This window comes from Rhodobacter aestuarii, from assembly GCF_900156655.1.
GTDB classification, from domain to species: Bacteria; Pseudomonadota; Alphaproteobacteria; order Rhodobacterales; family Rhodobacteraceae; genus Rhodobacter; species Rhodobacter aestuarii.
On sequence record NZ_FTOG01000001.1, the window covers coordinates 1 to 57,301 of the forward strand.

A 57,301-nucleotide genomic window follows, 5' to 3' on the forward strand; every position below is an offset into this window, starting at 1 on the left:
ACCAAACCGGTGGCGCTGCGCTGCTCGGGCGGCAACTCGATCTTGACCGAATTGTCGAATGAAACCGTTGCGGTGGAAATCGAAGATGCGATCCGTTTGGGTGCCTGCGCGATGGCCGCACAGGTCTATATCGGCTCGGAATACGAGCATAAATCGATCACCAATGTGCTGAAGCTGATCGACACCGGCACCCGCTACGGCATCCCGACGCTGGCGGTGACGGGCGTGGGCAAAGATATGGCGCGTGATGCGCGGTATTTTGGCCTCGCCACCCGGATCGCCGCCGAACTGGGCGCGCATTATGTGAAGACCTACTTCGTCGAGGAAGGGTTCGAGAAGGTCGCCGCCGGCTGCCCGGTGCCGCTGGTGATCGCGGGCGGTAAGAAGCTGCCCGAACTCGAAGCGCTTGATATGGCGTATAAAGCCATCGACCAAGGCGCGGCGGGCGTTGATATGGGGCGCAACATTTTCCAATCGGATGCGCCGATTGCGATGATCCAAGCGGTCAACAAAGTGGTGCATGAAAACTTCACCGCCAAGGAAGCCTATCAACTCTTCCTCGATCTGAAAAACGCCTGAGGGAAAACCTCACGGAACTGGTCCACTCCAGCTCCGCTCAGGCGGTGCGCCCCGTCCCCCCGGTCGGGGCGTACGTTATTTTGGCCTTAGGCACTTTGGTAATTTGCATCGGTCTCGACCCAATGGCTCGGCTTGTCACTTTGTTTTGCGGCGATCCAATGTGCGAAATCTTGCTCGGGCATCGGGCGAGCGAAATAGAAGCCTTGCAGGCAATCGCACCCCAGCCGCGCCATCGCCAAGGCTTGAGGAAGCGTTTCCACCCCTTCAGCGGTGAGCCCGATGTTCAGCGCATGGCCCATATTGCCAATCGCCTCCACCACAGGATCCACGCCTTTGCGCGCAATCAAAGAGCGGTCGATTTTCAGCCGATCCGGGCGGATGCGCTGCACCGTCGCCAAAGAGGTGCGACCGCGCCCGAAATCATCCAATTCAATCTCGATCTGCTGGGCGCGCAGCCGGTCAAGCACATCCAGCAGCCCGTCGGTGATTTCATCGTAATCGAGCGTTTCCAACAGCTCAAAGGCAAGCCCACAGGGGAGCGGACCCAAAGCGGCCAGATCGTCGAGCAGGTCGGGCTGCATCAGCCGCTGCACATCGACATTGACCGAAACCTTCGGCACGATCAGCCCGCGCGCCTTGAGGTTGTGCACCGTCTTGATGGCTTTGCGCAAAACGATCCCGTCGATGCGCGCCATATGCCCCATCTCGCGGGCAATCGGCAAGAAACGGTCGGGGCTGATCGGGCCATCTTCGGCGTCGTACCAGCGCAACAGCGCTTCCGCGCCGATAAGCTCATGGTTGATCGCCCCTACCTGCGGCTGGAAATAGACCTCAAGCCTATCATGGCGCAAGGCATCTTCCAGCTTGTCGGCCAAGCGTTTCGTTTCTTCGACTTTGCGGCGCAGTTCCGGCGAAAAGAGCACCATCCGGTCGCGTCCGGCGTTTTTGGCGGCATAAAGGGCGATGTCGGCATCTTGCGCCATGGCCCCGGCTTCGGCGGCCCCGGCCTCGCCTGCCGTGCGCGCGCTAAGCCCGACCGAGGCGCTAAACCACAGTTTGCGCCCCTCAAACTCCACCGGGTCGCGACAGGCGCTTAGGAAACTTTCAGCACAGGCGCGGGCCATCGGTTCGGCGGCCTCGCCTTGCACAAAAATAGCGAATTCATCACCGCCCATCCGTGCCACTTTGGCGCCGGGCGGAGCGGCCAGCTTGAGCAACCGGGCTGCGGTGCACAGCAAATGATCGCCCGCAACATGGCCGAACACATCATTGATGGATTTGAACCGGTCGATATCAATATGCAGATAAGCGACGGGCTGGTCTGGCGCGGCCTTTGCAAGGCTGTCTTTCAGGTGCAGGTCCATGCCGCGACGGTTCAAAAGCCCCGTGAGTGGATCATGCAGGGCGTCATAGGCGATGCGGGCTTGTGCGGCTTCGGCCTCGGCGCGGGCGGCCAAAAGTTCGCGTTCTCGCGCCACCCGCTCCGAGACATCGTAATTCACGCCGATGGCGCGCACGGCCCGCCCCTCGCGGTCGCGGAAAATCCGCGCATGCGTGCTGATCACCCGGATATCACCATTCGCGGTAATGATCCGGTATTCGGCGTCCATATCTGTGCCCTCTGCGATGGCACGTTGAAACATTTCTTGTGCATAGGGGATATCATCGGGATGAACGAGCTTGCACCAATGCTCAAACGTGCCCTGAAACGTGCCCGGTTCGAGCCCGTAGAGCCGATGCATCGTTTCGTCCCAAACCTCGTGGCTGTTGATGATATCGAGATCCCAGACCCCGATTTGGGCGGCATCAGTGGCGATGCGTAGCCGTTCGCCCAAGAACCGCGCCCGCTCGGCCTCGGTATGGGCGGCATTGGCCCATCTTAAAAGCCCAAGCCCGGCAAGCCCGATCAGCAAGGCCGCAACAAAGGCGGCCAGCCCGGTTTCTACGCTTGCGATTAGCGCGTCTTGGCGCAACGCACTGGTGGTGCGCACCGCCAAGACATCAAATAGGCCCGAGGGGCTTTGGCGTAGGGTGCCCACGGCATCGGGCTGGTCATAACTGCGCGCGCCCGCTTGCGGTTCTAGGGTTTGCGCAGGCCGCCGCGCGATGGCGGCTTTGAGCGATTGCGGCAGGGGGCGTGCGCCAAACGGGCTGGGCAGGGCGATAAACTGCCCATCGGGGTGCACACGGAGATAAACTTGCACGTCATTCGCCTGAAAAGGCTTGCGCAGATAGGCAAAATACCCCTCTTGCGCGGCCACTGCGATCACCCCGCCGAAGCGCCCCTCGGGCGTATAGATCGGCACACTGAGCGGCAGCGACCAAGTGCCATCCACTCGGGCACGGACCGGGGGATTGATGTAAAACCCTTCCCACATCTGGTCGCGAAACAGTCGGAAATAGGGCCGGTCCGAGAGGTCCAGCCCAACCGGGCTGCCCCGTTCATAATAGCCTTCGATGACATGGCCGGTGGCATCAATCACCAGCACTGCGGAAATGCCGATATTCTCGCGCACCACCTTTTCGATTGCTTCATCGGCGGAATGGACAAGGTCATCGGTGCGCGCGGCCTCGGCCACGGTTTCTGCCGAAAGCCGCATCGAGCGGATCAGCAATTCCATGTGATCCGCAGCGATATAGGTGTCATCGACCATATGGGCGAGTGATTGCGTCCAACTGCGATGATATTGCAAAACCGCAATCAGCCCCCCCAAGGTGGCCGCCAGCAAAAACACAAGCGCTGATCCAGAGACACTACGAAACGTCATACTAATTATCCCGACACGCGCTTTACGTTATGCTCACCGGGGTTAATGAGGTCTTAACGTCCTGAACCTCTTTCTGGGCTCAACTCATTTCCGCGATATGGCGCAGACGGGAGCGCGATTTCGGCAATTGCTCTTTCTCGGCGTCGCTGAGCCCATTGGCGCCAAGTGCCGCGATTTGCGCGGCCCGATCATGCAGTTTTTGCCGCAAGCCCGCCGGCAGACGATATTCGGTCGTGCCATCTTCGAGCGCGAGCGCGGGGTAATTCGGCGCATCGCCAAATTCATGTGCCCAATTGGCGGCGAACTGCGCCAGAAGGTCATCCAAAGCGCGGATCTCGGTGAGGAAGCGGCGGCGACGGTGCGCTTCAAAGTCGAAGTCTCGCACCAGCGCATCGCCCGCCTGCGCCCCGAAGCTGTTGAGCAGCTTGATCGTCTTTTCAGGCATTTGCAGGTTCATCCCGCCTTCGGTTTCGGTCAGGTTGATCGTCACAATCCGTTCGCGGAACCCGGTCAGCACCGCTTGCAGCGAGTCTTGCCAGTCTTTCGCACTGTCAAATAGCGCGCCAACAAAGCCCCCCAAACCTGTCACCGGATGGGTGCGCAGCGCGCGGCCTTCTTTCACGTCAACGGGCAGATCAATGCGGCCTGCATAGGCATCTTCCGGGCCATTGCGGTCGGGGTCGAAGCTCGCCAGCGCAATGCCGAAGGTGGGGCGCTTGGGCAGAAGGCTGTCGAAGAAATGCACCGGGAAGTTGGACGATAGGCCGCCATCGGAAAAGACGCAGCGGCGCAGACGGTCTTTCGGGGCGGCATGGGTGAGCGTGTGGTCAATGCAATAAAGCGGCACGGCTGAAATCAGGCCGGGGAAAGACAGGCTCATCCGGGCCAGCACCACAAGCGGCACATCATCCATTTGGAAGTAATAAAGATTTTTGTCGCCAGCGTGCCAATGCTCAGACACACGATTGCTGCGCGTGATCATCGCATCGACTACCCGATCCGGGAACAGGGCGCGGAATTCCGTTTCATCAAAGGCATAAAGATTGCTTTGCATCGGCAGAATGAAGGGGCGGCGCGTGGTGATATCGGTCGTCATCGTTTGCACGGTGATCTTGTGCGAGCGCGTCTCGGCGCACAGCATCCCGGTGCTGAGCGGCCCTTGACCGGGGGCGAGCCCGGCAATCTCGTCCAGCTTCACGGTCATCCAATCCGTCAGACCACTGTTCTCGGGGTAGCCGGCCTGCGTGCGACCGCGGCACAGCCCGTAATCTTGTTTGGCCAGATTGTCTTGCAATTGCTGTTTGATCGCCAGCGCAGGCCCCGCAATAAGCCCCGTCACCAGCACGATCAGCCCGACGATAAGCCAGCCCCAGACCACGGAGGAGGAGGCAAAAAGCGCCAGCACCAAAAGGATCGCGCCGGGAATGGCGCCCTTCGCCATATCACGCGGATAGCCGCGCAACAGCGCCCAAACGACCGCAAGCGGGGTCTTCCAGTCGATCTTGCGGCTGTCTTGCGGTGTGTCGTCTTTGGGGGCCTTGGGCTGCAAGGACATCAGCAGTCGAAACAGATTGGCCATCGCGGGTTCGGGTTGGAATTTTTCGAGCACCGAATTGGAAAGCTCGTTGCCCACTTCTTCGATCTTCTCAAACCCACCGCTTTCCCGGCCATATTCGGCCGCCGCCGCAAAGGCCGCCGCAATCGCCCCCGCCGATGTGCCGCCGATATTGACGAAGCGATAGCTTTCAGAAAGCCGTTTGAGCGCACCGGGATAGACCACGCCCGAGGTGATCCCCCCTTTCATCACCAGATCGCATTCGCGGCTTGGCAGCGGTTTGGTCTGGGGCGGGGCAATGGGGTCGGTCGGGGTCGTCGTGGCCTCGGTCATCGCGTTCTCCTTCAACTGTTCATCTCGCGCAGCCAGTGGTCGATCCACTGGCACACCATTTCGGAATAAGGTTGCTCGGGTTCGGCCATCGTGCGGATCACGCCAATCAGCCGGTCGGCAAAGGCATCCAGCAGGGCCGCGGCCTCGCGCGTGCCGGGGTCTGGGCTTTGTCCGAGCCGGGCGGACAGCGCATCGGCCTCAAGGATCATCTGCTCCAAAAGCGCCAGATGCCGCAAAATCCGGGTGCGCGCTTGCACAAGGCCGAGCCGGTTTAGCCCATAGACTTGGATCGACACGGCCCCGCGTGCAGAGACATGGGGCGGCACCTGATCCGGGGCGATATCGGCGCCAGCGGGCAAAAGCGGCAAGGCATCGGGGGCGGCTTGGTCTAAGGCTTTGGGCACCACCAGGCCCAAAGGTTCGGCCGCATCCACCAAAAAGCGCAGATGCGCGCGCGGGTCATCGCGGCAGGGGTCCAGCAGATAGGGCCGCTCCGCCGCGCTTTCGGCAAAAGGATCGGCGCTTGTGCCATAGGCGCGGGTGCCCGCAAAAACCGGAAAGGCGTTTTCTTTGCCGGTTTGCCAGATCGGTTTGGCGCTTTCATCCAACTCAGCCAAGCTTGCCGTCTCGGGCGTGGGCAAAATTTGATAGCGGCGGCGATTGCAATCAATGCAAGAGGGCAGAAGGTTCTCCCAATCTGCGGCGAGCCACCAATAGCCGAAATGGTCCGGGTCATCTTCGACCCCGCCTTTGGGGCGATAATGTTCAATATCCACAGGGGCTTGGGCGGCATAATCGCTTTCGCAATAGGCGCATTTGCCGTGGAAAAGCTGGGTGAGCGCGAGCTTCACCGCCTCATCTTTGTAGATTTTGAAGCCATAGGTTTTGGGGCGGTCTTCGCCCGCAGCCACTTTCGCGCGGGCCTTCGCTACGTGTTTGGCGGCTTTTGCGCGCTCTTTCGCGGCGGCGCTTTCGGGGCCGTTCATCGCTTTTGGGACGGGGCCGGTCCGCTCAACTTGGCGCATCGCGCACCCCTTTCAAAATCGCGACGATCCGTTTTTTGGTTTCGGCGCGAAGTGCGCTGCGGCGCGCGGCGGTGAGCGTTTGTTGCTCACGCAGAAAATCGGCAACGGCCTCTTGCACCAGCATCGACACTTCGGACGAACCGACCGGCAGCGCGCCATTCACCTCGGCGCGGAATTGCGCCAAGAGCGCCTCTTGTTTTTCGGTCTCCGTGCCGTCTTCCGAGGAGATTCCGGCCAAAGCATCGACCAATTCCGCCATACTGGCCCCGGTATGGGGATCATCGGTGTCGTAAAGCGCGAAGAAATCGGATTTCAGCAACTGCTCGATTGTGAGCTTGCCGATATCGGGCAGGGTGGTCAGCGCATCGACCTTCATCGGCAGTTGGCTGCCCGCCTCTATGCCGGGGATGCGGCGCAGCACCAGCACTTCACCATCTTTCATGCCGCGCAGGCACAAAGGGTCGTGGGTGGTGGCGATGATCGTCATGCCCGGCAGCGCTTGGCGCAGGCCCGCCATGACTTGGATTTTCCAACGCGGGTGCAGATGCGATTCAATTTCATCGACCAAAAGCACCCCGCGCGCGGATTTGAGCGAGGGGAAATGGCCGGGGCTTTCGGGGTCGATCAGCCAGCGCATCACGTCGCAAGTGAGGGCGAGCATCGTCCGAAACCCAGAGGAGACGGCATCAAGCGGGGTGAAGGTCTCCGCCCCCTCGGGCTCATGCCGTTCGGCGCTTGTCACCACCATGCAGCCGCTGGTGCTGCGATCAATCCGTAAAAATCCACCACCCGGACCAAAGATAAAGCGCAGCGCCTGCACCACCTCGTCGAACTGGGCATCAGAAAGGCTTTCAAGCCAAGTGCCGGGGTTGGAAAGCAGGTTTTCCGCACGAAAGAGCGTGATGATCCCGCGCTCGGGGGCCCAGCCGTGGCAGGCTTTGACGTAATGGCGATAGGCGCCATAGGCGAAGATTGGCAGGCCCTTCGGGAGCACGCCCTTGGTTTCAAAGCCATCACGGGTGAGCCGCAACATGACGCGCGACAGCGTGCCATCAACGGCGCGGAAGGTTAGGCGGACGAGACCGCTTTTGCGGGCCGCGAGCGCGCTGCCCATTTGCGCCGGGTCCAAAAGCAGGGCTTGCGGATCAAGCTTCAGCGCTGCGCGCGCCTCTGGCGGGGCAAGCGTCAGCGCGATGGCTTCCAAAAGCGAGGATTTCCCGGCCGAGTTTTCCCCCAAAATCAGCCGCGCGGTGGCGGCGGCATCGGGCGGGTCCGGCGCGGGCAGATCAAGCTCCAGCTTCTCGATCCCCTTGAAACCTTTGATTTCGACCTTCACCAAGGCGGGCGGCAGGGTGTAGCTCGCCTCGGTTTCTGCGGGCTGCAACAGATCCGCGAGGCCGCTGCCTGTGCCCATGGAAAAAAGGCTATCGGCGGGCCGCTCAAATCCGCGCCGGGTGATCGGCGCGCTGGGCGCGGCGCGCTCAGATTGCGCAAGATTTCGCAGAAAGCCCGCAAATTCAGAGGCCTGATCCGGCGCGCCGGTTTGCGCGGCAACGGCGGCGGCCCGCGCGGCCACCAGTGCGGGGCGGTTGAGCTTATAGGTTTTGATCGTTTCGCTGCCGCGCTCGGTCAACCGTTCCCAATGGCCATCGGGGCGCGCAAGCAGATGGCTATCAAGGTCTTGATCAAGGCTAGGGTCCAAAAGCAGCGCTTCTTCCGCTTTAAGGCTGTCATCTTGCGGCCAGCTTCCTGCCCCCTCATTCATATAAGCCGTGTAAAGCTCGGTCGAGGGGAGCGCCGCGCGTCGCGCCGCCACCGGAAAGGCATTGCGCGGGGTGGGCAGGCAATCGGCGCAGATCGGCAAAAGATTTTGCCAAGCATCGGCAAGCCAGCCATAGGCCAGATCGCCATTCGTATTTTGAAACGGCAAAGCTTCTGAGGGCGGGCGGAAGCGAAACACCTGCAAGGTCACCTTGCGTTCGCAAAAGGCGCATTTGTGGTCAAACAGGGAAGAGAGATCCGTAAGCAGCGCGGGGGAGGGCGGCAAGGATCGTTCCGGCGGGCGCGTTTGTGCTCGGGCACGCGGGTCGCGCCCCAACCAGTCCAAATAGGCCGCCCGGCGCCGCACAAAGGCCGGAGCGGAAAGCGAAGGAGGCGCCTGCGGCGGTCTTGAAACGAAACGCATGGCAAGAACTCGGACTGGAAAAGCAATAACTCTTGCCCGATGATAGCACAGCACGGGGCAAAATCACCCGTTGCGACTTTCGCGCGCGGATCGCGCAAAAGCGGCCTTCTTTTTTGACCAGTTCAGGCGTGCGTCAAGGATTTGGTTGCATATTTCTGCGCAGATGGGGCGAGTGGCGACCTTTGGGGCGCCGGAATGCCTTGCCTAAGCACGGAGCGCCCTTCGTGAGCCGACCCTGCTCCTCCTTCCGGTTTCATCGCGCGTGCCGCGAGATCTCTGCGGGTGCCTGCCGCAGAAAGGGGCGCTGATGGAGGCACGATTCGACCCATTTGGCGCGCGCGCCAGCGCTTTTGGCGAAAGCGGCGGGTGCCGGCCCGAAGCCTTGGCGCGGCTAGAGCGTTTGAGCGGGCTGGGCGCATGGTGCCATGACCCGAAAGGCGGGCAGGTCCGCGCCAGCGCGCAGGTGTATGAGGTGCTTGGCCTGTCACCGGACATCGATCTGGATCTTGAAACGGTTTTGGCGCGGTTTGTTTCGCCCAAGGCACGGCAATTGCTTTTGGATCGGCTGGCCGCATTGTCTGCAGGCGGGGCACAGGCCGCCAAAGCGCGCCCTCCAAGTTTGCCGCTGTCGTTCGATGCCACCATTGCCACCCCGGCGGGGCAGTTACGCCGGGTTCGGTTGCGCGCGGAGGTGGATGGGGGGGCATCGGGCACGGGCTGCGTGATTGGGACTTTGCGCGATGTCACCCATGAAAACCGTGACCGCCAGCGGCTTTGGCAAGCGGCGAATATTGACGATCTGACCGGGCTTGCGAACCAGCGCTGGTTTCAGCGGCGCTTACAATTGGCGCTGAACGAGGGCACGGCTTTGGCGCTCGTGTTGCTTGATCTCGATGGCTTTGCGCAGATGAGCGACCAATTGGGCGCGGTGCAATCCGATGCGGTCTTGCGCGAAATCGCCGAGCGGCTTTCCGGGCTTGTTGGCGATGAGGGGATGGTGGCGCGGATCGCGGGCGAAGAATTCGTTTTGATGCGCGCGGGCCCCGATACGGATGATCTGGCGCAGGCTTTGGCCGATGGGGCTTTCGCCGCGCTGGAAGAGCCATTTTCCATTGCCGCCTCGGCGGGGTTCGCGCTTCATGCTGCGGCGGGGATGGCGACAAGCCCGACAGATGCCAAAGACTCCGAAGGGTTGATGCGCTGCCTGCGTCAGGCTTTGGCCGAGGTGAAACAGATGGGGCCGCTGACCCATGCCGCGTTTTTGCGCGGGCCGACGCGGGCGCGGTTTGAAGCGCGGCGCGAAGCGATTGCTTTTGTGCTGGCCGCCGCCAAAGAGGGGCGCGTGCGCGCCTATTACCAACCCAAAGTGAGCTTTGCGACGGGTCAGGTCGTGGCGCATGAGGCGCTTGCGCGGATCATCGGCCGTGACGGGAAGGTGAGCGGGCCAGAGCAATGGGGCGCGGCGCTGGATGATGTGGATTGCGCGCGCCACGTTGATGCGGCGGTGCTGCAAGCGGTGCTGGATGACCTAAAACGCGATGCCGGGCGGTTGCACCGGGTGGGGGTGAATTTCTCGGAACACAGCCTGCGCTGTCCCGTATTTGCCGACCGGCTTTTGCAAGAGATCGCCGCGCGTGGCTTGGTGCCTGACCTGATCGAGGTCGAGGTGATCGAGACGGTCTTGGTGGGCGAGCGGATGCAGCCACTTTCGCAAGGCTTTGCCCGGTTGCGCGCGGCGGGCATTCGGATTGCGCTTGATGATTTCGGCACCGGTTTTGCCTCGCTTTCGCATCTGCGCGATCTGCCGATTGACCGCATCAAGCTCGACAAATCCTTTGTGCTGGGGTTGGGTGCCGACGCCCGCAATGCGCCGATTTTGCGCGCGATCATCGAACTTGCGCACGCGCTTGGCCTTGAGACTGTGGCCGAAGGTGTGGAGACAGAGGAAGCCGTGGCCTTTTTGCGCGCGCTCAATTGCGGCGAGGGGCAGGGCTACCATTTTGGTATGGCCCAACCTTTCGAGGCGCTTCCCTCCCTCAACGTCTGAGCCTTGGGACAAGCGGAAGCGCGTCCCTTTGCGCCAGCGACAGAGGCTAGGACAGGCGGAATACTCCGCCTGTGGGACGCGAGTGCATGATGGGTTTGTGCATGGCTGGTGATGTGGGTCGGGTGCGCGGCTTTTTAGAGCGCGCGCAGATAGGGGGCGATCGCCTCTTCTACCTCGGCGCGGGTGAAGTGCTCGCTGTAACCTTGCGGTTTCCCACGGCTATTCACAGCAACGCTAAAGCCCGCCGCGCGCCACAAATACAGCGTGACATTGCCGTAGCACGAGATTTGCGGCGGTTGGCGCGTGATGGTTTTGGCGATGGCGCTTTGGCCCATGGTGATTCCCCTTTCTGGTGGCAGGCAGTGGGGGCAGCTTCACCGCTCAGGGTTAACAGCGCGTCAACCGCGTTTGCATCCAATTCCGCTTCGAAACAAATTTTCAAAACCGCTTCAGGGTCCGACAACCTTTTGCTGCGACAACGGGATAAACCGTCCTTTGGACCTTGCCGAAGATCCTTGCCGTGAGACAGATTTTTCGCTCCTTGATCGCGCCGATCCGCGCGGTGCTGACGCGACACCCAAGCCCGGAAGATGTGAATTCCGTGGTTTCGGGCACGGCGTTTGGCGCGTTTATCACAGCGCTGAATGCTGTGATCTATGTGATTGGGGCTTTCGACAAGGAAGAGGTCTCTTTCTTGGCGCCGTGGCTTGGCGCGGTCGTTGTGCTTTGTGCGGTGCTCAGCTGGATGTCGATCCGATCGTCCAAGCGGGCGGTGCGCCGGGTGTCCAAGCGCACTGCGCGGCGATTGATGATCACCTCGGTTTTGTTGGCGCTGCCTTGGGCGGCGCTGCCGATCCATGTTTTCGCGTTGCATGGGGCGGGCGATCCGCATGGCGCGGGAGAGCCGATGTTGGTGATGGTGGTTTCCACCGGGATGCTGGCGGGGGGCGTGTTGGTGCTGCACCGCGCTCTGACAGCCGCAGTAACCTATATGACCACGATTTTGCTCGCGGTGACAGGGTCGGTGCAAATCGGTGGCTGGGAAGAGGCTTGGCCGATCACTGCCTATTGCTTCATCTATGGGATGTTTCTGGCCTATTTCGCCACTTCGGCGGGCGATACAGCGCGCCAGCGCGACGAGTCGGTTGCCGCCCTTTCGCAAGCGGTGGAGGGGCTGCGCGCGGCGCGAGATGAAAACTATCTGCTTGCCAATATTGACGACACGACCGGGCTTTTGAACCGCAAAGCCTTCAATGCGCGGCTGGCCGAGGCGGTTGCGCAACAAGCGAGCAACGGCGGTGGCTTTTCGGTTCTTTTGATGGACCTTGATCGGTTCAAAAACGTCAATGACCTGTTCGGCCATAGCGTGGGCGATGAGCTTTTGGCCGAAATTGCGCGGCGGTTGCGGGCCAATTTGCATGAAGGGGATGTGATTGGGCGCATCGGTGGCGACGAATTCTGCATCATCTTGGTGGAAGCGGCGACCGAGGCGCAGATCAAATCCGTCGCCGGGCGGCTTTTGGAGGCGCTTAACGTGCCGGCACGTCTTGCGGGGCGGCAGGTGCACCCCGGGGCCTCGATTGGCGCGGTGATCTGCCCCGATGATGCCGCCGATCCGGTGGAATTGTTCCTCAAGGCAGACCTTGCGCTGAACCGCGCGAAAGAGGCCGGGCGCGGCCAATGCGTGAAGTTTGACGACCATCTGCGCCAGCAGGTGATCACCAATGACCGGATCGAGGCGGGCCTGCGCGATGCGCTGAAAGACAACCTGCTCTACGTGCAATATCAGCCGAAAATTTCGCTCCGCGACGGTCGCCCGATGGGGGCAGAGGCTTTGGTGCGATGGACCTTGCCCGATGGGCAGAAGGTTTCGCCCGAGTTCTTCTTGTCGATTGCGGCAGAGCGCGGCCTTTTGCCCTCGCTCTCGCGCCATATCGCGGAAGCGGTGGCGGATCATATTCTGGGCTGGCGTGCCGAGGGGCTGAACCCGGGTAAGATTGCGCTCAATATCCACCCGGATGACATCAAATCCCCCGAACTCTTGATGGAAACGATCCAGATGTTCGAGAGCAAGGGGATCACCGGCGACGATCTGCTGCTGGAAATCACCGAGGGCTGCTTGATCGGGCGCGGCACCGATATGGTGAGCCGCCTTCTCGATGCGCTGGCGGATCGGGGGTATGATCTCTCGCTTGATGATTTCGGCACCGGCCATGCGGCGCTGGCGCATTTGAAAAAGATCCCGGTGGCAGAGATCAAGATCGACCGTAGCTTCGTTTCGGGACTAGAGGTGCGCCGCGACGACCGCGCGATTGTGGCCGCAATCACCGAGATTGCGCGCGGCATGGGGATTCGCTCCGTGGCCGAAGGGGTCGAGACACAGGCGCAGTGCGACATGCTCAAAGCGCTGGGGGTCGAGGTCGGTCAGGGCTATCTTTGGTCGCGCCCGATCAGTGCCGAAAGCTTCGCTGCCTATTTGGCGGAGCAGCAGCGCAAGGTCGGCTGAAAAAGTCGAGTATCCCTCCCTTCCATCCGTGGCGCGAGACAGACCACGCCGCTCAGCAAGCTGAACAGCCGCCACACAAGTGCGACGGGACGGTTAAGGGACTGGTTAAAAGCAAACGTCTCGCGGTAAAATAAAAAAATGTAGCGGAAATGGGTCGCTACGGATCACTGGTACCAAACTCCTTTGCCCCACTCTATTGGGGGAAAATCCCCATAGGGCGGGGTGTCGCAAGGCCCGAGGGCCCCGAAACGCCTTAAAACATTGCGCTTGAGGGGCGCGAACTGAAACAACTCTGCCGCAAAAAATTTCAGTTTTCAACTTTTGGTTGCGACGCATTCAGAATTAGAGACCGGCCGCATCTTCCAGCACTTTGGGATAGCGCGCGCCCACGACCCCAAGGGTAGCGGTGGCCTCGGTCAGCGCCTTTTGCACCGCTTCGGGCAAGACCAGATCAACTGCGGCCAAGTTTTCCGCCAAACGTGCCCGCTTCGTGGTGCCGGGGATCGGCACGATCCACGGTTTTTGCGCCAGAACCCAAGCCAATACCACTTGTGCGGGTGTCGCGTTCAAATCGCGGCCAATCTCGGCAATGCGGTCCACCAGCGCTTTGTTATGAGCCATCGCCTCGGGCTGGAACCGCGGATGCGATTTGCGGAAATCCTGCGCGCCAATCTCATCGGCGCTAGCAATCGCGCCGGTCAAAAAGCCCCGCCCCAGCGGGCTAAAGGCGACAAGGGCGATGCCGCGCTCTTCCAAAGTGGGCAAAATCTCCGCTTCGATCTGCCGGGTCCAAAGCGAATATTCGCTTTGCAGCGCGGTCACCGTGCAGTATGCATGGGCGCGTTTGATCGTGCCCGCGCCCGCTTCAGAAAGGCCAAAGTGCAAAACCTTTCCCTCGGTGATGAGATCGGCGACCGTGCCCGCGACCTCTTCAATCGGCACGGCAGGGTCAACGCGGTGCTGGTAGAAAAGGTCGAGCCGATCAGTACGCAGGCGTTTGAGAGACGCTTCACAAACCGCGCGAATATGTTCTGGGCGGCTGTCGGTGCCAACCGAGCGGCCCGCATTGTCGATTTTGAAGCCGAATTTCGTGGCCAGCACGACCTGATCGCGGATCGGTTCGAGCGCTTCGCCCAACAGGTCTTCATTCGCGTAGGGGCCATAGACCTCGGCGGTGTCGAAGAAGGTGACGCCCATTTGATGCGCGTCGCGTACAAGTTGCACCATTTCAGCCCGCGCAGGCGGTGTGCCATAGGAAGCGGTCATCCCCATGCAGCCAAGGCCAAGGGCAGAGGTTTCGGGGCCGCGTGCGCCCAATTTGCGTGTGATCATCTGGGGTCTCCTTTGCGCCAAACTATGGGGCGGGCGGGGACGATGAAAAGGGCCGGGCGGCACTGTCAGTTATGTGCGGACCTCACAAATCGGGCTGCGCCAGATCGTCCCGCGTGTGGGCGGGGGCTACCGCCAAGGCAAGCGTGGCGCTAGGGTCGCGGCATAAACGAGGGGGCCTATCATGAGCGACGTGCAACTTCAGTTCTGGGACAAGGTGGCCGAGCGCTATGCGGCGCGCCCGCTCAAAGACCCGGGGGCGTTTGAAGAGATGCTGGTCGAGGTGGGCGGCTGGTTGCAACCCGGCGATAAAGTGCTGGAAATTGGCTGTGGGACGGGCTCGACCGCGGTGCGTTTGGGTGGCGGTGTGGGGCAGTGGCTCGCCACCGATCTATCCCCCGAGATGGTGCGGATTGCGCAAGCGAAAGAGGCACCGGAAGGGGTGCGGTTTGTCGAGGCCCCGGCCGATGCATTGCATGATGCCGCGCCCTTTGACGCGATCTGCGCTTTTCACATTTTGCATCTGGTGCCCGATGCGCAAAGAACGCTTGCCGTCTTGCGCGAGCAATTGGCGCCGGGGGGGCTTTTGATCTCAAAAACTTGGTGCTTGCGGGACTTTAACCCGCTGATGCGGATAATCTTTCCGATCTTGCGCAAACGCGGCTTGATGCCGCCGATCAACCAACTGCGCTACCGCGATTTGCGCGCGATGATCGAAGGCGCTGGCTTCACGATTGAGGGCGAGCGGCACTTTGGTAAGCACCGCCACAGCCGGTTCGTGATTGCGCGCAAGGCGGGCTAAGGCGCCCGCCTGCGGTTTCAGGCTTAGCTGTCGGATTTGGGCGCGTCTTTCGGCGCCGGGGGCGTGTATTTGATCAGCAAATGCCAGCCCGCATAAGCGCCAGCCGCCGCGAAGATCGCCGCCCACATATAGCTTTTGGTGCTGACCACCTCAAAGGCGGCCCAAGCAAAGCAGAAGCCCACCACAGCAATGCGCACCACCAGCGGCTTGAACATCGGATGATCGAAGCTCGACATCAAGAATTCCCCTTTTGCGCCCAACCGCGCGGCGGTGCGGCGCCTCTTTGGCCCGGTCTGGGCCCCTTCTGCCTTGGTCCGGCCGCAAGCCGCGGCACGTGGGCCCGCCGCATGCGAGCCGTGCCGCAAGGATCGCGAGCCGGGGGGTAATGTCAATGCGACGAGAAGGAAGGGGCAGACGGTTACCACCGTGCGAAAAAGGATGTGCGCAAATATACATATTTGAGATTTCTATGAAAATAAGGGTTTCTTGACCCTTTGGTGCAATGCTCGACTCGCCCGGTTTGTATTTTCTTCTGTGCCTTTTTGAGTTGGCCGGGTGTTTTCGTCCCCAGACCCATAGGCCCAATCGTGACCCGATTTCGTATATTGCGTGGTATTTCCGCGCGCGTTTATGGCATTGTCGCCGTGGCGGCGCTTGCCCTCGTTCTGCTCTCTGAATTGCTTTTGACCTTCGCGGCCGACAATGCCGTGGCGATGCGCCGACAACATCTGAGCGATGTCACCGACACGGCGCTTTCGGTGCTGCGCGACCTTGATCGACACATACAGGAAGGCGAGATGACGCCTGAGGCTGCCCGCGCCGAAGGGGCGCGCCGCTTGGCCGAATTGCAGTTCGATCAATCGGGTTATTTCTACGTGTTCGATCACACCGGCACGATCGTCATGCATCCGACCCATCCTGAGTGGGTGGGAACCTCACAGCTTGATTATACCGATGCCAATGGCACTCGGATCTTTGCCGAGATGATAGATCAGGCCGAGACCGAGGGATCGGGCGCGCTGCGCTATGAATTTAACAAACCCGGCACGACGGAAGCTGAGGAAAAGATTGGTTTTGTGCGCGATTTCGCACCCTGGGGCTGGATCGTCGGCACCGGTTCTTACATGAGCGATATCCATGCCGCCCTCGGGCATTTGCGGACGGTCTCGACGCTGGCAATGGTGCTTGCGCTCTTGACGCTGATCGGTGTTGCCACGGTGCTTGCGCGCAGCGTGACCAAGCCTTTTGCGGCGATCCATCGGCGGATGGAGGCGATGACGACGGGGGATATCAAGAGTCCGGTGCCCGGCACAGATCGGTGCTGCGAAATGGGCGATATGGCTCGCGCGCTTGACAATTTCCGCGCCGAACTGGCCGAAAAAGAAACGCTAGAGGCGCAGCAACGCCTTCAGGCCGAAGAGATCGCCCGCGCCGAAGCCGAAGCTCATGCCCGCGAAGAGGAACTGGCCCGCCGTGAAGCGGAGGCGGAACAGGCGCGCAAGCGGGAGGCAGAGGCCCTTGCCGCAGAGCGCGCCGCAGAAGAGGCCCGCCTTGCGGCCGAGCGCGACGAACAGGTGCGCCAACAGCAATTGGTGGTTTATTTGCTTGCCGAAGGGCTGCGTGCGATTTCGGAAGGCAATCTGACAGTGCGCATCGACAATGAAGACTTCCCGCCGGGCTATATTGAATTGCGCAATGATTTCAACGCCGCTGTGGAGAAGATCGCGGGGTTGATCTCTGGCATTATGGACTCGACCGATGCGGTGGAACATAGCGCCGGTCAGTTGAGCCTTGCGTCTGAAGATTTGGGGCGACGCACCGAGACGCAGGCGGCCTCTTTGGAGGAAACGGCTGCCGCGATGAACCAGATGGCCTCATCGGTGGAGCAATCGGTGACCAGTGCGCGCAATGCCGCGCAAGCGGTGCGCCGCACGCGCCGCAGCACCGAAGTGGGCCTGAGCGTGGCGCGCGAAACCCGTGGCGCGATGCAAGATATTGCGGAAAGCTCGGATCAAATCTCGCGCATTACCAGCGTGATTGACGATATCGCCTTCCAAACCAACCTCTTGGCGCTCAATGCCGGGGTTGAGGCGGCACGTGCTGGCGAAACGGGGCGTGGTTTTGCCGTTGTCGCCTCTGAGGTGCGGGCACTGGCGCAGCGCTCCTCAGAAGCGGCGCAAGAGATTGCCAAGCTTATTGAAACCTCGGGGCGGCATGTCCAGCTTGGGGTGAAATTGGCGTCGCGGTCTGACACCACCTTGGAAGAGATCAATACATTGGTGGGGGATTTGGATCGGCTTTTGGGCGATATCTCCAATGCCGCAACCGAGCAGAACGCTGGCATTTCAGAGGTATCGGCGGCGGTGAACCAATTGGATCAGGTGACCCAGCATAATGCGGCGATGTTTGAGGAAAACTCCGCCGCAACGCAGGGGCTGCTCAACGAGGCGCGCACGCTCAAAGACCTGAGTGCGGTGTTTCGTATTCAGGGCGGTGCGCCTGCGGGGCAAAGGCTGGCGTCCTAACCCTTACCAAGCGCCGGGCCAAAGCCCGATCACCGGTTGATGGAGATGCCAAAGTCCGACCCAAAGGAACACTGCAATCCCTGCGCGCCGCCATGACGGTGCTGCGTGAGGCTTCCAGCGACCGGTGATCAGGGCGGCAAGGGGCAAAAGATGGGTATGCGCGGTTAGTTGCGCCCATCTTTTGGCCCCGAGCGCCCGGCGCTTGCGTGCTTCAACCACGGGCATGCCAATCAGCGCGAGCAGCAAAAACGGCCCAAACAGAAGCACATGCGCCACGTCGCCATTGGGCAGAAGATGCGCACCCGCCCAAAGTGCGAGCGCCCAAAGCAGCGGTTGGCGGGTAAGCCCTGCAATGCCGGGATGGGCCGGGTCAAAGCCCTTGGGCGTGCCCTCAAAGGCAAAGGGGTTCGGGGCGGCAACACCAAAGCTCCCCAAAGCAATCACCACCGGCATGGCGATATTCACCACCCAGCGGTGCCATGGTTCGGGCGCCCAAAGTTCCACAAACGGCGCGCGTTGCGCGGCCATGATCACCCACCACAACAGCGCCAAAGAGACGATGGAAAAGGCGATCAGATAGCCGCGCGGCCCCAGTTTGCGCAACAGCCAGCCCTTCACGCCAAGCGCGGCGGGCAAGCGGTGCGACACCATAAAAAGCCCCATGGCGAGGGCGAATTCGATCCAGTTCATGCGGCGAGTTAGCCTGAAGCGGGGGGCTTTCGCTAGCCCCCCGTTGGGGCGCTTGCCTATTCCGGCTGGCGGATCTTGTCGGAGAAGCTGACCCCCGGCAGGTCGCGCTGGGCGCGCAAGGTGATGAGGGCAGAGGCATCACGCGCGCCGGGATCCGCCGGGCTGACCACGCCCAAATCGGTAAGATAATCAGGCAAATGCCCCGAAAGCACCAAGCGCCAATCGAGCGGCAGATCGGGTTTGAGGCTATGGGCCAACTGCCAGACCACGGTGGTGCAATTGGCGGTCAGCGTGTTGTAAAACTGCGGCGCGGCTTGCAGCTCTTGCGCCAGCGTGACGTAGGAGAGGAAAATCGTGCGGCGCTGGTCCGGGCTCAGGGCGATCGGGTAGAGCCGCACCTGTTCTTGGCGGTAGTTGGTGCGCAACTGCACGATGTCGCGTTCCGTCGCGCCGATCAGCACCAGTTCAAACTGCCGAAAGAAGCCGCCGATTTCGTTGAATTTCTCCCCCTCTTCGCGGCGAATCTCGACCGAAAACACCACATGCTCGCCAGTGGTAAAGCCAAAGCTGACCAAGAGATGCGCGATATCGGGGCTGTCCCAGATCGAGGTGAACATATCCACCGTTTCAAGGTCATTGAGATCAACGGTTTCGCTGATCCAGCGCTGCGTGGCCTCGGTTTCTGAGTGCCAGTCAAAATCGCGGATATTGCCCAAGGTGATGGTCTCGCCCGAGATGTCAGCAGTGACCCCGCGCGCGACATCTACCGCCCAATCGCGGTCTTGGCGGGGTGTGATGGTTTGATACCAGCCGCCCACCAATAGGGCTGCAAAAGCGGCCAGCAGCCAGCCCATGCGCCGGGAGCGCAGAAACCGTGCCGCAAGGCTCGCCATCACCGCCAAGGTCAGCCCCGCCAAAGCGAGAAGGCGCAGTGCCCCCGCCAAATGCAGCCAAAGCGCGGTCGCAGCCCAAGCGCTGCCCAAAACAAGGATCAAAACAAACAAAACGTGGGCAAGAACGGTCATCAGGCGGGGCATTTGGTGTCTCCTGCGAAGGGCGGGCCGGGCGTGTCGCCCGGCGCCAAGGCTTAGATATCGGTCTTGCCAGAGGCTTCGGCCAGCAAACGTTCGGTGCGGGCATCTTCAAGCTTGTTATAGATGCGCGCGGATTCTTCTTTGTCACGCAGGGCTTTGGTGATCGAGGCGGTGGAATAGACCAGCATCAAAGCCGCCATCGCATAATAGCCTTTGGCCGAAAAGCTCGCCTCAAGCGACCAGATCCCCGCGCCCATCATCAAAGCGGCAACGGCAAAGTTGAAATAGGTGAAGATGTTCCACGCGTTGGACACTTTGGGCATATAGTCAGACATTGGTTTCTTCCTTGATTGAATGAGGTTGGATCAAACGGCTTTGGCACGCAGTCGGGCGAGCACATCCGCTGCGCCAGACCGCAGGGGCGCCCCGCAACCCGCGGCGGCCAAGCGCGCCGAGGTGGATTCGGCCGAAGACGAAATCGAAAGCTCGGTCAGTGCGATTTCCACCTCTTCGGAATGGGATTGACGGTCTTGCAGGCGTTCGAGCGTGGCCTCCGCCTCGCGCAGGCTCGCCATCACCCCATCGGGCAGGGTGCCGCGCAGCTTTTGCGTGCGTTGCGCCGCATCGGCGATTTGTTTGCCGCGTTGCAGTGTGCGCAGGCGTTGTTCGGCCAAGCTGACCGTGTCGCGCAGACGGTGAATTTCCGCTTTGTAATGGGTAATCGCGCGGGCGGTGGCATCGGCTTCGGCCTCAAGCTCAGCAATCGCGGCTGCGGCCTCGGTGGCCAGATCATCGCGCCCCTTTGCAAGCGCATCAAGCGCGCGGGCCTCCAAATCGGCCAACTGATCGGCAATCCGCGCAGCGGCTTTTTCTTCGCGTGCCGCATAGGCCATCACCACGGCCACCGCACGTTTGGCCCCCTCAAGCGCTTCTGCGGCATCGCGCAGTTGTTGGCGCAAGATCGTCAGTGCATTGGCATCGGTGAACGCGTCCACCGCATCATGGCTGCGGGCCCGGATTAGCGTTGTCATCATCTTGAACATCTGGTTCTCCATCGCTATGAACGTTGTTCATGTGATCTGTATGGCAGGGGCGTGAACATTGTTCAAGATATTTTTGAACGCCGTTCACAAAATAATGGAGTCCCAAATGGGAAGCACGCGCGACGAGAAAAAAGCCGAGTTGAAAACCCGGCTGATTGAGGCCGCAGAAGCCGAGATCATTTCCGAGGGGCTTTCGGGTCTTAAAGCGCGCGCGGTGACGGCGCGGGCGGGCTGTGCCTTGGGCGCGCTTTATAACGCCGTCGAAGACCTCGATATGCTGGTCCTGCACGTCAATTCCCGCACGATCGCGCGGCTGGGCGCGGCTTTGCAGGAGGTCGCGCCTGCGGAGGCCGAAGATCCGCGTGCGGCGCTTCAAGCTTTGGCGGCGCGCTATGCGGAATTTGCGGTCGCAGAACGGCCTTTGTGGCTCGCGCTTTTTGAGCATCGGCTCGGTGCAGGGCGCGAGGTGCCCGAGTGGCACCGCCAAGAACATGCGGTGTTGCTTGAAGTGATTCTGCCCCATTTGGCGCGGCTGCGCCCCGATCTGGACCGTGCGGCGCTGGGGCTGCGGGCGCGCACCACCTTTGCGGCGGTGCATGGGGTCGTGCATCTCGCGCTTCAGGGAAGATTCGTCGGCGTGCCGATGGCAGATTTGCAATCCGAGATCGCGGGGCTTGTTGAAACCCTGACCGCCGGGGCCGACCATCTCGCTGTGCGCGGCTAAGCAGGGCAGGGGGCGTGAACTGGGCGGCCTAAAAACGGAAACGCCCGCTCTTCAGTCCCTCCCAGGAGGTCAGAAGAGCGGGCGTCAACCCGAGGCAGGGGGCGGCCCTTAGGCCGCCCGATGCATGATTATTCGCCCGGACGACGCGAGATCGTGGCGAAGCCGAAGGTGTCCGAGAACGGCAGGAATTTGCCGGGGATCACGTTCGACTGACGCGGGCTGTCTTGCACCAGCGGCATTTTCCAGAACGCAGCCGATTTCGGGGCGGCGTCGCGCGGGCACAGGTTCGGCTTGCGCGGGGTGTCTTGCACCAGCGGGCGCGGCCAGAAGCCTTGCGACATGTATTTGGTGCCTTCGTACACGTTTTTGGTGCGCGGCGTATCTTTCAGCAGCGCCCAGCCGAAGCGAGCCGAGAACTCGCCCGCCGGCTCCGCTTTCACGGGGGCGTTCAGGAAGATGTGCCGATGGTCTTTCATGATGTTGTCGGTGTTCATTTGGTCTTTCCTCGCAGGTGAACTCTTCAGTGACGTATTCAGGCGCAACAGGTCCCGCATGGGCGGGAAGTGCTACGCAGAAGTTTCGCCGCGCCTAGCGGCTTGTGGCTGACTTTCGCGACGAGCGCGGCGGCACCGCCAGCGAGCCGCTCTGCAGAACCGACGACGGCACTTACGTGAACGTCGGCGGCTTTGAGTGCTTCGACAAGGGTAGCGCGCTTAGAACCGTCGGCCATGACGACAGAAATTGCGCCCGATAGTTTACCCTTCCTCGTGAGCTGGCTTGCGAGCCCGCAAGCCGTCGTATCATCGGCATATAGCCGCGTGTATGCCGTCGTCATGCATCCTCCTCGGGTAAGGACAATCCAAAGTCTAAACCCCGTCGCGCGAAAGCGCTCTGCGGTCACTTGTCACGACTCAGCGCTAACGGCACGGCAAAGACGATAGCGATGAGCAACAAAAAGGCTTCCAGTGCGAACACGGCATTGTAAGGGCCAGCAACCCCGCTGCCGAAGGTGTTTGGCAAGGCTACAAGCCCGTCGCGCACGATCCCGGCCAAGGCGATGCCAAGCCCGGCAGCGGTGGCCTGCACGGCCCCCCAAGCGCCAAGGGCAAGGCCGATCCGGTCGGCGGGGGCGGCGCGCATTGTGGCGGTGAGCGTTGCATGGCCAAAGAGACCGATGCCGAACCCTACCACATAGGTGCCGAGCACGAAAAAGGCGAAAAGCGGCAAAAGCGATGAATAGATGATGGCGGCAAAGCCGGGCACACCGATGATCGCGCCGATCAGGCCCAGATGCATCGGTTTCATCCCATTGCCGAGCACCTTTGAGGCGAGGCCGAAGCCAGTGAGCGTGCCAAAGGCAAAGAGCGCCGAAAGCTTGGTGGTTTGCCCAACCGTCAGCCCCAAAGCCTGCCCACCATAGGGTTCGAGCAGCACATCGCACATGCCATAGCCAAAGGTGCCAAGGGCGATCACGATCAAAAGCGGCAGCATCCCCTTGCGCGCCATCAGCTCATTAAAGGCTTGGCGGAAGGTCGGATGCACGGCGGCTTCCATCTGTCGGGCTTTTTCGCGGTCAAAGGCTTCTTGGCGCCAGAGCGCGGCCATATTGAGCGCAACCGAAACCACAGCGGTGCCTTGAATCACCTGAATCAGGCGCCCCGGCGTGTAGTTTGCCAAAAGGAAACCGTAGATCAGCGCTGCGGCAACCGACCCAAACAGCAGCATCACATACATCAGCCCCACGACCTTGGGATGGTCTTCTTCTTCCACAAGGTCGGTCGCGAGTGCGAGGCCCGCCGTTTGCACGATATGGGCGCCCGCCCCAACCAAAAGGAAGGCAAGGGCCGCGGCGGAAATGCCGATCCAGCGCGGCGCATCATAAGATTCGCCAAAGCCCGAGAGCACCAAAAGCGCAAAAGGCATCATCGCGAAGCCGCCGAATTGGTAGATCGTGCCCTTCCAGATCCACGGCACACGCTTGAGCCCGAGCGCGGATTTGTTGGTGTCGGATTTAAAGCCGATCAATGTGCGGAATGGCGCGAAAAGCAGGGGCATTGCCAGCATGATCGAGACGATCGAGGCATGTACACCCATTTCGACAATCATCACCCGGTTGAGCGTGCCGGCCAGTAGCACAAGCGTCATACCAACGGTGACTTGGAATAGGGATAACCTAAGGAGCCGGGAAAGCGGAACCTCATCGGTCGCTACATCGGCGAATGGAAGATACCTGGGACCGAATCGCGCCAGATTTTTCAGAGCGAAGTCACGGTAGCCCATGGGTGCCGCCCAAAGTAGGAAGGGTATTTAAGGGGGCGGGCCCCCGGAGAGAGAATGGGCCCATCGGTTTGCACCGATGGGCCCACGAAGATTATTGAGCCGGAGCGGCCACGACCACGGTCGGGGCGGTCATCGGCTGGCCGTTCCAGTAGGCGCCGAACCAGTCGGTGGTGGCCAGGAGGCCGCCGTGCACGATCAGCGCGGTCACGGCAACGGCGCCGAGCACCAGCGGAACACCGGTCGAGGGGGCGACAACGGTCCAAACTTTAGCGTTGTTCATGGTATATCTCCTCTACCCGATTAGCCGAGCCACGGCGTGGCGATCGCCGAGAGGATGTGCGCAACAAGCGCCATCGCCCCGAACACACGGGTGCCATCGATCAGATAGCTGTGGACTTCTTCAGCTTCTTTCAGCGTCAGGCCGCTCGGCCCAGCTTTGTCGTCAGTCATGTCCCGAATCCTCCAAAAAACTGGGATCTCTCGAAGGCTTTCCCCAAACTTCGCAACTTGCGATGCGAGCCTGAGCTTTTGCCTCCCCGCTACCACGCCCGGACTGGCGTGGCATCGTGAGGTCACTATGCGAGGGGGGGGCGGCGCGATCAAGTGTAAATTGCGGCTTACACTGCGGCAAATTCGGCACTTAGGGAGGCAGAGTGCCAGTCGTAAAAAGTGCCTCTGAAAAGTGCCTTTTATCGTTGTTGACGGCTGTAAACGGGCGCCATCAGTGCCCTGTCGAACAGTGCCTGAATCGGGGCTTTTGCCCAATAGAAAAAGGCTTTTCTTGCTGCGGCTGCGAAGGCGATGGCGAGGGGGTGTGGGGGCAAGATTTGGGGTTGCTGCCTCAAGTGTAACGTCAGATATACATTTTTCTGCGTTGAGGTGTCGCAGCTTAGCGGGTTTGCGGGCGGCGCGGCAGCAATTGGGGCGGCGCGAAATTGGGTCGAATTGTCGCGTGAAAAAATCTTCAAAAAAAGTTCAGGGCGAGGGTTGAAAGGCCCGAAAGCGATCCCCAATTCGCATTCATAAGCTGTCGTCAGCTTTAACAAGCAGATTCAGTCACCGAATCCTCCAAAGATGCGCCCAGGTGACAGGATCAAGCGGCTCTCCTCGCCGGACACGGGGAGGGCCGCACCTAGCCCCAGAGATGAATCACCCCCCTCCTTGGGGCCACTTGGCCTCTCAACCTGCGTAATATGATGCGCGATAGCTTGTGCGCATGAGGTCGCCGGGGGGATGCGGTCCTTGTGCCTTAAATTTGGGCAGATGCCGGGAATCACCGCTGATCGGGCGGGTTCAGTAATTTTACCCATTGATAAAAATTCTATCCATGGCAGCGTTGGGACAAATAACAAGCCAGGGAGGTCTTCGTGACCACACGCCAGTTCGAGCCCGGGATCGTGCCCGGGCGTCTTCCCGCAGAAGACTATTGTCACGCTTTTGCCGATACCGCGCCGCCACTGACGGACCATGCCGCGCGCGTGGCCGCGGATCGGTGCTACTTCTGTTATGATGCGCCCTGCACCACGGCCTGTCCGTCCGATATTGATGTGCCGCTGTTCATTCGCCAGATCGCGACGGGCCAGCCCGAGGCGGCTGCGGTGACGATCCTGTCGCAAAACATCTTTGGTGGCATGTGCGCCCGCGTCTGCCCGACCGAGACCCTGTGCGAGGGCGCCTGCGTGCGCGAGGTGGCTGAGGGCAAGCCGGTCGAGATTGGCCTTTTGCAGCGCCATGCGACCGACAAACTGCAAGCGGCGGGCGTGCATCCCTTCACCCGCGCCGAACGGACCGAGTTCTCAGTCGCTGTGGTGGGGGCGGGGCCGGCGGGGCTTGCTTGCGCGCACCGGCTCGCGATGAAGGGCCATGAGGTCACCGTCTATGATGCGCGGCTCAAACCCGGTGGTCTTAATGAATATGGGATCGCCGCTTATAAAGCGCCGGGCGGCTTCGCGCATAAAGAAGTGGCGTGGCTTTTGCAGATCGGTGGCATCACCGTTTTGGAAAACTGGCAGCTGGGGCGCAATGGCACGCTGGAAGACTTGCTGGAAGAACATGATGCAGTGTTCTTGGGCATGGGGCTTTCGGGCGTGAATGCGCTCTCTATTCCCGGTGCCGAATATGCCACCCCGGCAACCGATTATATTGCCGCGCTGCGTCAGGCCGAAGACCTTTCTACCTTGCCGGTGGGGCGGCGCGTTGTGGTGATTGGCGGCGGCATGACGGCGGTGGATGCGGCGGTGCAGGCCAAACTGCTTGGCGCGGAAACCTCCACCATCGTCTATCGTCGCTCGCAGCCGGAAATGCCGGCCTCTTTGCATGAACAAGATCACGCGCAAACGCATGGGGTGCAGATCGTGCCGAATGCGACGCCGGTGGCTATCTATAAAGAAGAAGGCGGCTTGGTGGTCGAATTTGCCCGCACCGCGACGCGCGATGGCAAAATGACGGTGCTGGAAGACACGATCCGGATTGAGGCCGATCAGGTTTTCACGGCCATCGGCCAAACGCTGGGGGCGACGCCAGAGGGGCTTACCATTACTGGCGGCAAAATCGCCATTGATGCGCGGGGCCGCACCGGGCTTGCCAAGGTTTGGGCCGGGGGTGATTGCGCCACGGGTGGCGAAGACCTGACCGTGACGGCATCGGCCGAGGGCCGCGATGCCGCCGAAGACATCCACGCTTTTCTGATGGGGGCCTGAGATGGCGAACCTTGCTTCTGAATTCATTGGTATCAAGTCGCCGAACCCGTTTTGGCTGGCCTCGGCGCCGCCCACGGATAAAGAATATAACGTGCGCCGCGCCTATGAGGCGGGCTGGGGCGGTGTGGTTTGGAAAACGCTTGGTATGGATGGCCCGCCCGTCGTCAACGTTTCTGGCCCGCGCTATGGGGTGATCCATGGGCCGGACCGCACGCTTTTGGGGCTCAACAACATCGAACTCATCACCGACCGCCCGTTGGAGGTGAACCTGCGCGAGATCAAAACGGTCAAACGCGATTACCCGGATCGGGCCTTGGTGGTCTCGCTGATGGTGCCCTGCGATGAGGAAAGCTGGAAGTTCATTCTCAAACAGGTGGAAGACACCGGGGCTGATGGGGTGGAGCTTAACTTCGGCTGCCCGCATGGCATGGCGGAGCGTGGCATGGGCTCTGCCGTGGGGCAGGTGCCCGAATATATTGAAATGGTCACGCGCTGGGTGAAGCAGCATTCGCGCATGCCCTGCATTGTTAAGCTGACCCCCAATATCACCGACATTCGCAAACCCGCCGAGGCGGCTTTGCGCGGCGGTGCAGATGCGGTGAGCCTGATCAACACGATCAACTCAATCACCTCGGTCGATCTCGATATCTTCGCGCCTGAGCCGACGATTGACGGGATGGGGACGCATGGCGGCTATTGCGGTCCGGCAGTGAAGCCGATCGCGCTCAATATGGTGGCCGAGATTGCCCGCAACCCGGAAACCCGCAATTTGCCAATTTCCGGTATCGGCGGGGTGACCACTTGGCGCGATGCGGCGGAGTTCATGGCGCTTGGGGCCTCGAACGTGCAGGTCTGCACCGCGGTAATGACCTATGGCTTCCGTATTGTCGAAGAGATGATCGCGGGGCTGAGCGCCTTCATGGATCAAAAGGGCTTCACCTCCACCTCGGAACTGGTGGGGCTTGCTGTGCCCAAGGTGACCGATTGGCAATATCTCAACCTGAACTACACCACCAAAGCGGTGATCGAGCAGGCCGATTGTATCAAATGCGGCCGCTGCCACGTGGTGTGCGAAGATACCTCGCACCAAGCGATTGCGATGGCTGAGGACCGCACCGTGACGGTGAAGGAAGAGGAATGCGTTGCCTGTAACCTCTGCGTCGATGTCTGCCCCACCGCTTGCATCACGATGAAAGAGATTGCCGTGGGCGAGATGGACGCCCGCACCGGGCGCCCGGTTGGCACGCATCTCAACTGGACCGAGCACCCCAACAACCCGACCGGCTCTGGCGCGGCCTGCGCAAAGGCACCGGCCGAGTAAGGGCAGGGGCCACGGGGCCGAGACATCAAACCAACCGAAGGGGCGCGCTGCGCCCCTTTTCTTTTGCGTCATTTGCGCCGGGAGCGGCGCAAAACGGGCGCGCCATGGGAATTCATGGGCATGGGAAATCACGGGACGCGTTTCGGGAAATGGTGGGATCACGCCGAATCACTGCCGCGTGTTTGCCCGTGAACGCTGGGGTTTTCAGGGATTCTGCGGTGATTTTTGCAGGCCCCCTGCATTTTCTTGGGAAATTGCCCCACTTCATGGGCGGCAGATGCTGCATTTGCTCGCTTAACTATATCTTGTGTTTGACCGGCGTCATTTTGGCTTTTACTTCCATATCTTTGTTATTGGTGCCACAAGGTCTTGAGTTTGAACTCCTTCTAAAACAACATGCAGGGGCCAATTTTCCGTCCTGTCCCAAAATTTCCCTTGAAATCCCATGCGTGACCATGGCATGAATTGGGCATCGAGAAGACGGGCAAGGGGCAACAAGACCCCACGGCGCAAAGACCGGGTTTCATACAGGCACCCGCTTCACGAACGAGAGAGATCCGGCGCGCGAGCGAGCAGACATCCCCCAGGTGGCGCGCGCGAACGGACAGCCCAGAGATGGGACGAGGGCGGCGGATTGAGCAGTGGCAGCAGCTCAATCCGCCGTTTTCCATAAAAGGACCACCGCGGGGGAACGGGACAGGAGTTACCGCCTTGGCGGGAATGTTCATCGGCGAATACACCTTCAAGGTGGACAGCAAGGGGCGCGTGTCGATCCCCGCCCTGTTTCGTCGTGAACTCGAAGAAGGCGACCCGGAAGCCGCCATCAGCAAACGTCCCCGCCTTGTCATCGTTTATGGGGCTGACAGCCAAAAGATGTTGCAGGTGCATTCCTACAGCGGCTTTCAACGGCTCGCCCAAGCGATCAACGCGCGCCCTTACAACGACCCGAACCGCGCGCTTTTGCAGCGCTTCGTGTTGAACAAAGCCCACCCGACGGAAATTGACCCCGATGGCCGCTTGGTGCTGCCCGCAAACCTGCGCGAGCGCTTCAAGCTGGTGGGCGATGCCTATTTCGCGGGGATGGGGGAAACCTTTGAGATTTGGAACCCGGAGACCTTCGCCGAGGTGGATGCGGCGCGGCTCGAAAAACTGATGGCCGAGGTGGGCGAGGATTTCGACCCGCTCAGCCTCTTGGCCACCGGGGGATAAGATGGAACCCGAAGCCGCCCCCCATATTCCCGTTTTGCTGCGACCGCTCCTTGAGGCGGTCGCGCCTGTCTTTGGCACTTGGGTCGATGGCACCTTTGGTGCGGGCGGCTACACGCGCGGGCTTTTGGCCGCTGGCGCAGGCCGGGTGATTGGCATCGATCGCGACCCGATGGTGTTTGAGATGGCCGCAAGCTGGCGCGGCGACTATGGTGATCGCCTCACGCTCGTCGAAAGCACCTTTTCCGAGCTTGATAAAGTGGCCCGCGAGGACGCGCCCGAGGGCGTGGATGGTGTTGTGCTCGACCTTGGTGTGTCGTCGATGCAGCTTGACCAAGCCGAACGGGGCTTTTCCTTCCTGCGCGATGGCCCGCTGGATATGCGCATGTCGCAAGAGGGGCCGACGGCCGCCGATCTGGTCAACACCGCTGACGAGGGCGAATTGGCCGATATCCTTTATCACTATGGCGAAGAACGTGCCTCGCGCCGGATCGCGCGGGCGATTTGCGAGACGCGCAAAGCCGCGCCCTACGAAAGCACCAAACAACTGGTCGCCACGGTCGAGCGTTGCTTGCCACGCCCCAAACCCGGTCAAAGCCACCCGGCGACGCGCAGCTTTCAGGCGCTGCGCATCGCGGTGAATGATGAATTTGGCCAGTTGATCGAAGGGTTGGAGGCTGCAGAACGCGCACTGAAACCCGGTGGCAAGCTGGCGGTCGTCACCTTCCATTCGCTTGAAGATCGGGTTGTGAAGCGCTTCTTCCAAGCCCGCTCGGGCCGTGCGGGTACGGGCAACCGTTATGCCCCCGTCACCGAAGCCGAAGCGCCCGCCTTCACCCTGCTGACCCGCAAAGGCGTTGGCCCGGATGACCAAGAATTGGCCGAGAACCCGCGCGCGCGCTCGGCCATTTTGCGCGTCGGTGCGCGCACAGAAACCCCGGCAGGCACCGCCGATCGCGCCGCCCTTGGCCTGCCTGCTCCTGTTTTGATGGATGTGAAACATCGGGATCGCCGCAGATGAAGACCATCTCTTATCTCCTTGCTGCCCTTGTGGTTTTGAGCCTCGCTTTCTGGGCCTATCACGTCAATTACGCGACCAAGGACCGGTTGGCGGAGTTGCGCGGCATCCATAATGAGATTGCCGATCTGCAAGAGGGCTTGAGCGTTTTGAACGCGGAATGGGCCTATCTCAACCGCCCCGAGCGGCTGCGCGAATTGGTCAACCTGAACTTCACCGCGTTGGCGCTTTTGCCGATGGCGCCCGAGCAATTTGGCACCGCTGCGCAAGTCGCCTATCCGCAGCCGGCAGAGGAACTGCCCGCGCTGGCGGATCTTGATCTGTCGGAAACCTTTGATGTCGCCGCGCGCAGCACGGAGGGCCAGCCATGAGCCCGCGTATCCCGCTGCGCCCGCTGGCGCGTATTCTGGAAGCCCGCGCCAAGGGCGAAAACCCCGACCGGATTGAACGTGAAAACATCCGTCTGCGTGGCGAGGCCGGGCGCGAGGAAGCCCGCGCCAAGGTCGAATGGCGGATGTGGCTGGTGGTCGGCATTTTCGTGATTTGCTTCTCGGCGGTGGCGGTGCGGATGGGTACGATTGCTGCCGCCACGCCCGAGGAACCGCAGCGCGGCGAAAGCGCGCCGGTGATCTTGGCGCAGCGCGCCGATATTACCGACCGGGCCGGGCGGGTGCTGGCGACAAACCTTGTGACGCATGCGCTTTACGCCCAGCCGCCGATGATGGTGGACCCGGAAGGCACGGTCGAAAAGCTGGTGGAAATTTTCCCCGATCTGGATGCGAAACGTCTGCGCGCCGACTTCACTGGCACGCGTAAGTTTGTTTGGATCAAGAAGAAAATCTCGCCCGAGCAGATGCAGGCGGTGCATGATATTGGCGAGCCGGGGCTGTTGTTTGGCCCGCGCGAGATGCGGCTTTATCCTAATGGGCGGCTGGCGGCCCATGTGCTTGGCGGCGCGCGTTTCGGCAATGAAGGCGTCGCCTCGGCCGAGATCGTCGGCACCGCAGGTGTTGAAAAAGCCTTTGATGGTTGGTTGCGCGATCCAGAAAACAAAGGCGCGCCGCTAACGCTGTCGCTGGATCTGACCGTGCAGCAGGCGCTCGAAGAGATTCTGGCGGGTGGCATGCGGCTGATGAATGCCAAAGGCGCGGCGGCCGTGGTGATGGAAGCGCATACCGGCGAGATTGTCGCGCTTGCCAGCCTGCCCGATTTTGACCCCAACGACCGCCCCGCGCCGCTGGTGAAAGGCGACGCCTCGGATAGCCCGCTTTTTAACCGCGCGGTGCAGGGGGTGTATGAGCTTGGCTCCACCTTCAAAATCTTTGCCGCAGCGCAGGCGCTGGAACTGGGCCTCGTGAACCCCACAACGATGGTGGATTCGAAATCCCCGATGGTTTGGGGCAAGTTCAAAATCCGCGATTTCCACAATTATGGCCCGCAGCTTTCGGTCACCGATGTGATTGTTGAAAGCTCGAACGTCGGCACGGCGCGGATCGTTCAAATGATCGGGCCGGACCGGCAGCAGCAATTCCTTGAAAAGCTGGGCTTCATGCAAGCGACCCCGGTGGAATTGTCGGAAGCGGCGGTGGGCCGCCCGATTTTGCCGCCGAAATGGTCGGAGCTTTCCTCGATGACGGTGGGCTATGGCCACGGCATCGCCGCCTCACCCATGCATTTGGCGGCGGCTTATGCGACGATTGCGAATGGCGGGCGCCGGGTCACGCCGACACTGGTGCATTCGGACCAGCACGCCCCCGGCGAGCAGGTGATGCGCCCCGAAACCGCGCGCACCGCTGTTGCGATGATGCGCGCCGTTGTGACCCGTGGCACGGCCTCCTTTGGGGATGTCGACGGCTATGAGGTGGCGGGGAAAACCGGCACCGCCGATAAGGTGCGCCCCACGGGCGGCTATTATGATGATAAGGTGATCGCCACCTTTGCCTCGGTCTTCCCGGCCTCGAACCCGAAATATGTGCTGGTGTTGACGCTTGATGAGCCCTCGTCCTTTGCCGCCAACGCCAACCGCCGCACAGCGGGCTGGACCGCAGTGCCGGTTGCCGCCGAGGTGATCCGCCGGATTGCACCGATCTTGGGCTTGCGGCCAAACGACAACACGCCCGAAGTTCTTGAGGGCATCCAGCTTGTGAAAGCCTCGGCCCACTGATCGGGCTCGTCTGCGGGCATTGCGCGCTTTCGTGAACCGGTTTGGGCTGCAGTTACGGGGAGGGGCGCGTTGACGCATGCGCCCCCTTCCCGATAAATGGCACAAACGGGAAAGAAGGACACCAGATATGCCCCTCACAGCGAAGCCATTGAGCGCATTGGGGCTGACGGCCCGCTCGGGCGAGGATGTCTCGGTTTCGGGCGTTTCGGTCGACAGCCGCCTTGTGAAACCCGGTTATCTTTTCGCCGCGCTGCCCGGCACCAAAGCGCATGGCGCGACCTTTTTGGAAGGGGTGATTGAACGCGGCGCGGTGGCGGTGCTGACCGACCGCGCGGGCGAAGAAATTGCTAAGCCGCTTTTGGCTGGGGCTCCCGTGGCGCTTGTGGTGGTGGAAGATGCGCGGCTCGCGCTTGCCTGTGCGGCGGCGCTCTTCTTTGGCGCGCAGCCCGCAACGATGGTGGCGGTCACCGGCACCAATGGCAAAACCTCTGTCGCAAGCTTCACCCGGATGATCTGGCAGGCCTTGGGGCTTGAGGCGGCGAATATCGGCACCACCGGCGTGGAGGGGGCCTTTACCGCGCCCTCAAGCCACACCACGCCCGAACCCGTCACCCTGCATCGGCTCTTGGCGGATATGGCGGCGGCGGGCGTGACTCATGCGGCGATGGAGGCAAGTTCGCACGGGCTGGCGCAGCGCCGCCTAGATGGGGTGATGCTGCGTGCGGCGGCGTTCACAAACTTCACCCAAGACCACCTCGATTATCACGAAACCTTTGAGGAATATTTCGAGGCGAAGGCGGGGCTGTTCAGCCGCGTCTTGCCCGATGATGGCACGGCGGTCGTCAATATTGATGACCCGAAAGGGGCCGAGATCGCGCGCGAGGCGGTAGAGCGTGGGCAAAAGGTGCTGCGGGTGGGCCGCGCCGATGCGTGCGAGATCCAGATTCAAGCGCAGCGCTTTGATGCCTCGGGCCAAGATGTGCGGTTCCTTTATATGGGCGGGCCGCAACTCGTGCGTCTGCCACTGATTGGCGGCTTTCAGGCGATGAATGTGCTCACCGCTGCCGCACTGGTGATTGCCTGTGGGGCGGAACCCGCCGAGGTGTTTGAAGCCCTGCCGAAGCTTTCGACCGTGCGGGGCCGGATGCAGCTGGCGGCTACCCGCGCCAATGGGGCGACGGTCTTTGTCGATTACGCCCATACGCCCGATGCGGTGGAAACCGCGCTCAAGGCGCTGCGCCCGCATGTGATTGGCCGCTTGGTGGCGATTGTGGGGGCTGGTGGCGATCGGGATCGCACCAAGCGCCCGCTGATGGGGGCGGCAGCGGCAGCCTATGCCGATATGGTCATTGTGACCGATGACAACCCCCGCACCGAAGATCCGGCCAGCATTCGCGCGGCGGTGATGGAGGGCGCGGGGGCAGAGGCGCTTGAAGTGGGCGACCGGGCCGAGGCGATCTTGCGCGGCGTCGATGCGCTTGGGCCGGGCGACGCGCTTTTGATCATGGGCAAGGGGCATGAGCGGGGGCAGGTGATCGGCACCGATGTCTTCCCCTTTGACGATGTAGAGCAGGCCTCGATTGCCGTGGCTGCGCTCGATGGGGTGATCTGACATGGCAGTTTTATGGACATCGCAGGACGCGGCCACCGCCACCGGAGGTCGCGCGACGCGGGCGTTTATGGCGACGGGGATTTCGATTGATACCCGCTCGATCCGGCCCGGTGATTTGTTTGTGGCGCTTAAAGATGTGCGCGATGGGCATGATTTTGTGGCCGATGCGCTGAAAAAGGGGGCCTGTGCCGCGCTGGTCAGCCGCGTGCCCGAGGGCTGCACGGAGGCCGATCCGCTGCTCATTGTGCCCGAGGTGCTGGGCGCGCTTGAAGACCTTGGCCGGGTTGGCCGCGCGCGGGCGCGGGCACAGGTGATTGCGGTCACGGGCTCGGTTGGCAAAACCTCCACCAAAGAGATGCTGCGCGCGGTGCTTTCGGCCCAAGGCAGCGTTCATGCGGCGGAAGCGAGCTTCAACAATCATTGGGGGGTGCCGATCACGCTGGCCCGGATGCCGCAAGATGCCGATTTCGCCGTGATCGAGATCGGGATGAACCATCCCGGCGAGATTTCGCCACTTGTTGCCATGGCGCGACCCCATGCCGCAATGATCACAACCGTGGCCGCAGCGCATCTTGAAGCCTTCGAAAATCTCGAAGGGATCGCACGCGAAAAGGCTTGTGTGTTTGGGGGGCTGGAGCCCGGCGGCACCGCCGTTCTGCCGACCGGTTTGCCCGTGACGCCGATCTTGCTCGAAGCAGCCAATGCCCATGCTGCCAAGGTCGTGACCTTTGGGCCAGAGCCCGGATCAGACTACCTTTTGCGCGCCGCCACGATCATGGGCGATGCCACAATCGTGCAGGCCGAAACCGCAGGCGCGCCGCTGTTGTTCAAAGTGATGACGCCCGGAAAGCATTTTGCAAACAATGCTTTGGGGGTCTTGGCTGTGGCGGCGGCGGTGGGGGCGGACCCCGCTGTGGCAGCCCTTGATATTGGCCAGTGGGCTCCGCCTGCCGGGCGCGGCGCGCGCGAGCGGATTTGGCTGGATATCATCGACGAAGCGCAGAGCTTTGACCTCTTCGATGACGCGTTTAACGCCAACCCCGCCTCGATGGCGGCGGGGCTGGAGGTGCTGGCCGGTCAGACCCCGCGCGATGGGGTGGGCCGGGTGCATCGGGGCCGCCGCGTCGCGATTTTGGGAGAGATGCTAGAGCTTGGCCCCGAGGAGGGGCGTCTCCATGCCGCAATTGCCGAACATCCAGCAATGGCAGTAATCGACATAATACATGCGGCTGGGTCAAGAATGCGTGACATGTTCGAGTCTTTGCCGCGCGACCAAAGGGGGGAGTGGTTTGAATCCGCAAAGGATTTGGCCGCGCGTGCCCCTCACCTCGTAGATGCGGGAGATGTGGTTCTGGTGAAGGGCTCGAAAGGTTCGAAGGTCAGCCTCGTGGTTGACGCGCTGCGCAAACTCGGTCAACCGGGCGCGGCGGAAGCTTTCAAGGGAAAAGAGTAATGCTTTACTGGCTCGCCAATCTTTCGGATGGGGGGGACTTCTTCAACCTCTTCCGCTACATCACCTTCCGGGCCGGAGGGGCATTCTTCACCGCGCTGGTGTTTGGCTTCCTGTTCGGCCGCCCGCTGATTAATGCGTTGCGCCGTAAGCAGGGCAAGGGCCAGCCAATCCGCGACGATGGGCCAGAGGGCCACTTTGCCAAAGCAGGCACGCCGACGATGGGGGGCCTCCTGATCCTTTCGGCGCTCTTGGTCTCCACGCTTTTGTGGGCGCGGCTGGATGAAGCCTATGTCTGGATCGTGCTCGGCGTCACCTATGGCTATGCGGCCATTGGCTTTGCCGATGATTACGCCAAGGTCACGAAGCAAAACACCAAAGGCGTGAGCGGGCGCACCCGCATGGCCTTGGGGCTGGCGCTTGCCGCTGTGGCCTCGACCCTCGCCGCCCTCGTGCATCCTGATGATTTGGCTTGGCAATTGGCGCTGCCGGTCTTCAAAGACACGCTGATCAACCTTGGCTTCTTCTTCATTCCCTTCGGCATGTTTGTCATTGTGGGCGCCGCGAATGCGGTGAACCTGACCGATGGGTTGGATGGCCTTGCCATCATGCCGGTGATGATCGCGGCAGGCACTTTGGGCGCGATTGCCTACGTCGTGGGCCGCACCGACTTTACCCAATATCTGGGTGTGCATTTTGTGCCGGGCACGGGCGAGTTGTTTGTCTTTACCGCCGCGCTGATTGGCGGGGGCTTGGGCTTTCTTTGGTATAACGCACCGCCTGCGGCGGTGTTCATGGGTGACACTGGCTCGCTCGCGCTTGGCGGCGCTTTGGGCGCGATTGCCGTTTGCACCAAACACGAACTCGTTCTGGGCGTTGTCGGCGGGCTTTTCGTCGTCGAGGCGCTCAGCGTCATCATTCAGGTGGGCTACTTCAAGGCCACCGGAAAACGGGTGTTCCTGATGGCACCCATCCACCACCACTTCGAGAAGAAGGGCTGGGCCGAACCGCAAATCGTGATCCGCTTCTGGATCATCTCCCTCATCCTCGCGCTTATCGGTCTTGCCACGTTGAAGGTCAGGTAACCCTTTGAAAGGAAGGACGGACCCCGCATGATCAAGAACTTCACCGACCCGCTGAAAATCACGGCGCTGATGCTGCCGTTTCTTGTTCTCTTCGCCGATCTGTCGGGGATGAGCAATCTGACGCTGGGCTGGGGCCCGGTCATTGTGCTCACCATCGGCCTTTTGGCGCTTTGCCGTGTGCTTGACGTCATGGTGGGCGCCGATGACCGCAAAATGACGCCCGAGCGTGCGCGCATGGCGATCTGGGTCTTCCTTCTGGCGCTTGACCTTGTGGCGCTGATCTTTGCGATGATGCAGCCGGGCCTGACGCCCCTGGTGATCGGCTTGGCCGTTGTCTTCGGCTTTGTCGGCATCCTTGGCCCGGGCCTGAAAAAACGCGCCTGATCCGGTGCAAACCGACCTTCCGACCCCGCGCCCTGATCCGTCAGGGGCGGGGTTTTTCTTTGCCTGATCCATGTCTGTGCTAGGGCGGATGTATCGAAGGGCTTTCCCTTTTATCTTGGCTCAAATATCTCGGGGGCGGGGCCGGGCGCGGCCTAAATCCAACGGCGAGGGCATGAAATGATTCCGGTTCAGGGCTTTGAAGGCGCGAAGGTCGCGGTATTGGGGCTGGGCCGGTCTGGCCTTGCGGCGGCGGCGGCCCTTAAGGCGGGCGGCGCAGAGCCAGTTCTGTGGGATGACAGCCCCGAGGCGCGCGCCAAGGCCGAAGCGGCGGGGTTCACCTGTGCCGATCTTACTCGTCAAGGCGCGTTTGACGGGATTGCGTGCCTGATTACCTCGCCCGGTATTCCACATCTTTACCCGCGCCCCAATCCGGTGATTGCCGCCGCGATGGCGGCGGGTGTGCCGGTGGACAATGATATCGGCCTTTTCTTCCGCTCTTGGGCGACCGAGGCTTGGGATGATTTTGACATCGCCCCGCGCACGATTTGTGTGACGGGCTCAAACGGCAAATCCACCACCACGGCGCTGATCCACCATATTTTGCAGCACGCCGGGCGGCCCACGCAGATGGCGGGCAATATCGGGCGCGGGGTGCTTGATATCGACCCGGCGGTGGAGGGCGAGGTGGTGGTGCTGGAGTTGTCGAGCTACCAAACCGATCTGGCGCGCGCACTTACCCCCGATATCGCGGTTTTCACCAACCTCTCGCCCGATCATCTGGATCGGCACGCGGGCATGGGAGGCTATTTCGCGGCGAAGCGTCGGCTTTTTGCCGAAGGCGGGCCGGATCGCGCGGTGATCGGCGTGGATGAACCCGAGGGGGTGTATCTGGCCAATCAAATCGCGATGGGGCGGGAGGATGATCGCCTGATCCGCGTTTCTGCCGCGCGCAAGCTCGGGGATTATGGCTGGTCGGTTTTCGCGCGCAAAGGTTTCTTGGCGGAATGGCGCAAGGGGCGACAAGTGGCCTCGATTGATTTGCGCGCCATCACCGGGCTGCCCGGCGCGCACAACCACCAAAACGCCTGCGCGGCCTATGCGGCGGTGCGTAGCCTTGGGTTGGCGCCGAAGCTGATTGAGGAAGCCTTTCACAGTTTTGGCGGGCTGCCGCATCGCAGCCAAACCGTGGCTGAAAAGCGCGGCGTGCGGTTTGTGAATGACAGCAAAGCCACCAATGTCGATAGCGCCGCCAAAGCGCTGGAGGCATTCACGAATATCCGCTGGATCGTCGGCGGCATGGGCAAAGAGGGCGGCGTTGCGGCGCTTAAATCCAGCCTTGGCGCGGTGAAGAAAGCCTATTTCATCGGCCATTCGGCGCGCGATTTTGCGCTGGAACTTGCCCCCCTAGAACACGAAATTTGCGAAACGATGGAAGTGGCCGTGGCGCGCGCTTCGGCAGAGGCGGAGGCCGGCGATACAGTGCTTTTGGCCCCGGCGGCGGCAAGTTTCGACCAATACCCCAATTTTGAAAAACGGGGTGACCATTTCACCCAACTGGTGCAGGCTCTTCCCGATTAACATCTTTTGGGGAGGGGATGATGGAAGGAAGCTGCACCTGCGGCGCGTTGCGCTATCGGCTGTTGGATGCGCCAATGATCGTGCATTGCTGCCATTGCACATGGTGCCAACGCGAAACCGGATCAGCCTTTGCGGTCAATGCCATGATCGAGACCGATCAGTTGGACGTGACCGGCCCGGTCGATTACATCCTTACCCCCTCGGCCTCGGGCAAGGGGCAAGAGGTGGCGCGCTGCCCAAGCTGCCAAGTGGCGGTCTTTAGCCATTACGGCGGGGCAGGGCGCAAGATTGCCTTTGTGCGCGTGGGCACGCTGGCCGAGCCCGCCGCTTGCCCGCCCGATGCGCATATTTTCACCTCCACCAAGCAGCCTTGGGTGGTGCTGGGGGAGGGCACACCTGCTTATGAGGGCTATTACCGCAGCGCGGATCTGTGGTCCGATGCGGCGCTGGCGCGGCGCAAAGCGGTGCTTGGCAAGTAAACCTTTGGGCCAAGGGCTTTTTCGCCGCGGGCGCGGCGCTTGACAGTGCCTGCGCCGAGGCAAAGAAAATCTGTGTCATACCAAAGAAATGAGTCTATGGACATGAAACAGATTTTGGGGGCCGCTGCGGCGGCGCTAGCGCTGGGCACCTGTGGTGCCGGGGCTGCGAGTTTTGACGAATACCCGGCAGAGCCGTTCACGGCGAAGCCGCAGTATCCAGATTTTCAAGGTGCGCCAGAGATTTACTCGGTCTTTCACACGCGGCTGAACGATGCCGCCCATAGCGCGGCCAATTTTGGCGGGCGTTGGGTGGTTGAAGAGCTTGGCTGCGGTTCGGGCTGTGTGATGGCCTTTGTGATCGACCATAAAACCGGGGCGATTGTGGATGCGCCGATCAGTGGCGAAAACAATCTGAACGCGCGCTACTATTACCGCGCCGATAGCAATCTGCTCAAAACCACGTGGATCGAGGGCGATTTCATGACCGGCGTGTGCATGATTGGCGAATGGGTGCTGGATGATCGCGGCTTTCACCTGATTTCCGTGACGCGGCATGTGCCGCTGGAAGATTGCCAGCAATAAGCTGTGATTGGGCGGCCCGCGTTTGTCGCCCCTTCCTTTGCGCGCTTGACAGCTTTGCCCCCTGCTTCAGACTGGACGCAATCTCCCGTATTGATTGTTGAGGCAGAGCTTATGAAACACCCGCTTTTCACCGCGTTGATGCTCGGCGCGCTCATGGCCGCGCCGGCTTTGGCCGAAAGCTTCTCCAACTTCCCCGCCGCGCCCTATCAGGGCACGTCGAAGATGCCCGATTTCAATGGCGCGCAAAAAGACTATACGATGTTTCGCACGCGCCTTGGCAATGCCGCGCAGCGAGAGGCAGATTTTGCAGGCAGCTGGGTGGTGGAGCAATTTGGCTGCGGCACGGGCTGTTCGCTCGCCTTCGTGGTCGATCATAAAACCGGGCAAATTTTGGATCTGCCGGTAGGGGGCGAGAACAACCTCTACCTCCGCCTCTATCACCGCGCTGATAGCCGTTTGATGAAAACCACGTGGATCGACGGGTTTTGGGACAGTGGCAAATGCATGATCGGGGAATGGAGTCTTGAAAATGGTGCGTTCCAGCCCGTGGCGGTGACCGAACATTTCCCCTTGGAAGATTGTCAGAACTAGCGCCGCTTACAGCAAAACCGCGCCCAGTCCGGCCCCAAGGGCCACCAGCGCCACGGGCGGCAGCTTGGTCAAAAAGACGAGCAGCAATAAGAGTATAGAGATCGCGCCTGCGGGCAGGCTTTCGACCCCATGCGGGGCAAGCTGGCTGACCCAAGCGGCCCCAAGCAGCCCGACCACGGCGGCATTCACCCCCGCCACCGCGCCACGCAAACGCGCGAACCGACGCAGCCGCGCCCAAAGCGGCAGCGCAAGGGTCAAAAGTGCAAAGCCGGGGGCGAAAATAGCAAGGGTGGCGACCACCGCGCCCCAAAGCCCCGCCTGCGCCGCGCCAAGGTAAGTGGCAAAGGTGAAAAGCGGCCCCGGCATCGCCTGCGCAAGCCCGTATCCGGCGAAGAAGGTGGCGTCCCCCACCGCAGCACCCAAGCTTTCATGCAAAAGCGGCAAGACCACATGCCCACCGCCAAAGACCAAAGCCCCTGCCGCGAGATAGGGACGGGCGAGGGGGAGGAGGGCGAGCAACAGGCCAAAAGCGCCTAGACCGAGCCCAAGCACCAAGCTTTGCGGTGGGGCGGGCTCTGTTGCGCCGCCCGTCGTCGTGGCTTGGGAGAGGAGCGCCCCAGTCAGGGCGGCCCCCGCAATAACTGCCATCTGCACCGCAGTTTGGGGAAAGAGAACAAGCGCGATCAGCGCCAGCAAAGCCAAGATCCGGCGCTGGGTGTCGGGGCACAGGCTGCGCGCCATGCCCGCCACGGCCTGCGCCACAATCGCCAAAGCCACCAAGATCAGCCCGGCGAGTGCCCCGGCCAAAGGGCCGCGCTCGGGCAGATGCAGCGCCAAGCCACCTGCCAGCCCCATGATCAGCGCCGAGGGCAGGGTGAAGCCCGCAAATGCCGCCAAAGCGCCGGGCACCCCGCCGCGTGACAGCCCAATGAACAGGCCCAGTTGCGACGAGGCGGGGCCCGGCAAAAACTGCGCCAGCCCCAAACCCTCGGCAAAGCGCGCCTCAGAAAGCCAGCCGCGCCCGCTCACGAACGCGCGGTGAAAATAGCCAATATGTGCCGAGGGGCCGCCGAAACTCGTCAGCCCCAGCCGCGTAAAAGCGGTGAAAACCGCCCTTACCAAAGCCCTTTGGCGCTGTCTTTCACCAGTGCGGCGGAGCGGTGGAGCGCTTCCCATTCATCGGGGTCAAGCGAGGGGACAAGCGTGTTAATCACCCCCGCCGCGCCAACGACGCGCGGCAGGCTCACAGACACATCCTCCACCCCGGCAATTTGCGGTGTGCGAATCGACAGCGACAGCACCGCGCGCTGATCATCGCGAATGGCGAGCACCAACCGCGCTAGCCCCGCGCCGATGCCATACCACGTGGCCCCCTTGCCCTCGATAATCCGGTAAGCGGCGCGGCGCACGCCTTCGTCAATTTGCGCGCGCACGGTCTCGGTGATCTCCACGCCCAACTGCACCGCGATCCGGTCCAAGGGTTCCGCCCCAACGCGCGCGCTTGACCACGCCAGCACCTCACTATCGCCATGCTCGCCCAGCACGAAACCATGCACCGAATGCGCAGCAATGCCCAAATGCCCCGCCAAAAGCGCGCGGAACCGGGCCGAATCCAAAAGCGTGCCGGTGCCAATCACCCGTTCCGGCGGCAGGCCAGAGGCGCGTTGGGCGACCTCGGTCATAATATCGACGGGGTTGGAGGCCACGATCAAGATCGCGTCGGGCGCATATTGACGGACCTTGGAAATCACGTCGGAAAACACCTCGGCATTGCGCGACAAAAGGCTGAGCCGACTTTCACCGGGCTTTTGCGCCACGCCTGCGGCCAAGATCACAATCCCTGCGCCTTCCAAACAGTCATAATCACCCGAGCCAAGCTTGCAGCCCTGCGCAAAGGGCACCGCGTGATGGATGTCTTCTTGCTGGGCGCGTGCGAGCGCCATGTTGCGATCCACAAACACCACTTCGGAGGCCACGCCCCGCATCGCAATCGCAAAACCAGCCGCCGAGCCCACCATGCCCGCGCCGACGATGCCCACTTTCATTGCCCGACTCCTCTTGCCTGATGGCGCTAGCATGGCATCGCACCGGGCAAAGGAAAACCGCTTATGCAGGCGGAACGGGGCGGCGCGCGCGGTTTTCTTATTGTTCTTCATACCCTTTTGCGCGCGCCCTGCCTCGGGCCATCATGGGTGTTTTCCCTAGGCATCGCGGGCAACATGGTCTAAAGTTGGGTGAAGACCCGGACACCGGGCGAGCAGAGGCAGCAAGAGCAGTTCAGCCATGACAGAGATGGTTTTTGGCACCGTGCCCGTGCGGGCCACGGATGCGGTTTTGCCACGTTGGTGGCGCACGATCGACAAATGGGCCCTTGCGGCCGTGCTGGCGCTGTTTGGCGTTGGCATGCTTTTGGGGCTCGCGGCCTCGGTGCCGTTGGCCGAAAAGAACGGCCTGCCGCCGTTTTTCTATGTGAAAAAACAAGCGTTTTTCGGCGGGATCGGGCTTGTGACGATGCTTGGTTTGTCGCTTTTGAGCCCGCAACAAGTACGCCGGATCGGGGTGATTGGCTTCATTGGCGCCTTCATCACGCTGATGGCGCTGCCGGTGATTGGCACCGATTTTGGCAAAGGGGCGGTGCGCTGGATCTCGCTTGGCTTTGCCTCGCTGCAGCCCTCTGAATTTCTCAAGCCCGCTTTCGTGATTGTGGGCGCGTGGTTTATGGCCGCTGGCCAAGAGGTCGCGGGCCCGCCCGGTCGGCTTTATTCCTTCATTCTGACCGCAGTGATTGTTGTCACGCTGGCGCTGCAACCCGACTTTGGCCAAGCCTCGCTGATCCTGTTTTCGTGGATGGTGATGTATTTCGTTTCGGGGGCGCCGATCTTGCCTTTGGCGGCGGCGGCGGGGCTGAGCGCAGCGGGGGGTGTTTTTGCCTATAATATGTCCGAACACGTGGCGCGCCGGATCAATGGGTTCCTGAGCGCCGATATCGACCCGCGCACCCAGATTGGCTATGCGACCAACGCTATTCAAGAAGGCGGCTTCTTTGGCGTGGGGGTGGGCCAAGGCTCGGTGAAATGGTCACTGCCCGATGCGCATACGGATTTTATCATTGCTGTGGCGGCAGAAGAATATGGCCTGATCCTCGTGCTGTTGATCATCGCGCTTTATGCCACCGTGGTGCTGCGTTCGATCGGGCGGATGACGCTGGAGCGTGACCCGTTTGCGCGCATTGCGGGCACCGGGCTGGCCTGTGCCTTTGGCGTGCAAGCCTTCATCAATATGGGGGTCGCGGTGCGTCTTTTGCCCGCCAAGGGGATGACGCTGCCGTTTGTGAGCTATGGGGGCTCGTCTGTCATTGCCAGCGGCATCGCGCTTGGTTTCTTGCTTGCGCTGACCCGCACGCGCCCGAAAAACGAGATTGCCCGCATCCTTGGCAATCGCGCCAAGGGCTGAGGGGGCTGTGATGTCGAACAAAGCCGCCAAACCGCCCCTTTTGTTGATCGCCGCCGGGGGCACCGGTGGGCATATGTTTCCCGCGCAAGCGCTGGCCGAGGCGATGGTGCGCCGGGGCTGGCGGGTGAAGCTATCAACCGATGCGCGCGGTGCGCGTTATACGGGCGGCTTCCCGCATGTGGTGCAGGTGGATCAGGTGGCCTCTGCCACTTTCGCGCGGGGTGGGCCGCTTGCCAAATTGGCGGTGCCGTTTCGCATTGCGGGCGGCGTGGTTTCCGCGATTTGGCGCAATATGATGGACCGCCCTGCCGTGGTGGTGGGCTTTGGGGGCTACCCGACAATTCCGGCGCTGACCTCCGCCACGGTGCTCGGCATCCCGCGCGCGATCCATGAACAAAACGGCGTCATGGGCAAGGTGAACCGGGTCTTTGCCAAACGCGTGCAGGCTTTTGCTTGCGGCACTTGGCCGACCGATTTGCCCAAAGGCGTGCAAGGCATTCACACCGGCAACCCGGTGCGCGCAGCGGTGGCCGAGCGTGCCGCCGCGCCTTATATCCAGCCCGGCGATTACCCAATGTCGGTTTTGGTGATTGGCGGCAGCCAAGGCGCGCGGATCTTGTCGGATCTTGTCCCCGCTGCGATTGCGAGCCTGCCCGAGAGCATTCGCCACCTTCTGCGCGTGGCGCATCAGGCGCGGCCCGAAGATGGCGCCCGCGTGGCGCGCGCCTATGCCGAAGCGGGCATTGATGCCGAGGTGGAGCCGTTTTTCTCGGATGTGCCGCGCCGCTTGGCGGAATGTCAGCTGGTGATTTCGCGGGCCGGGGCGTCGTCTGTGGCCGATATTTCGGTGATCGGGCGGCCTGCGATCCTTATTCCTTACGCCGTTGCCGCGGGGGATCACCAAACCGCCAACGCGCGCGGGCTGGTCGAAGCGGGCGGGGCGATCCGTATGCCCGAAAGCGCCGCGAGCGTCGAAAGCTTGCGTGATCAGATCGCACTGGTGCTGGACAATCCCGAAGGGGCAGGGCAGATGGCGCGAGCGTCGCTGAGCTATGGCATCCCCGATGCCACCGCGCGCCTTGTTGCCCTTGTCGAACAGCTTGCAGGACCCGAGACATGAACGCCACCAAACTGCCCGGGGAACTTGGCCCCATCCATTTCGTCGGCATCGGCGGCATTGGCATGTCTGGCATTGCCGAAGTGCTGCTGACGCAGGGCTTTTCGGTGCAGGGTTCGGATGCGAAAGCCTCCAAAATTACCCAGCGGCTCGAGGAATTGGGCGCAGTGGTCTATGAGGGCCAGCGCGCCGAGAATATTGGCGAGGCGGCGGTTGTCGTGATCTCTTCGGCGATCAAACCGGGCAACCCGGAATTGGAAGAGGCGCGCAGACGCCAGCTTCCGGTGGTGCGCCGCGCGGAAATGCTGGCCGAACTGATGCGGCTCCGTTCCAACATTGCCGTTGCGGGCACGCATGGCAAAACCACCACCACGACGATGGTGGCCACGCTGCTCGATAAAGGCAATTTCGATCCGACCGTGATCAACGGCGGGATCATCCATGCCTATGGCTCTAACGCGCGTGCGGGCGCAGGCGAATGGATGGTGGTGGAGGCGGACGAGTCTGACGGCTCTTTCAACCGCTTGCCCGCGACCATTGCCATTGTGACCAATATCGACCCCGAGCATATGGAGCATTGGGGCACGATCGAGAACCTGCGCAAAGGCTTTTATGATTTTGTCTCGGGCATTCCGTTTTACGGGCTGGCGGTGTGCTGCACCGATCATCCCGAGGTGCAGGCGCTGGTTGGCAAGGTCAATGACCGCCGTGTGATGACCTTTGGCTTCAACGCCCAAGCCGATGTGCGCGCGGTCAACCTCAGCTTTGAAAAGGGCAATGCGCATTTCGACGTGTTGCTGCAATCCGAAGAAGACGGCGCGATGATCGAAGGGTGCACCCTGCCGATGCCGGGCGATCACAACGTCTCGAACGCTTTGGCCGCAATCGCTGTGGCGCGTCATCTGGGCATGAAGAAAGACGAAATCCGCGCAGCTTTGGCAGCCTTTGGCGGGGTGAACCGCCGCTTCACCAAAGTGGGCGAGGTTTTGGGCGGCGTCACGGTGATTGACGACTACGGCCACCACCCGGTGGAAATTGCCGCCGTGTTGAAAGCGGCGCGCCAAGCCGTTTCGGGCACGCCCGGCGCGCGGGTGATTGCCGCGCACCAGCCGCATCGCTATTCGCGGCTGTCTTCCCTTTTTGACGATTTCTGCACCTGTTTCAACGAAGCTGATGTGGTCGCGATTGCCGATGTCTATGCCGCTGGCGAAGATCCGATCCCGGGGGCGAGCCGCGATGATCTGGTCTCGGGCCTCATTCGCCACGGTCACCGCCACGCCCGCGCGCTTTTCAACGAAGAAGATCTCGCGCGGCTCGTGAAAGAACAGGCGCGTCCGGGTGATATTGTGGTTTGCCTTGGCGCGGGAACGATTTCGACTTGGGCACAGGCTCTGCCCGCAAAACTCGGATAGGAGGGGCAGCCATGACACTTTCGCTTGCCGTCGCCTGTCTTTGGGTGGTGGTGGCTTCGGTCATCGCGCTGGGGCCGCAACGCTATCATTGGCCCGCCGCTTGGGGGCTGATTGCTGTCGGCGTGCCGATTTTGGGCTGGGTCACTTGGACCAATGGCCCGATCTGGGGGCTTGTGGTGTTGGCCGGGGGCCTGAGCGTGTTGCGCTGGCCCGTGCGGCGGCTGTTTGCAAGCCTGAGCCGGGCCGAGCGCTAAGTCTTTCGTCAAGCAATGCTTTGTTGCGGTGCGGGCGGGTAAGCCACGCGCGCTTGCGGACGCACGGCACGGCGCGCGGCCTCGGGGTCCATGCTCGGGCTTTCGGGGCGCAGCGGCGTTTGCGCTTCGCGCAGCCAGCGCGCGAAGATCAAGCCAAAAGCCCCGCCGACGACAAAGCCAAAAGTGGCGGCAACGGCAAAAAGCATCCAGTCGTGATAGCCAGCCGTGAGGCCAAGGACGATCACCGCTCCGGTGGTGACGGCCATGGAGACGGAAACCACGGTCAGGCGCATAAGCGGAAGGCGCATGATATTCTCCTGTGTTGGGCGCATATTGAATGGCTGAAACGGTTGGCGCGCGCATTAAGTTGCACGCGATACGCAAATGTGAACCGGGGCAGGGGGGCGCTTTCCCCGGCTATTTCCGCAAGTCGCATGGGAAAATGGCCTGCCGTCGACTTGGTCCAAATATCTAAGGGAGGAATGGGGCAAAGGCCCAGAGCGGCAGCGCCCCCTTGCCCCATTGGCCGCGCCGCGCTAGGGCAGGCTTATGGACAGCCTTTCTTATACCCCGCGCGGCGTGCTGACGCCGCAACGCTCGCTTGCCGATCTGACGTGGTTGCGCGTGGGTGGGCCTGCGGATTGGTTCTTTCAACCCGCTGATGAAGATGACCTTGCCGCGTTTTTGAAGGCCCTGCCCGCAGATGTGGCGGTGTTCCCGATGGGGGTGGGGTCAAACCTGATCGTGCGCGATGGCGGCATTCGCGCAGTGGTGATCCGGCTGGGGCGCGGCTTCAACGGCATTGAAGTCGATGGCGAGACCGTTACCGCAGGCGCGGCGGCGCTCGATGCCCATGTGGCGCGCAAAGCCGCGCAGGCGGGGCGCGACCTTACCTTTTTGCGCACCATTCCGGGCAGCATTGGCGGCGCGGTGAAGATGAATGCGGGCTGTTATGGTTCCTATGTGGCCGATCACCTGATTTCGGTGCGCATTGTGACCCGTGCGGGCGAGGTGCAAACGCTGCCCGCCGAGGCGCTCAACTTGGCCTATCGGTCCTCGCAATTGCCCGAGGGCGCGGTGATTGTTTCTGCCACCTTCCGCGCTGCGGAGGGGGAACCGGGGGCGTTGGAGGCGCGGATGGTCGATCAAATCGCCAAACGCGACGCGAGCCAGCCCACCAAGGAACGTTCCGCGGGCTCGACCTTCCGCAATCCGTCGGGCGCGTCTTCTACGGGCCGGGCCGATGACACGCATGAGTTGAAGGCTTGGGCGGTGATCGACAAAGCCGGAATGCGTGGTGCGACTTTGGGCGGCGCGCAAATGAGCGAAAAGCACTCCAATTTCTTGATCAACGCGGGCGGGGCCTCGGCGCATGATCTTGAGCAATTGGGCGAAGAGGTTCGCAAAAAGGTTTTGCAGACGCAGGGAATTTCGTTAGAATGGGAAATCATGCGTATCGGCGAATATTGAGGCGCGACACGCAACTATAACAAGATGCATGGGGCAGCCCATGCGCAAACAAAAAGACCGGGATAGTCCCGGAACGCACGGGGACAACCCCGGCAGAGGCGAAAGTGGCGGGTATGTCGAGCAGGACAGCCCCCCTTGTGGCGGTACTAATGGGCGGACCCTCGGCTGAGCGCGAGGTGTCTTTGTCGTCCGGGCGCGAATGCGCCAAGGCGTTGCAAGCGGCGGGATACGACACAGTTGAGATTGATGCGGGGGTAGACCTCGCGGCGCGGTTGCAAGAGGCCGCGCCTGATGTCGTGTTCAATGCGCTGCATGGCCGCTTTGGCGAAGATGGCTGCGTGCAGGGTCTTTTGGAATGGTTGCGGCTGCCCTACACCCATTCGGGCGTGCTGGCTTCTGCTCTTGCGATGGACAAAATCCGCGCGAAAGAGGCGTATAAGGCGGCGGGCCTGCCGGTGATGGAGAGCCGCTTGGCCACCAAAGCGGAAGTGGCCGCCGCGCATGTGTTGCCCGTGCCTTATGTGGTGAAGCCGAATAACGAAGGTTCCTCGGTCGGGGTTTATCTGGTGATGGAGGGCGCGAATGCGCCGCCGGTGCTTGATGACGCCATGCCCGAAGTGGTGATGGTCGAGACCTATGCGCCGGGCCGCGAACTGACCTGCACCGTGCTAGGCGACCGCGCGCTTTGCGTCACTGAGATCATCACCACGGGTTGGTATGATTACGCCGCGAAATACACCGCAGGCGGGTCGCGCCATATCTGCCCGGCAGAGCTGCCCGATGATATTCGCGAAGCCTGCCGCGATTACGCTTTGCGCGCGCACAAGGCGCTTGGTTGCAAAGGCGTCAGCCGCACCGATTTTCGTTGGGATGAGACGCGCGGGCGCGACGGGCTGATTTTGCTTGAAACCAATACCCAGCCGGGGATGACGCCCACCTCACTCGTGCCCGAGCAGGCCGCCGCTGAGGGGATGGATTTCCCCGCGCTTTGCCGTTGGATTGTGGAGGATGCCTCATGCGACCGCTGAGCGCTGATCCGCGATACCCGCGTGCGCCCGCTGTTGGGCCGCGCAGCCATGTGCAAATGGCGGCGCCGCAAAAAAAGGCACCGAAAATGCGCCGTGCCGCGCCTTCGCGCCTCGCGTTCCGGCTGGAGCGGCTGTGGCTCACCCCGTTTGTGCGGCTAGTGACACGGATTGGCGTGCCGGTCTTTTGCGTCACGCTGGGGTTGGGGCTTTGGCTTGGGGATTCCGGGCGCCGCGCCGATCTTGTGGAGCGCTATGAGATCGTGAAGGCGCAAATCCAAAACCGCCCCGAGTTTCGGATTTCTGAACTGACCGTCGATGGCGCATCGGCTGAGGTGGAAGACGCCGTGCGTGCGCTTTTGCCGGTGGGTCTGCCCGCCTCGCGCTTTGCGATTGATCTGGATGCTTACCGCGCTGCGATCCGCCGTTTGGATGCGGTGGAAAATGTGGCGCTTATGGTGCAATCGGGCGGCGCGCTGGAGGTGCGGGTGACCGAGCGGGTGCCGGTGATTTTGTGGCGCACCGCGACGGGCATTGAGATGCTCGATACCACCGGGCATCGCACCGCTTCGCTGACACGCCGCGATGCGCGCCCCGATTTGCCGCTGATTGCGGGCTATGGCGCCGATAAAGCCGTGGCCGAGGCTTTGGCCATTTTGGCCGCTGCCAAACCGATTTTGCCGCGCGCGCGCGGCCTTGTGCGGGTGGGCGAGCGGCGCTGGGATTTGGTGCTTGATCGTGATCAGCGCATCCTGTTGCCCGAAGAAAATCCCGTGCGCGCCGTGCAACGCACGCTGGCGCTCGATTCCGTTGAAGACCTGCTGAGCCGCGATTTTACCCGGCTTGATTTACGTAATGAAACCCGCCCGACGATCCGGCTGAGCGAAGCGGCTTTGACCGCGCTCCATGAGATCAAGGGCCTCACCCCAGCAAAGGCCTCCCATGACTGAGTTTCACCGGACTCAACGCGCCATGCGGACGATGCGCACCGCTGCCATGAGCCGCGGCGTGATCGCGCTTTTGGATATTGGCACTTCGAAAGTGTCTTGCTTGGTGCTGCGCTTCGATCCGCCAGAGCCCGCCAATGACACGGTGATCCCGCTTTATCGGCAATCTGCGATGCGGGTTGTGGGGGCGAAAACTATCTGCTCGCAGGGCGTCCGCTTTGGCGAGATCGACGCGATGGTCGAGACCGAACGCGCCATTCGTACCGTCGTGCAGGCGGCGCAGAAAATGGCCAATACCCGCGTGGACCATGTGATTGCCTGTTTTGCCGGGGGCGATCCGCGCTCATATGGGCTGGCGGGCGAGGTCGAGGTGGCAGGCAGCCATGTCGATGAACAAGATGTGGCGCGTGTGCTTGCTGCCTGTGACCTGCCCGATATTGGGATGGGGCGCGAGGTGTTGCATGCGCATCCGGTCAATTTCGCGCTCGATCACCGCTCGGGTTTAGGTGATCCGCGTGGCCATGTGGGCGGCGTTCTCGCGACCGATATGCATATGCTGACGGTTGATGCGGCGGCGGTGCAGAACATCATCTACTGTATCCGGCGTTGTGACCTAGAACTGGCGGGGATCGCCTCTTCGGCCTATGTCGCCGGGCTTTCGGCTTTGGTTGAGGATGAGCAAGAGCTGGGCGCGGCCTGTATTGATATGGGCGGCGGTGCTACGGGCGTTTCGATCTTCCTCAAAAAGCATATGATTTTTGCCGATGCGGTGCGCATGGGCGGCGATACCGTCACGCGTGACATCGCGGCGGGGCTACAAGTGCCGATGGCGATGGCGGAGCGGATCAAGACCTTCCACGGCGGGGTTTATGCCACCGGCATGGATGACCGTGAGATGATCGAGCTTTCCGCCAATTCCGGCGATTGGGAAAAAGACCGTCGCACCGTGAGCCGCACCGAGTTGATTGGCATCATGCGTCCGCGGGTTGAGGAGATTTTGGAAGAGGTGCGGGCGCGGCTTGATGCGGCAGGCTTCGACTATCTGCCGAGCCAGCAGATCGTGCTGACGGGGGGTGCGAGCCAAATTCCGGGCCTGGACATGCTGGCAGCGAAGATTTTGGGGCAAAACGTGCGCCTGGGCCGCCCCATGCGGGTGCAAGGCATGCCCGAGGCGGCGCGGGGTCCCGGTTTCTCGGCGATGGTTGGGCTCGCGCTGTTTGCCGCTTGCCCGCAAGACGAGTGGTGGGATTTCGAGATTCCCGTGGAACGAATGGGCGGGCGTTCTTTCCGGCGCGCGGTGCGTTGGTTCCGCGATAATTGGTAAGACAACCACAAGGGGAAGGCGGATTCGATTCCCCCAGATGATGGCGTATGCGCGAAATACCGCCAAGAGCGGCATTTAGACTGCCATATTTTGTGGAAAACTGATGTTTTTCGGGTGACGTAACCCGGAATCATCGGTAGTATTCTTCTAATTTCGGGGACAGTCGGCCGACACAAGGCCGTGCGAACACACAGGCGGACTCCTATGACCTTGAATCTGAGCATGTCAGAGCACGAAGACCTCAAGCCGCGGATCACCGTCTTCGGTGTTGGTGGGGCAGGCGGTAACGCCGTCAACAACATGATCGAGAAAGCGCTTGAGGGCGTTGAGTTCGTCGTGGCCAATACCGATGCGCAGGCCCTGCAACAATCGAAATCGCGTGCGCGCATCCAGATGGGCGTGAAAGCGACCGAAGGTCTTGGCGCGGGCGCCCGCCCGAGCGTTGGGGCGAGTGCCGCCGAAGAGACGATCGAAGAAATCGTCGATCACCTTGTGGGCGCGCATATGTGCTTCATCACCGCGGGTATGGGCGGTGGCACCGGCACGGGGGCTGCGCCGATCATCGCGCAAGCCGCGCGCGAGCTAGGTGTTCTGACCGTTGGCGTGGTGACGAAGCCGTTCCAATTCGAAGGCCCCAAACGCATGCGTCAGGCGGAAGCTGGCATCGAGGCGCTGCAAAAGGTCGTTGATACGCTGATCATCATTCCGAACCAGAACCTGTTCCGTCTGGCGAATGAAAAGACCACCTTCACCGAAGCTTTCGCGCTGGCCGATGACGTGCTTTACCAAGGCGTCAAAGGGGTCACCGACCTGATGGTCCGTCCCGGCCTGATCAACCTCGACTTCGCCGATGTTCGCGCGGTGATGGACGAGATGGGCAAAGCCATGATGGGCACGGGCGAGGGCACGGGCGACGACCGCGCCGTGGTTGCCGCTGAGAAAGCGATCTCGAACCCGCTCTTGGACGAAATCAGCCTCAAAGGCGCCAAAGGCGTGCTGATCAACATCACCGGTGGTTATGATCTGACGCTGTTTGAGCTTGATGAAGCCGCGAACCGGATCCGCGAAGAAGTGGACCCGGATGCGAATATCATCGTCGGCTCGACGCTCGATCCCGATATGGAAGGCGGCATGCGTGTTTCGGTGGTGGCCACCGGGATCGACGCCGCGCCCGTGACGAATGAAATCCCGGTGCCGCGCCGTTCGATGGCCGAGCCGCTGAAACCGACGCCCGCGCCGGAACCGGCGAAGCCGACGCTGCAAGTGACCTCGGCGCAGCCGATTGCGAGCCAGCCCGCCGCGCAGCCCGAAGCCGCGCAGGGCTATGATCGCACGCTGTTTGAAGCGCCGACGGAAGCGCCCGCCGCCTATCAGCCGCCAGCGCAGCCGATGCAACCCGCGCAGCAATCGATGCGTCCGCAGCCCGCCGCGCAGGCGCCGCAGCCTGTGGCGCAACCGCGCCCCGCGCCGCAGCCTGCTGTCGAAGACGAGTTGCCGCCGCCGGCCTATCAATCGCGTCCCGCGCAGCAATATGCGACCGAAGCCCCGGCCTATGATGAAGAAGCCAGCTTCGTGGCACCGCGTCCGCGCGCGCCCGGCCAACCCTCGCCCGAGGCGCTGGCCCGGTTGCAAGCCGCTGTCAACAAAGTGCCCGCCGCTGGTGGCTATCAGCGCCCGGCGCAAGGTCAGCAGCCGATGGCAGCCAGCCGTAGTGCCGCGCCGCAGCAAGGCGCCGAGAAGGGCCGCTTTGGGATTAACTCCTTGATTAACCGCATGACGGGTCATGCGGGTGAGGGCGCGGCTGCGACTCAACGCACCATGCCTGCCGCACCGCAGCACCAAGCTTACGAGGAAGAAGCCGAAACCGATCAAGATCGGATCGAAATTCCGGCTTTCCTGCGCCGTCAGGCAAATTGACGCATCACGAAATGTCGCATTGAGGCCGGGGAGACCCGGCCTTTTTCGTTTTTAAATCATGCGCTTAGGGTGCTTTCGGCAGGGTTCTGCCAAACCGACCCGTCTATATTTCAGTTTGTTGCAAAAGGTGAATTGTTATGTGTGCGACCTGCTTTTAACTGAGCATGGGAACTCTGCTCCCTGTCGGAGGGTTCGGAGTGAAGGGAATGAAAGGTCGCATGATCGTGCAGACTACGCTTGCGAAATCCGTCGCCTTTGAGGGTGTTGGCCTGCATTCGGGGGAACCCGTGCGCATGGTGCTGCATCCGGCGACCGCTGATCACGGCATTATCTTCCGCCGCACCGATGTGCGCGGCGTGAACCCGCGTATCGATGCGCTGTGGAACCGTGTGACGCCGTCGAAACTGTGCACGCTGATCGAAAATGACGAAGGCGTTTCGGTTTCGACCATCGAACATATCATGGCGGCGTTGGCGGGGCTGGGTATCGCCAATGTGCTGATCGAGATTGACGGGCCGGAAGTGCCAATCGTTGATGGCTCTTCGGCACCTTTCGTGGCAAAAATCCGCCGCGCAGGTTTGCGCACGCTGTCGGCACCGCTGACCGCGATCCGTGTGCTGAAGGCCGTGGAAGTGCGTGACGGGGAGGCCGTGGCGCGGTTGGAACCCGCGAACACGCTGGAAATCGACTTCGCGATTGATTTCACCGATGCCGCGATTGGGCGTCAGGAAAAACGGCTCACCATGTCGAATGGCGCGTTCGTGCGCGAATTGATGGACAGCCGCACGTTCTGCCGTCAGGCGGATGTGGATTTCATGCGCGCCAATGGTCTGGCTCTTGGCGGCACCTATGAAAACGCCGTTGTTGTTGATGGCGAAAAAGTGCTGAGCCCTGGTGGCCTGCGCCACGCCGATGAAGCCGTGCGTCACAAGATGCTTGATGCGATGGGGGACCTTGCGCTCGCCGGTGCGCCTTTGATGGCGCGCTATGTTGGCTCGCGTGCGGGCCATGCGCTGACCAACAAGCTTTTGCGGGCGCTTTTTGCCGATCCGACGGCGTGGCGGCGGGAAACCTGCTCGTTGGAGCAGGTGCATCGTTTGCCCGGTGCGGGCGTTATGCGCCCGGCAGCGGTTGCGGCGCGCTGATCTTTCGATAATCTTGATCTTGCGGTGGGCCCTTCGGGGCCTTCTGCATTATGTGTGCCCCGTAGTGGTCACGGTTAAGAAAACCCGTCGTCTCAGGTGCGAAAGGCGTTTTGCGCAGCCGATTTTTCTGTGCTAGGACGAGCAGGACAGCGCCCCGTTTGGGGCCAAAAGCGATGTGCCGGAGCGAATCCGGCGGCAGAACGGGAAGAGGCAGGGCATGGCACTGGGCAGAACGGCGGCGCTTCGGGTCGGAAGTCTGGTGTTGGTTGCGACGCTGGCCGCTTGTGGCAGCTCGAATAAAGAACCGCCGCTGGAAAACTTCACCGCAGAAGAGATTTACAAGCGCGGCGAATATGAGCTTGAGGTGGGCAACCCGCGCCGCCCGGTGGAAGCTTTGCGCTATTTCTCTGAGGTGGAACGGCTTTATCCCTATTCGGAATATGCCAAACGCGCGCTGATCATGCAGGCCTTTGCCCAGCATAAAGCCAAGAAATACGAAGATGCGCGCGCCTCGGCGCAGCGCTATTTGGACACATATCCGGGTTCGGAAGATGCCGCTTATGCCAAATATTTGCTGGCGCTTTCGTATTATGACCAGATCGACGAGGTGGGCCGCGACCAAGGTCTGACCTTCCAAGCGCTGCAAGCTTTGCGCGCCGTGATCGAGGAATATCCCAATAGCGATTATGCCCGCTCGGCCGCGCTCAAGTTTGACCTTGCCTTTGACCATCTGGCCTCGAAGGAAATGGAAATCGGTCGCTTCTATCTGAAGAAGGGGCATTATACCGCCGCGATCAACCGCTTCCGCGTGGTGGTGGAGCAATATCAGACCACGACGCAAACGCCCGAGGCTCTGATGCGCTTGGTGGAGGCCTATCTTTCGCTTGGCCTGACCGATGAGGCGCAGACCGCCGGGGCGATTCTTGGCCATAACTTCCAATCCTCGCCCTTCTATGAAGACGCCTATAAGCGTCTGCAAAAGCAGGGTCTTGAGCCGGAAGCCAAGGGCACAAGCTGGCTGTCGACGATTTATCGTCAGGTCATCAAGGGCGAGTGGCTCTGACCGGGTAACCGGGGTCGGGGCGCATCCGGGGGCCAAGATGCTGCGCACGCTCGATATTCGAGACATGTTACTGATTGATCGGCTGGAGCTCGACTTCGCGCCGGGTCTCAATGTGCTGACCGGCGAGACCGGAGCTGGCAAGTCGATCTTGCTCGATTGCTTGGGCTTTGTGCTTGGCTGGCGCGGGCGCGCGGAACTGGTGCGCAAAGGCGCGTCGCAGGGCGAGGTGGTGGCGGTTTTTGATTTGCCCGCCGATCATCCTGCGCGTGGGGTTTTGGCGGCAGCGGGACTGCCGGTGTCGGATGAGCTGATTTTGCGCCGGGTGAACAGCGCGGATGGCCGTAAAACCGCTTATATCAACGACCGTCGTGCCTCAGGCGATGTGTTGCGCAGCGTTTCGGCCACTTTGGTGGAATTGCACGGCCAGCAAGATGATGGTGGGCTGTTGAACGCACGCGGCCACCGCGCGGCGCTTGATCTGTTTGCGGGGCATGACGGCCTTTTGGCGGCGACCCGGTCGGCTTGGGCGGCGCGCGCGGCAGCGGCCAAGCGGCTTTCGGCGGCGCAAGCGGCGCTCGCGGCGGTGAAGGGCGAAGAGGATTTTCTGCGCCATGCGGTGGCGGAGTTGGAAAAGCTCGCTCCCGAACCCGGTGAGGAAGATCGGCTTGATACGCAGCGCCGCGTCATGCAGGCGGCGGAAAAGATCCGTTCTGATGTGGTGCGGGCAGCGCAAATGCTGGGCCTTGAAGGGGCCGAAGGCGCGATGCGCGATGCCGACCGCTGGCTGCAAGGGGCGGCAGATCGCGCGGAGGGGCAGTTGGATGCGCCTTTGGCGGCGCTTGAACGCGCTTTGATTGAACTGGGCGAGGCCTCGGCAGGGGTGGAGGCTGCGCTTGAGGCGATGTCTTTTGACCCGCGCGCGCTTGAAGCCTGTGAAGAGCGGCTGTTTGCTCTGCGGGCTGCGGCGCGCAAACATGGGGTGCAGCCCGATGAATTGGCCGATTTGACGCAGAAATTGTCAGACCGGCTCGCCGCGCTTGATGCGGGCGAAGAGGGGATCGCCACGCTGGAGGCCGAGGTCGCGCAAGCGCAAGCGCGCTATCAGGCCGCCGCGGCGGACCTGTCCAAGGCGCGCCACGCGGCGGCCGGCAGGCTTGATGCGGCGATGGCGGCAGAGCTTGCACCGTTGAAACTGGAACGCGCGGTTTTCGCCACCCTGATCGGCGCGGGCGAGCCGGGGCCAGAGGGCAGCGATGCCGTGGCTTTTACCGTTGCGACGAACCCCGGCGCGCCTGCGGGTCCGCTTGATAAAATCGCGTCAGGCGGGGAGCTGTCGCGCTTCTTGCTGGCGCTGAAGGTGGTGCTCGCCAAAGGCGCGGATGCGCTGGTCTTGATCTTTGACGAGATCGACCGGGGCGTGGGCGGGGCCACGGCTGATGCCGTTGGGCGGCGTTTGGCAAAGCTTTCGGAAGGTGCGCAGGTGCTTGTGGTCACTCATTCGCCACAAGTGGCCGCACGCGGCGCGCAGCATTTCCAAGTGGCAAAATCTGTGGCCGATGGCATGACCACCTCGCGCGTGGTGCCGCTTGCGCCCGAGGCGCGGGTGGATGAGATCGCCCGGATGATTTCCGGGGCCGAGGTGACCGACGCGGCGCGGGCCGCCGCGCAGTCGCTTTTGGCAAGCTAAGCGGTTTCGCCGCCCGCCGTTTACCCGCCCATCGAGCGCACGCCGCTGGTTGAGCGGGTGGCCGAAGACCCAAACCCACCGCGTTGCGCCGCCGTGGCTTTGGTGAGCGGCGGTTTGCCCACCGTGGTCGGCGCTTTGGTGAAGGCGCCTGCGCCCACTTTGCCTTTGCCGGTGTTATTGGCATAGGTGGTGCCTGCGGGGGTGGCGAAGCGGCCATCGGCGGTGCGATGCAGCGGTTGCGCGCCAAGGCCGCGCCCGCCGCCCAGCATATTGCCCATCAGGTATCCCGCCAAAAGCGGCATGAAGATGCTGCCCATGCCGCTGCCGCCCGTCACCTGCTGCTCGCTGCCGCAATTGCCTTCGCCATATTGCGCCTCGCAGACCTCGAGGCTGTCATAGCGCGGCGCGGTTTCGGCATTGAGCGCCTGCGCCTCTTCAAAGCCTTTGCGGCAATCATCTGCAGAAAACAGGCTGCCCGACCCGGTGGCATCTAGGCAGCTTTGCAGGTCGGGGAAGGCTTGCGCATCAACGGTTTCTTCGCGGCAGCCCGCCAGCGCAAAGGCGGTAGCGCCAACCAAGAACAGGGCGACAGAGGTGGAACGTTTGGACATTTGGGTCTCCGGGGTCAGTCGCGGATGAAATGGGGTTTGAAACGGGACAGATCCTGCGTGATCCGGCTACGGTCTTCCCGAATACCAAGCGCGCAGCAGGTCTCGCCCACGATCCACGCGCCCAAAACGGGGCGGAAGCCGCCCATTACCGGAAGCGGCTGATAGGCTTGCACGATCTTGGGATGTTGGTCGTAGCTCGTATCGGCGGAAATCTCGGGGGCGTCCTCGCCGGGGTGAATGGCGATCGAGGCTCCTTCGCGCGAAAACAGCGGCTTTGTCACA

52 protein-coding genes (1 of these 52 cut by a window edge) are annotated in these 57,301 nt (G+C 61.8%); 32 read left to right on the forward strand and 20 right to left on the reverse strand.

Translation table 11 applies throughout. The annotated features are described in order from the left end of the window. Nucleotides 1-579: 3-hydroxy-5-phosphonooxypentane-2,4-dione thiolase (lsrF, locus tag BW967_RS00005; protein WP_076482996.1), on the forward strand; the 579-nt coding region annotated here is incomplete at its 5' end. A gap of 86 nt (nt 580-665) precedes the next feature. Here the strand turns inward: lsrF and BW967_RS00010 are convergent. From BW967_RS00010 to BW967_RS18355, 4 genes are all read right to left on the reverse strand, one after another. Continuing rightward, a complete protein-coding gene (locus BW967_RS00010; RefSeq protein WP_076482997.1) occupies nt 666-3,347 on the reverse strand; it encodes a bifunctional diguanylate cyclase/phosphodiesterase in 2,682 nt (893 codons plus the stop codon). Nucleotides 3,348-3,426: 79 nt separating this feature from the next. Then, nucleotides 3,427-5,235, reverse strand: a complete 1,809-nt coding sequence (locus tag BW967_RS00015) for a patatin-like phospholipase family protein (protein ID WP_076482998.1) — start codon at nt 5,233-5,235, stop codon at nt 3,427-3,429. A gap of 11 nt (nt 5,236-5,246) precedes the next feature. After that, nucleotides 5,247-6,260, reverse strand: a complete 1,014-nt coding sequence (locus BW967_RS00020) for an HNH endonuclease family protein (protein ID WP_076482999.1) — start codon at nt 6,258-6,260, stop codon at nt 5,247-5,249. Then, entirely contained in the window at nt 6,247-8,307 is a 2,061-nt protein-coding gene (locus tag BW967_RS18355) for an AAA family ATPase (protein WP_175610398.1), read from the reverse strand. The genes BW967_RS00020 and BW967_RS18355 overlap by 14 nt, the downstream gene beginning before the upstream one ends. 445 nt (nt 8,308-8,752) lie before the next feature. On the opposite strand from BW967_RS18355, the gene BW967_RS00035 reads away from it, so the two are divergent. After that, a complete protein-coding gene (locus BW967_RS00035) occupies nt 8,753-10,492 on the forward strand; it encodes a bifunctional diguanylate cyclase/phosphodiesterase (protein ID WP_076483000.1) in 1,740 nt (579 codons plus the stop codon). A 134-nt stretch (nt 10,493-10,626) separates the two neighbouring features. On the opposite strand, the gene BW967_RS00040 is transcribed toward BW967_RS00035, so the two are convergent. After that, the gene (locus BW967_RS00040) at nt 10,627-10,827 is read right to left on the reverse strand and encodes a hypothetical protein (RefSeq protein WP_076483001.1); all 201 of its coding nucleotides are present in this window, start codon (nt 10,825-10,827) and stop codon (nt 10,627-10,629) included. Between the two features lie 185 nt (nt 10,828-11,012). On the opposite strand from BW967_RS00040, the gene BW967_RS00045 reads away from it, so the two are divergent. Beyond that, complete coding sequence (locus BW967_RS00045; protein WP_245826392.1) at nt 11,013-12,998, forward strand: putative bifunctional diguanylate cyclase/phosphodiesterase; 1,986 nt, start codon at nt 11,013-11,015, stop codon at nt 12,996-12,998. Nucleotides 12,999-13,340: 342 nt separating this feature from the next. On the opposite strand, the gene BW967_RS00050 is transcribed toward BW967_RS00045, so the two are convergent. Continuing rightward, nucleotides 13,341-14,330, reverse strand: a complete 990-nt coding sequence (locus BW967_RS00050; protein WP_076483002.1) for an aldo/keto reductase — start codon at nt 14,328-14,330, stop codon at nt 13,341-13,343. A gap of 181 nt (nt 14,331-14,511) precedes the next feature. On the opposite strand from BW967_RS00050, the gene BW967_RS00055 reads away from it, so the two are divergent. Continuing rightward, nucleotides 14,512-15,129 carry a class I SAM-dependent methyltransferase gene (locus BW967_RS00055; protein ID WP_076483003.1) on the forward strand — a complete coding sequence of 206 codons (618 nt, stop codon included), beginning with the start codon at nt 14,512-14,514 and terminating at the stop codon, nt 15,127-15,129. A 23-nt stretch (nt 15,130-15,152) separates the two neighbouring features. Here BW967_RS00055 and BW967_RS00060 read toward each other — a convergent pair whose 3' ends face one another. Then, a complete protein-coding gene (locus BW967_RS00060; protein ID WP_076483004.1) occupies nt 15,153-15,365 on the reverse strand; it encodes a hypothetical protein in 213 nt (70 codons plus the stop codon). A 351-nt stretch (nt 15,366-15,716) separates the two neighbouring features. On the opposite strand from BW967_RS00060, the gene BW967_RS00065 reads away from it, so the two are divergent. Next, nucleotides 15,717-17,654, forward strand: coding sequence for a methyl-accepting chemotaxis protein (locus BW967_RS00065; RefSeq protein WP_245826393.1), 1,938 nt, complete (start codon nt 15,717-15,719; stop codon nt 17,652-17,654). A 3-nt stretch (nt 17,655-17,657) separates the two neighbouring features. On the opposite strand, the gene BW967_RS00070 is transcribed toward BW967_RS00065, so the two are convergent. The 4 genes from BW967_RS00070 to BW967_RS00085 are packed head-to-tail and all read right to left on the reverse strand — an operon-like array spanning nt 17,658 to nt 20,421. Then, a complete protein-coding gene (locus BW967_RS00070) occupies nt 17,658-18,344 on the reverse strand; it encodes an NnrU family protein (RefSeq protein ID WP_076483005.1) in 687 nt (228 codons plus the stop codon). Between the two features lie 56 nt (nt 18,345-18,400). Next, the gene (locus BW967_RS00075) at nt 18,401-19,381 is read right to left on the reverse strand and encodes an Lnb N-terminal periplasmic domain-containing protein (protein WP_076483006.1); all 981 of its coding nucleotides are present in this window, start codon (nt 19,379-19,381) and stop codon (nt 18,401-18,403) included. Between the two features lie 50 nt (nt 19,382-19,431). Next, nucleotides 19,432-19,713, reverse strand: a complete 282-nt coding sequence (locus BW967_RS00080) for a YiaA/YiaB family inner membrane protein (RefSeq protein WP_076483007.1) — start codon at nt 19,711-19,713, stop codon at nt 19,432-19,434. Between the two features lie 30 nt (nt 19,714-19,743). Beyond that, nucleotides 19,744-20,421: a PspA/IM30 family protein gene (locus BW967_RS00085; protein ID WP_076483008.1), complete on the reverse strand. Its 678-nt coding sequence runs from the start codon at nt 20,419-20,421 to the stop codon at nt 19,744-19,746. A gap of 106 nt (nt 20,422-20,527) precedes the next feature. On the opposite strand from BW967_RS00085, the gene BW967_RS00090 reads away from it, so the two are divergent. Beyond that, entirely contained in the window at nt 20,528-21,145 is a 618-nt protein-coding gene (locus BW967_RS00090; RefSeq protein ID WP_076483009.1) for a WHG domain-containing protein, read from the forward strand. Between the two features lie 128 nt (nt 21,146-21,273). Here BW967_RS00090 and BW967_RS00095 read toward each other — a convergent pair whose 3' ends face one another. From BW967_RS00095 to BW967_RS00115, 4 genes are all read right to left on the reverse strand, one after another. Continuing rightward, nucleotides 21,274-21,639, reverse strand: a complete 366-nt coding sequence (locus BW967_RS00095) for a hypothetical protein (protein WP_076483010.1) — start codon at nt 21,637-21,639, stop codon at nt 21,274-21,276. Between the two features lie 403 nt (nt 21,640-22,042). Beyond that, nucleotides 22,043-23,425, reverse strand: a complete 1,383-nt coding sequence (locus tag BW967_RS00105) for a PucC family protein (protein WP_076483012.1) — start codon at nt 23,423-23,425, stop codon at nt 22,043-22,045. Nucleotides 23,426-23,516: 91 nt separating this feature from the next. Then, nucleotides 23,517-23,705, reverse strand: a complete 189-nt coding sequence (locus BW967_RS00110; protein WP_076483013.1) for a light-harvesting protein — start codon at nt 23,703-23,705, stop codon at nt 23,517-23,519. 20 nt (nt 23,706-23,725) lie between these two features. Next, complete coding sequence (locus BW967_RS00115; protein ID WP_076483014.1) at nt 23,726-23,875, reverse strand: light-harvesting protein; 150 nt, start codon at nt 23,873-23,875, stop codon at nt 23,726-23,728. A 917-nt stretch (nt 23,876-24,792) separates the two neighbouring features. Here BW967_RS00115 and BW967_RS00120 point away from each other — a divergent pair. The 14 genes from BW967_RS00120 to BW967_RS00185 all read left to right on the forward strand — a co-directional run bounded on the left by BW967_RS00120 (nt 24,793) and on the right by BW967_RS00185 (nt 39,594). After that, on the forward strand, nt 24,793-26,124 hold the full coding sequence (locus tag BW967_RS00120; protein WP_076483015.1) for an NAD(P)-dependent oxidoreductase: 1,332 nt from the start codon (nt 24,793-24,795) through the stop codon (nt 26,122-26,124). A 1-nt stretch (nt 26,125) separates the two neighbouring features. Next, nucleotides 26,126-27,445 (forward strand): NAD-dependent dihydropyrimidine dehydrogenase subunit PreA, encoded by a 1,320-nt coding sequence (gene preA, locus BW967_RS00125; protein ID WP_076483016.1) that lies wholly within the window; start codon nt 26,126-26,128, stop codon nt 27,443-27,445. A 720-nt stretch (nt 27,446-28,165) separates the two neighbouring features. Continuing rightward, nucleotides 28,166-28,654, forward strand: coding sequence for a division/cell wall cluster transcriptional repressor MraZ (gene mraZ / locus BW967_RS00130; protein ID WP_076483017.1), 489 nt, complete (start codon nt 28,166-28,168; stop codon nt 28,652-28,654). Between the two features lies 1 nt (nt 28,655). Then, nucleotides 28,656-29,672: a 16S rRNA (cytosine(1402)-N(4))-methyltransferase RsmH gene (gene rsmH / locus BW967_RS00135; protein ID WP_076483018.1), complete on the forward strand. Its 1,017-nt coding sequence runs from the start codon at nt 28,656-28,658 to the stop codon at nt 29,670-29,672. Beyond that, complete coding sequence (gene ftsL, locus BW967_RS00140) at nt 29,669-30,040, forward strand: cell division protein FtsL (protein ID WP_076483019.1); 372 nt, start codon at nt 29,669-29,671, stop codon at nt 30,038-30,040. The genes rsmH and ftsL overlap by 4 nt, the downstream gene beginning before the upstream one ends. Beyond that, nucleotides 30,037-31,833: a peptidoglycan D,D-transpeptidase FtsI family protein gene (locus tag BW967_RS00145; RefSeq protein WP_076483020.1), complete on the forward strand. Its 1,797-nt coding sequence runs from the start codon at nt 30,037-30,039 to the stop codon at nt 31,831-31,833. Before ftsL ends, BW967_RS00145 begins: the two co-directional genes overlap by 4 nt. A 127-nt stretch (nt 31,834-31,960) precedes the next feature. After that, entirely contained in the window at nt 31,961-33,445 is a 1,485-nt protein-coding gene (locus BW967_RS00150) for a UDP-N-acetylmuramoyl-L-alanyl-D-glutamate--2,6-diaminopimelate ligase (protein ID WP_076483021.1), read from the forward strand. A gap of 1 nt (nt 33,446) precedes the next feature. Then, complete coding sequence (locus BW967_RS00155) at nt 33,447-34,898, forward strand: UDP-N-acetylmuramoyl-tripeptide--D-alanyl-D-alanine ligase (protein WP_076483022.1); 1,452 nt, start codon at nt 33,447-33,449, stop codon at nt 34,896-34,898. Beyond that, nucleotides 34,898-35,980, forward strand: a complete 1,083-nt coding sequence (gene mraY, locus BW967_RS00160) for a phospho-N-acetylmuramoyl-pentapeptide-transferase (RefSeq protein ID WP_076483023.1) — start codon at nt 34,898-34,900, stop codon at nt 35,978-35,980. Before BW967_RS00155 ends, mraY begins: the two co-directional genes overlap by 1 nt. Nucleotides 35,981-36,007: 27 nt before the next feature. Further along, on the forward strand, nt 36,008-36,364 hold the full coding sequence (locus BW967_RS00165) for a hypothetical protein (protein WP_076483024.1): 357 nt from the start codon (nt 36,008-36,010) through the stop codon (nt 36,362-36,364). Between the two features lie 177 nt (nt 36,365-36,541). Then, a complete protein-coding gene (gene murD, locus BW967_RS00170; protein WP_076483025.1) occupies nt 36,542-37,942 on the forward strand; it encodes a UDP-N-acetylmuramoyl-L-alanine--D-glutamate ligase in 1,401 nt (466 codons plus the stop codon). A gap of 20 nt (nt 37,943-37,962) precedes the next feature. Next, nucleotides 37,963-38,421, forward strand: coding sequence for a GFA family protein (locus BW967_RS00175; protein ID WP_076483026.1), 459 nt, complete (start codon nt 37,963-37,965; stop codon nt 38,419-38,421). A 102-nt stretch (nt 38,422-38,523) separates the two neighbouring features. Then, complete coding sequence (locus BW967_RS00180; protein ID WP_139327773.1) at nt 38,524-39,003, forward strand: hypothetical protein; 480 nt, start codon at nt 38,524-38,526, stop codon at nt 39,001-39,003. A gap of 111 nt (nt 39,004-39,114) precedes the next feature. Further along, entirely contained in the window at nt 39,115-39,594 is a 480-nt protein-coding gene (locus tag BW967_RS00185) for a hypothetical protein (protein WP_076483028.1), read from the forward strand. A gap of 6 nt (nt 39,595-39,600) precedes the next feature. Here BW967_RS00185 and chrA read toward each other — a convergent pair whose 3' ends face one another. Beyond that, nucleotides 39,601-40,716, reverse strand: coding sequence for a chromate efflux transporter (chrA, locus tag BW967_RS00190; protein WP_245826394.1), 1,116 nt, complete (start codon nt 40,714-40,716; stop codon nt 39,601-39,603). After that, entirely contained in the window at nt 40,710-41,639 is a 930-nt protein-coding gene (locus tag BW967_RS00195) for an L-lactate dehydrogenase (protein WP_076483030.1), read from the reverse strand. The genes chrA and BW967_RS00195 overlap by 7 nt, the downstream gene beginning before the upstream one ends. A gap of 238 nt (nt 41,640-41,877) precedes the next feature. On the opposite strand from BW967_RS00195, the gene BW967_RS00200 reads away from it, so the two are divergent. The 4 genes from BW967_RS00200 to BW967_RS00215 are packed head-to-tail and all read left to right on the forward strand — an operon-like array spanning nt 41,878 to nt 45,830. Then, nucleotides 41,878-43,047, forward strand: coding sequence for a peptidoglycan glycosyltransferase FtsW (locus BW967_RS00200; RefSeq protein WP_076483031.1), 1,170 nt, complete (start codon nt 41,878-41,880; stop codon nt 43,045-43,047). A 10-nt stretch (nt 43,048-43,057) separates the two neighbouring features. Next, a complete protein-coding gene (locus BW967_RS00205) occupies nt 43,058-44,167 on the forward strand; it encodes a UDP-N-acetylglucosamine--N-acetylmuramyl-(pentapeptide) pyrophosphoryl-undecaprenol N-acetylglucosamine transferase (RefSeq protein ID WP_076483032.1) in 1,110 nt (369 codons plus the stop codon). Beyond that, complete coding sequence (gene murC, locus BW967_RS00210) at nt 44,164-45,576, forward strand: UDP-N-acetylmuramate--L-alanine ligase (protein ID WP_076483033.1); 1,413 nt, start codon at nt 44,164-44,166, stop codon at nt 45,574-45,576. The genes BW967_RS00205 and murC overlap by 4 nt, the downstream gene beginning before the upstream one ends. An 11-nt stretch (nt 45,577-45,587) precedes the next feature. After that, nucleotides 45,588-45,830, forward strand: coding sequence for a DUF2484 family protein (locus BW967_RS00215; RefSeq protein WP_076483034.1), 243 nt, complete (start codon nt 45,588-45,590; stop codon nt 45,828-45,830). Nucleotides 45,831-45,838: 8 nt separating this feature from the next. Here the strand turns inward: BW967_RS00215 and BW967_RS00220 are convergent, their stop codons facing one another. Continuing rightward, complete coding sequence (locus BW967_RS00220; RefSeq protein ID WP_076483035.1) at nt 45,839-46,138, reverse strand: hypothetical protein; 300 nt, start codon at nt 46,136-46,138, stop codon at nt 45,839-45,841. Nucleotides 46,139-46,379: 241 nt separating this feature from the next. On the opposite strand from BW967_RS00220, the gene murB reads away from it, so the two are divergent. The 8 genes from murB to recN all read left to right on the forward strand — a co-directional run bounded on the left by murB (nt 46,380) and on the right by recN (nt 56,408). Beyond that, entirely contained in the window at nt 46,380-47,300 is a 921-nt protein-coding gene (gene murB, locus BW967_RS00225; RefSeq protein ID WP_076483036.1) for a UDP-N-acetylmuramate dehydrogenase, read from the forward strand. 149 nt (nt 47,301-47,449) lie between these two features. Continuing rightward, nucleotides 47,450-48,328, forward strand: a complete 879-nt coding sequence (locus BW967_RS00230; protein ID WP_245826396.1) for a D-alanine--D-alanine ligase — start codon at nt 47,450-47,452, stop codon at nt 48,326-48,328. Then, nucleotides 48,316-49,275: a cell division protein FtsQ/DivIB gene (locus tag BW967_RS00235; RefSeq protein ID WP_083951820.1), complete on the forward strand. Its 960-nt coding sequence runs from the start codon at nt 48,316-48,318 to the stop codon at nt 49,273-49,275. The genes BW967_RS00230 and BW967_RS00235 overlap by 13 nt, the downstream gene beginning before the upstream one ends. Further along, a complete protein-coding gene (gene ftsA / locus BW967_RS00240; RefSeq protein WP_076483038.1) occupies nt 49,268-50,596 on the forward strand; it encodes a cell division protein FtsA in 1,329 nt (442 codons plus the stop codon). Before BW967_RS00235 ends, ftsA begins: the two co-directional genes overlap by 8 nt. 204 nt (nt 50,597-50,800) lie before the next feature. After that, nucleotides 50,801-52,513, forward strand: coding sequence for a cell division protein FtsZ (gene ftsZ, locus BW967_RS00245; RefSeq protein WP_076483039.1), 1,713 nt, complete (start codon nt 50,801-50,803; stop codon nt 52,511-52,513). Between the two features lie 224 nt (nt 52,514-52,737). Further along, nucleotides 52,738-53,658, forward strand: coding sequence for a UDP-3-O-acyl-N-acetylglucosamine deacetylase (gene lpxC, locus BW967_RS00250; protein ID WP_076483548.1), 921 nt, complete (start codon nt 52,738-52,740; stop codon nt 53,656-53,658). A gap of 217 nt (nt 53,659-53,875) precedes the next feature. Further along, a complete protein-coding gene (locus tag BW967_RS00255; RefSeq protein WP_076483040.1) occupies nt 53,876-54,721 on the forward strand; it encodes an outer membrane protein assembly factor BamD in 846 nt (281 codons plus the stop codon). 37 nt (nt 54,722-54,758) lie between these two features. Beyond that, nucleotides 54,759-56,408 carry a DNA repair protein RecN gene (recN, locus tag BW967_RS00260; protein ID WP_076483041.1) on the forward strand — a complete coding sequence of 550 codons (1,650 nt, stop codon included), beginning with the start codon at nt 54,759-54,761 and terminating at the stop codon, nt 56,406-56,408. Between the two features lie 20 nt (nt 56,409-56,428). Here recN and BW967_RS00265 read toward each other — a convergent pair whose 3' ends face one another. After that, the gene (locus BW967_RS00265) at nt 56,429-57,019 is read right to left on the reverse strand and encodes a DUF1190 domain-containing protein (RefSeq protein ID WP_076483042.1); all 591 of its coding nucleotides are present in this window, start codon (nt 57,017-57,019) and stop codon (nt 56,429-56,431) included. A 14-nt stretch (nt 57,020-57,033) separates the two neighbouring features. Next, nucleotides 57,034-57,301 carry the end of a glutathionylspermidine synthase family protein gene (locus tag BW967_RS00270; RefSeq protein ID WP_076483043.1) on the reverse strand. The gene runs 959 nt beyond the window's last position, so only the last 268 of its 1,227 coding nucleotides appear in the window; its start codon lies beyond the right edge, outside the window — the gene reads right to left on this strand; the stop codon is at nt 57,034-57,036.

Coding starts and splice junctions, on each gene's coding strand:
- BW967_RS00010 (WP_076482997.1), bottom strand. CDS start 3,347: ATGACGTTTCGTAGTGTCTCTGGATCAGCGCTTGTGTTTTTGCTGGCG.
- BW967_RS00015 (WP_076482998.1), bottom strand. CDS start 5,235: ATGACCGAGGCCACGACGACCCCGACCGACCCCATTGCCCCGCCCCAG.
- BW967_RS00020 (WP_076482999.1), bottom strand. CDS start 6,260: ATGCGCCAAGTTGAGCGGACCGGCCCCGTCCCAAAAGCGATGAACGGC.
- BW967_RS00035 (WP_076483000.1), top strand. CDS start 8,753: ATGGAGGCACGATTCGACCCATTTGGCGCGCGCGCCAGCGCTTTTGGC.
- BW967_RS00040 (WP_076483001.1), bottom strand. CDS start 10,827: ATGGGCCAAAGCGCCATCGCCAAAACCATCACGCGCCAACCGCCGCAA.
- BW967_RS00050 (WP_076483002.1), bottom strand. CDS start 14,330: ATGATCACACGCAAATTGGGCGCACGCGGCCCCGAAACCTCTGCCCTT.
- BW967_RS00055 (WP_076483003.1), top strand. CDS start 14,512: ATGAGCGACGTGCAACTTCAGTTCTGGGACAAGGTGGCCGAGCGCTAT.
- BW967_RS00060 (WP_076483004.1), bottom strand. CDS start 15,365: ATGTCGAGCTTCGATCATCCGATGTTCAAGCCGCTGGTGGTGCGCATT.
- BW967_RS00070 (WP_076483005.1), bottom strand. CDS start 18,344: ATGAACTGGATCGAATTCGCCCTCGCCATGGGGCTTTTTATGGTGTCG.
- BW967_RS00075 (WP_076483006.1), bottom strand. CDS start 19,381: ATGCCCCGCCTGATGACCGTTCTTGCCCACGTTTTGTTTGTTTTGATC.
- BW967_RS00080 (WP_076483007.1), bottom strand. CDS start 19,713: ATGTCTGACTATATGCCCAAAGTGTCCAACGCGTGGAACATCTTCACC.
- BW967_RS00085 (WP_076483008.1), bottom strand. CDS start 20,421: ATGTTCAAGATGATGACAACGCTAATCCGGGCCCGCAGCCATGATGCG.
- BW967_RS00090 (WP_076483009.1), top strand. CDS start 20,528: ATGGGAAGCACGCGCGACGAGAAAAAAGCCGAGTTGAAAACCCGGCTG.
- BW967_RS00095 (WP_076483010.1), bottom strand. CDS start 21,639: ATGAACACCGACAACATCATGAAAGACCATCGGCACATCTTCCTGAAC.
- BW967_RS00105 (WP_076483012.1), bottom strand. CDS start 23,425: ATGGGCTACCGTGACTTCGCTCTGAAAAATCTGGCGCGATTCGGTCCC.
- BW967_RS00110 (WP_076483013.1), bottom strand. CDS start 23,705: ATGAACAACGCTAAAGTTTGGACCGTTGTCGCCCCCTCGACCGGTGTT.
- BW967_RS00115 (WP_076483014.1), bottom strand. CDS start 23,875: ATGACTGACGACAAAGCTGGGCCGAGCGGCCTGACGCTGAAAGAAGCT.
- preA (WP_076483016.1), top strand. CDS start 26,126: ATGGCGAACCTTGCTTCTGAATTCATTGGTATCAAGTCGCCGAACCCG.
- mraZ (WP_076483017.1), top strand. CDS start 28,166: ATGTTCATCGGCGAATACACCTTCAAGGTGGACAGCAAGGGGCGCGTG.
- rsmH (WP_076483018.1), top strand. CDS start 28,656: ATGGAACCCGAAGCCGCCCCCCATATTCCCGTTTTGCTGCGACCGCTC.
- ftsL (WP_076483019.1), top strand. CDS start 29,669: ATGAAGACCATCTCTTATCTCCTTGCTGCCCTTGTGGTTTTGAGCCTC.
- BW967_RS00145 (WP_076483020.1), top strand. CDS start 30,037: ATGAGCCCGCGTATCCCGCTGCGCCCGCTGGCGCGTATTCTGGAAGCC.
- BW967_RS00150 (WP_076483021.1), top strand. CDS start 31,961: ATGCCCCTCACAGCGAAGCCATTGAGCGCATTGGGGCTGACGGCCCGC.
- BW967_RS00155 (WP_076483022.1), top strand. CDS start 33,447: ATGGCAGTTTTATGGACATCGCAGGACGCGGCCACCGCCACCGGAGGT.
- mraY (WP_076483023.1), top strand. CDS start 34,898: ATGCTTTACTGGCTCGCCAATCTTTCGGATGGGGGGGACTTCTTCAAC.
- BW967_RS00165 (WP_076483024.1), top strand. CDS start 36,008: ATGATCAAGAACTTCACCGACCCGCTGAAAATCACGGCGCTGATGCTG.
- murD (WP_076483025.1), top strand. CDS start 36,542: ATGATTCCGGTTCAGGGCTTTGAAGGCGCGAAGGTCGCGGTATTGGGG.
- BW967_RS00175 (WP_076483026.1), top strand. CDS start 37,963: ATGGAAGGAAGCTGCACCTGCGGCGCGTTGCGCTATCGGCTGTTGGAT.
- BW967_RS00180 (WP_139327773.1), top strand. CDS start 38,524: ATGAAACAGATTTTGGGGGCCGCTGCGGCGGCGCTAGCGCTGGGCACC.
- BW967_RS00185 (WP_076483028.1), top strand. CDS start 39,115: ATGAAACACCCGCTTTTCACCGCGTTGATGCTCGGCGCGCTCATGGCC.
- BW967_RS00195 (WP_076483030.1), bottom strand. CDS start 41,639: ATGAAAGTGGGCATCGTCGGCGCGGGCATGGTGGGCTCGGCGGCTGGT.
- BW967_RS00200 (WP_076483031.1), top strand. CDS start 41,878: ATGACAGAGATGGTTTTTGGCACCGTGCCCGTGCGGGCCACGGATGCG.
- BW967_RS00205 (WP_076483032.1), top strand. CDS start 43,058: ATGTCGAACAAAGCCGCCAAACCGCCCCTTTTGTTGATCGCCGCCGGG.
- murC (WP_076483033.1), top strand. CDS start 44,164: ATGAACGCCACCAAACTGCCCGGGGAACTTGGCCCCATCCATTTCGTC.
- BW967_RS00215 (WP_076483034.1), top strand. CDS start 45,588: ATGACACTTTCGCTTGCCGTCGCCTGTCTTTGGGTGGTGGTGGCTTCG.
- BW967_RS00220 (WP_076483035.1), bottom strand. CDS start 46,138: ATGCGCCTTCCGCTTATGCGCCTGACCGTGGTTTCCGTCTCCATGGCC.
- murB (WP_076483036.1), top strand. CDS start 46,380: ATGGACAGCCTTTCTTATACCCCGCGCGGCGTGCTGACGCCGCAACGC.
- BW967_RS00230 (WP_245826396.1), top strand. CDS start 47,450: ATGGGCGGACCCTCGGCTGAGCGCGAGGTGTCTTTGTCGTCCGGGCGC.
- BW967_RS00235 (WP_083951820.1), top strand. CDS start 48,316: ATGCGACCGCTGAGCGCTGATCCGCGATACCCGCGTGCGCCCGCTGTT.
- ftsA (WP_076483038.1), top strand. CDS start 49,268: ATGACTGAGTTTCACCGGACTCAACGCGCCATGCGGACGATGCGCACC.
- ftsZ (WP_076483039.1), top strand. CDS start 50,801: ATGACCTTGAATCTGAGCATGTCAGAGCACGAAGACCTCAAGCCGCGG.
- BW967_RS00255 (WP_076483040.1), top strand. CDS start 53,876: ATGGCACTGGGCAGAACGGCGGCGCTTCGGGTCGGAAGTCTGGTGTTG.
- recN (WP_076483041.1), top strand. CDS start 54,759: ATGCTGCGCACGCTCGATATTCGAGACATGTTACTGATTGATCGGCTG.
- BW967_RS00265 (WP_076483042.1), bottom strand. CDS start 57,019: ATGTCCAAACGTTCCACCTCTGTCGCCCTGTTCTTGGTTGGCGCTACC.